General features: G+C 39.5%; 50 protein-coding genes and 1 other annotated feature (1 of these 51 running past the window's edge). Of the genes, 5 read left to right on the forward strand and 45 right to left on the reverse strand.

The window, feature by feature from the left end:
- Together MOZ64_RS00865 and MOZ64_RS00870 are read left to right on the forward strand one after the other, a co-directional pair.
- Positions 1 to 169, forward strand: partial view of a glycosyltransferase family 2 protein gene (locus tag MOZ64_RS00865; RefSeq protein WP_320324734.1) — the 3' portion only. Its footprint begins 716 nt before the window's first position; 169 of the gene's 885 nt are visible here — the last part of the coding sequence; the start codon falls outside the window, past its left edge; it ends in the stop codon at positions 167 to 169.
- Positions 166 to 579, forward strand: a complete 414-nt coding sequence (locus MOZ64_RS00870; RefSeq protein ID WP_320324735.1) for a GtrA family protein — start codon at positions 166 to 168, stop codon at positions 577 to 579. Before MOZ64_RS00865 ends, MOZ64_RS00870 begins: the two co-directional genes overlap by 4 nt.
- A gap of 15 nt (positions 580 to 594) precedes the next feature.
- On the opposite strand, the gene MOZ64_RS00875 is transcribed toward MOZ64_RS00870, so the two are convergent.
- Complete coding sequence (locus tag MOZ64_RS00875) at positions 595 to 1,824, reverse strand: glutamate-5-semialdehyde dehydrogenase (protein ID WP_320324736.1); 1,230 nt, start codon at positions 1,822 to 1,824, stop codon at positions 595 to 597.
- Positions 1,817 to 2,953 (reverse strand): glutamate 5-kinase, encoded by a 1,137-nt coding sequence (proB, locus tag MOZ64_RS00880; RefSeq protein ID WP_320324737.1) that lies wholly within the window; start codon positions 2,951 to 2,953, stop codon positions 1,817 to 1,819. Before proB ends, MOZ64_RS00875 begins: the two co-directional genes overlap by 8 nt.
- A gap of 74 nt (positions 2,954 to 3,027) precedes the next feature.
- Here proB and MOZ64_RS00885 point away from each other — a divergent pair, with 74 nt between their 5' ends.
- Positions 3,028 to 3,492 (forward strand): RidA family protein, encoded by a 465-nt coding sequence (locus MOZ64_RS00885; RefSeq protein WP_320324738.1) that lies wholly within the window; start codon positions 3,028 to 3,030, stop codon positions 3,490 to 3,492.
- A 22-nt stretch (positions 3,493 to 3,514) separates the two neighbouring features.
- On the opposite strand, the gene MOZ64_RS00890 is transcribed toward MOZ64_RS00885, so the two are convergent.
- From MOZ64_RS00890 to MOZ64_RS00995, 22 genes are all read right to left on the reverse strand, one after another.
- The gene (locus tag MOZ64_RS00890) at positions 3,515 to 3,994 is read right to left on the reverse strand and encodes a zinc-ribbon domain-containing protein (protein ID WP_320324739.1); all 480 of its coding nucleotides are present in this window, start codon (positions 3,992 to 3,994) and stop codon (positions 3,515 to 3,517) included.
- On the reverse strand, positions 3,984 to 4,982 hold the full coding sequence (locus tag MOZ64_RS00895) for a patatin-like phospholipase family protein (protein WP_320324740.1): 999 nt from the start codon (positions 4,980 to 4,982) through the stop codon (positions 3,984 to 3,986). The genes MOZ64_RS00890 and MOZ64_RS00895 overlap by 11 nt, the downstream gene beginning before the upstream one ends.
- A gap of 34 nt (positions 4,983 to 5,016) precedes the next feature.
- Positions 5,017 to 5,646 carry an MBL fold metallo-hydrolase gene (locus MOZ64_RS00900; RefSeq protein WP_320324741.1) on the reverse strand — a complete coding sequence of 210 codons (630 nt, stop codon included), beginning with the start codon at positions 5,644 to 5,646 and terminating at the stop codon, positions 5,017 to 5,019.
- On the reverse strand, positions 5,621 to 6,301 hold the full coding sequence (locus MOZ64_RS00905; RefSeq protein WP_320324742.1) for a triose-phosphate isomerase: 681 nt from the start codon (positions 6,299 to 6,301) through the stop codon (positions 5,621 to 5,623). Before MOZ64_RS00905 ends, MOZ64_RS00900 begins: the two co-directional genes overlap by 26 nt.
- Positions 6,302 to 6,304: 3 nt before the next feature.
- On the reverse strand, positions 6,305 to 6,823 hold the full coding sequence (locus MOZ64_RS00910) for a YjbQ family protein (RefSeq protein ID WP_320324743.1): 519 nt from the start codon (positions 6,821 to 6,823) through the stop codon (positions 6,305 to 6,307).
- 10 nt (positions 6,824 to 6,833) lie between these two features.
- Positions 6,834 to 7,679, reverse strand: a complete 846-nt coding sequence (locus MOZ64_RS00915) for a class II fructose-bisphosphate aldolase (RefSeq protein ID WP_320324744.1) — start codon at positions 7,677 to 7,679, stop codon at positions 6,834 to 6,836.
- 111 nt (positions 7,680 to 7,790) lie between these two features.
- Positions 7,791 to 8,330 carry a hypothetical protein gene (locus MOZ64_RS00920; RefSeq protein WP_320324745.1) on the reverse strand — a complete coding sequence of 180 codons (540 nt, stop codon included), beginning with the start codon at positions 8,328 to 8,330 and terminating at the stop codon, positions 7,791 to 7,793.
- Positions 8,327 to 9,232 carry a patatin-like phospholipase family protein gene (locus MOZ64_RS00925; RefSeq protein WP_320324746.1) on the reverse strand — a complete coding sequence of 302 codons (906 nt, stop codon included), beginning with the start codon at positions 9,230 to 9,232 and terminating at the stop codon, positions 8,327 to 8,329. Before MOZ64_RS00925 ends, MOZ64_RS00920 begins: the two co-directional genes overlap by 4 nt.
- 26 nt (positions 9,233 to 9,258) lie before the next feature.
- The gene (locus MOZ64_RS00930; RefSeq protein WP_320324747.1) at positions 9,259 to 9,555 is read right to left on the reverse strand and encodes a winged helix-turn-helix transcriptional regulator; all 297 of its coding nucleotides are present in this window, start codon (positions 9,553 to 9,555) and stop codon (positions 9,259 to 9,261) included.
- A gap of 2 nt (positions 9,556 to 9,557) precedes the next feature.
- Positions 9,558 to 9,986: a GNAT family N-acetyltransferase gene (locus tag MOZ64_RS00935; RefSeq protein ID WP_320324748.1), complete on the reverse strand. Its 429-nt coding sequence runs from the start codon at positions 9,984 to 9,986 to the stop codon at positions 9,558 to 9,560.
- 34 nt (positions 9,987 to 10,020) lie between these two features.
- On the reverse strand, positions 10,021 to 10,929 hold the full coding sequence (locus MOZ64_RS00940) for a nucleotidyltransferase family protein (protein WP_320324749.1): 909 nt from the start codon (positions 10,927 to 10,929) through the stop codon (positions 10,021 to 10,023).
- Positions 10,930 to 10,941: 12 nt separating this feature from the next.
- Entirely contained in the window at positions 10,942 to 11,592 is a 651-nt protein-coding gene (locus MOZ64_RS00945) for an acyltransferase (RefSeq protein WP_320324750.1), read from the reverse strand.
- Between the two features lie 14 nt (positions 11,593 to 11,606).
- On the reverse strand, positions 11,607 to 12,815 hold the full coding sequence (locus tag MOZ64_RS00950; protein WP_320324751.1) for an iron-containing alcohol dehydrogenase: 1,209 nt from the start codon (positions 12,813 to 12,815) through the stop codon (positions 11,607 to 11,609).
- On the reverse strand, positions 12,802 to 13,254 hold the full coding sequence (locus tag MOZ64_RS00955) for a MarR family winged helix-turn-helix transcriptional regulator (protein ID WP_320324752.1): 453 nt from the start codon (positions 13,252 to 13,254) through the stop codon (positions 12,802 to 12,804). Before MOZ64_RS00955 ends, MOZ64_RS00950 begins: the two co-directional genes overlap by 14 nt.
- A gap of 189 nt (positions 13,255 to 13,443) precedes the next feature.
- A complete protein-coding gene (gene argF / locus MOZ64_RS00960; RefSeq protein ID WP_320324753.1) occupies positions 13,444 to 14,355 on the reverse strand; it encodes an ornithine carbamoyltransferase in 912 nt (303 codons plus the stop codon).
- A complete protein-coding gene (locus MOZ64_RS00965; RefSeq protein WP_320324754.1) occupies positions 14,356 to 15,525 on the reverse strand; it encodes an aspartate aminotransferase family protein in 1,170 nt (389 codons plus the stop codon). It lies immediately after the preceding gene.
- Positions 15,515 to 16,381, reverse strand: a complete 867-nt coding sequence (argB, locus tag MOZ64_RS00970; RefSeq protein WP_320324755.1) for an acetylglutamate kinase — start codon at positions 16,379 to 16,381, stop codon at positions 15,515 to 15,517. Before argB ends, MOZ64_RS00965 begins: the two co-directional genes overlap by 11 nt.
- Entirely contained in the window at positions 16,378 to 17,586 is a 1,209-nt protein-coding gene (gene argJ, locus MOZ64_RS00975; protein ID WP_320324756.1) for a bifunctional glutamate N-acetyltransferase/amino-acid acetyltransferase ArgJ, read from the reverse strand. Before argJ ends, argB begins: the two co-directional genes overlap by 4 nt.
- Positions 17,587 to 17,598: 12 nt before the next feature.
- Positions 17,599 to 18,639, reverse strand: coding sequence for an N-acetyl-gamma-glutamyl-phosphate reductase (gene argC / locus MOZ64_RS00980; RefSeq protein WP_320324757.1), 1,041 nt, complete (start codon positions 18,637 to 18,639; stop codon positions 17,599 to 17,601).
- Complete coding sequence (gene argH / locus MOZ64_RS00985) at positions 18,632 to 20,008, reverse strand: argininosuccinate lyase (protein ID WP_320324758.1); 1,377 nt, start codon at positions 20,006 to 20,008, stop codon at positions 18,632 to 18,634. Before argH ends, argC begins: the two co-directional genes overlap by 8 nt.
- A 19-nt stretch (positions 20,009 to 20,027) precedes the next feature.
- Positions 20,028 to 21,245 (reverse strand): argininosuccinate synthase, encoded by a 1,218-nt coding sequence (locus MOZ64_RS00990; RefSeq protein ID WP_320324759.1) that lies wholly within the window; start codon positions 21,243 to 21,245, stop codon positions 20,028 to 20,030.
- Between the two features lie 61 nt (positions 21,246 to 21,306).
- Positions 21,307 to 21,510 (reverse strand) — a binding site (T-box leader).
- A gap of 76 nt (positions 21,511 to 21,586) precedes the next feature.
- A complete protein-coding gene (locus MOZ64_RS00995; RefSeq protein ID WP_320324760.1) occupies positions 21,587 to 23,020 on the reverse strand; it encodes a hypothetical protein in 1,434 nt (477 codons plus the stop codon).
- A 115-nt stretch (positions 23,021 to 23,135) separates the two neighbouring features.
- Here MOZ64_RS00995 and MOZ64_RS01000 point away from each other — a divergent pair, with 115 nt between their 5' ends.
- Positions 23,136 to 23,711 (forward strand): hypothetical protein, encoded by a 576-nt coding sequence (locus tag MOZ64_RS01000; protein WP_320324761.1) that lies wholly within the window; start codon positions 23,136 to 23,138, stop codon positions 23,709 to 23,711.
- Positions 23,712 to 24,229: 518 nt separating this feature from the next.
- Here MOZ64_RS01000 and MOZ64_RS01005 read toward each other — a convergent pair.
- The 20 genes from MOZ64_RS01005 to MOZ64_RS01100 form a co-directional block, all read right to left on the reverse strand.
- A complete protein-coding gene (locus tag MOZ64_RS01005; protein WP_320324762.1) occupies positions 24,230 to 25,105 on the reverse strand; it encodes a 3-hydroxyacyl-CoA dehydrogenase family protein in 876 nt (291 codons plus the stop codon).
- On the reverse strand, positions 25,105 to 26,133 hold the full coding sequence (locus MOZ64_RS01010; RefSeq protein WP_320324763.1) for a 3-deoxy-7-phosphoheptulonate synthase: 1,029 nt from the start codon (positions 26,131 to 26,133) through the stop codon (positions 25,105 to 25,107). The genes MOZ64_RS01005 and MOZ64_RS01010 overlap by 1 nt, the downstream gene beginning before the upstream one ends.
- 299 nt (positions 26,134 to 26,432) lie before the next feature.
- The gene (locus MOZ64_RS01015) at positions 26,433 to 27,077 is read right to left on the reverse strand and encodes an RloB family protein (protein ID WP_320324764.1); all 645 of its coding nucleotides are present in this window, start codon (positions 27,075 to 27,077) and stop codon (positions 26,433 to 26,435) included.
- Positions 27,061 to 28,335, reverse strand: a complete 1,275-nt coding sequence (locus MOZ64_RS01020) for an AAA family ATPase (protein ID WP_320324765.1) — start codon at positions 28,333 to 28,335, stop codon at positions 27,061 to 27,063. The genes MOZ64_RS01015 and MOZ64_RS01020 overlap by 17 nt, the downstream gene beginning before the upstream one ends.
- Positions 28,336 to 28,496: 161 nt before the next feature.
- The gene (locus tag MOZ64_RS01025) at positions 28,497 to 30,032 is read right to left on the reverse strand and encodes an LCP family glycopolymer transferase (RefSeq protein WP_320324766.1); all 1,536 of its coding nucleotides are present in this window, start codon (positions 30,030 to 30,032) and stop codon (positions 28,497 to 28,499) included.
- Positions 30,001 to 30,525, reverse strand: a complete 525-nt coding sequence (locus tag MOZ64_RS01030) for a hypothetical protein (RefSeq protein WP_320324767.1) — start codon at positions 30,523 to 30,525, stop codon at positions 30,001 to 30,003. Before MOZ64_RS01030 ends, MOZ64_RS01025 begins: the two co-directional genes overlap by 32 nt.
- A gap of 7 nt (positions 30,526 to 30,532) precedes the next feature.
- Positions 30,533 to 31,237 (reverse strand): CpsD/CapB family tyrosine-protein kinase, encoded by a 705-nt coding sequence (locus MOZ64_RS01035; protein ID WP_320324768.1) that lies wholly within the window; start codon positions 31,235 to 31,237, stop codon positions 30,533 to 30,535.
- 2 nt (positions 31,238 to 31,239) lie between these two features.
- A complete protein-coding gene (locus MOZ64_RS01040) occupies positions 31,240 to 32,001 on the reverse strand; it encodes a tyrosine-protein phosphatase (RefSeq protein ID WP_320324769.1) in 762 nt (253 codons plus the stop codon).
- A 1-nt stretch (position 32,002) separates the two neighbouring features.
- Complete coding sequence (locus tag MOZ64_RS01045) at positions 32,003 to 32,722, reverse strand: YveK family protein (RefSeq protein ID WP_320324770.1); 720 nt, start codon at positions 32,720 to 32,722, stop codon at positions 32,003 to 32,005.
- Between the two features lie 731 nt (positions 32,723 to 33,453).
- A complete protein-coding gene (locus MOZ64_RS01050; RefSeq protein ID WP_320324771.1) occupies positions 33,454 to 33,756 on the reverse strand; it encodes an ATP-binding protein in 303 nt (100 codons plus the stop codon).
- Positions 33,757 to 33,792: 36 nt separating this feature from the next.
- Complete coding sequence (locus MOZ64_RS01055) at positions 33,793 to 35,352, reverse strand: hypothetical protein (RefSeq protein WP_320324772.1); 1,560 nt, start codon at positions 35,350 to 35,352, stop codon at positions 33,793 to 33,795.
- A gap of 389 nt (positions 35,353 to 35,741) precedes the next feature.
- Complete coding sequence (locus MOZ64_RS01060) at positions 35,742 to 37,184, reverse strand: IS3 family transposase (protein WP_441293708.1); 1,443 nt, start codon at positions 37,182 to 37,184, stop codon at positions 35,742 to 35,744.
- Positions 37,185 to 37,207: 23 nt separating this feature from the next.
- On the reverse strand, positions 37,208 to 37,429 hold the full coding sequence (locus tag MOZ64_RS01065) for a hypothetical protein (RefSeq protein ID WP_320324774.1): 222 nt from the start codon (positions 37,427 to 37,429) through the stop codon (positions 37,208 to 37,210).
- A gap of 422 nt (positions 37,430 to 37,851) precedes the next feature.
- A complete protein-coding gene (locus tag MOZ64_RS01070) occupies positions 37,852 to 38,358 on the reverse strand; it encodes a HEPN domain-containing protein (protein ID WP_320324783.1) in 507 nt (168 codons plus the stop codon).
- A gap of 3 nt (positions 38,359 to 38,361) precedes the next feature.
- Positions 38,362 to 38,550, reverse strand: a complete 189-nt coding sequence (locus MOZ64_RS01075; RefSeq protein WP_320324775.1) for a hypothetical protein — start codon at positions 38,548 to 38,550, stop codon at positions 38,362 to 38,364.
- A 10-nt stretch (positions 38,551 to 38,560) separates the two neighbouring features.
- Positions 38,561 to 39,808 carry an AAA family ATPase gene (locus tag MOZ64_RS01080; RefSeq protein WP_320324776.1) on the reverse strand — a complete coding sequence of 416 codons (1,248 nt, stop codon included), beginning with the start codon at positions 39,806 to 39,808 and terminating at the stop codon, positions 38,561 to 38,563.
- Positions 39,809 to 40,003: 195 nt separating this feature from the next.
- The gene (locus MOZ64_RS01085) at positions 40,004 to 40,357 is read right to left on the reverse strand and encodes a Fic family protein (RefSeq protein WP_320324777.1); all 354 of its coding nucleotides are present in this window, start codon (positions 40,355 to 40,357) and stop codon (positions 40,004 to 40,006) included.
- 431 nt (positions 40,358 to 40,788) lie between these two features.
- A complete protein-coding gene (locus MOZ64_RS01090; RefSeq protein ID WP_320324778.1) occupies positions 40,789 to 41,211 on the reverse strand; it encodes a hypothetical protein in 423 nt (140 codons plus the stop codon).
- Between the two features lie 19 nt (positions 41,212 to 41,230).
- A complete protein-coding gene (locus MOZ64_RS01095; RefSeq protein ID WP_320324779.1) occupies positions 41,231 to 41,656 on the reverse strand; it encodes a helix-turn-helix domain-containing protein in 426 nt (141 codons plus the stop codon).
- A complete protein-coding gene (locus MOZ64_RS01100; protein ID WP_317313431.1) occupies positions 41,656 to 42,090 on the reverse strand; it encodes a hypothetical protein in 435 nt (144 codons plus the stop codon). Before MOZ64_RS01100 ends, MOZ64_RS01095 begins: the two co-directional genes overlap by 1 nt.
- Positions 42,091 to 42,492: 402 nt before the next feature.
- Here MOZ64_RS01100 and MOZ64_RS01105 point away from each other — a divergent pair, with 402 nt between their 5' ends.
- Positions 42,493 to 43,953: a nucleotide sugar dehydrogenase gene (locus tag MOZ64_RS01105; RefSeq protein ID WP_320324780.1), complete on the forward strand. Its 1,461-nt coding sequence runs from the start codon at positions 42,493 to 42,495 to the stop codon at positions 43,951 to 43,953.
- 87 nt (positions 43,954 to 44,040) lie between these two features.
- Here the strand turns inward: MOZ64_RS01105 and tnpC are convergent.
- Positions 44,041 to 45,503 (reverse strand): IS66 family transposase (tnpC, locus tag MOZ64_RS01110; protein WP_320324781.1); only part of this gene is annotated, 1,463 nt, incomplete at its 5' end.

Raw genomic sequence — 45,503 nt, forward strand, 5'->3', positions numbered from 1 at the left:
CTTTTTACCCATACGACCCATCGTCTTCTTTTTGATGTTCTTTGGCGGTCTACAGATCCTTTGCCTTTCGGCGATAGGTGAATATGCATCCAAATGTTACTTGGAAAGTAAAAATCGACCAATTTATATCATCAAAAAACAAAGTCAAGCAAGGGAAATCCAAAAATGACAAAATGGATCGATAAAACCACTGGCCGATTTATCTTGGTGGGTTGCATCAATACCATATTTGGCACTTCCATCATGTTTATTGCCTATAATCGAATGGGCTTATCCTATTGGCTTTCCAGTGCCTCCAACTACTTTTTTGGCAGCATCCTCAGTTACCTCTTAAACAAATATTTTACCTTTGAAAAAAAGGACAAAGACATCCACGATGTGATTCCCTTTGCCCTGAATATTACGATCTGTTATCTATTGGCCTATGGCCTGGCCAAACCCTTGGTTGTCTATCTGTTAAAAGGCATGTCACGAACCATTTGTGAAAATGGCGCCATGCTTGTTGGCATGTGCCTCTTTGTGGGCCTGAACTATTTTGGCCAACGCTATCTCGTGTTCAAAAAAAGGGAACGAACCTAATCGTTCCCTTTGCCCCTATTCTCGAATCTGACCATTTCCATAAATCTCATACTTGGTCGAACACATTTCCGAAAGACCAATGGGTCCTCGTGCATGCAACTTTTGGGTACTAATACCGACTTCTGCACCAAACCCAAATTGACCGCCATCCGTAAACCGCGTCGATGCATTTTGATAGACACAAGCCGAATCCAAGGCATCCATAAAATATTGGGCCCGCTTGTCATCTTTGGTCACGATACATTCCGAATGCTTCGTAGAATACGTATAAATATGTTCAATGGCCTCATTCATCGAATCCACGACTTTGATATTGATCTTATAGTCATCGTATTCCGTCGCATAGTTTTCTTTTGTGGCCATTTCACCCGGGATATATTGTAGACTTCTCGCATCACCAAAGACTTGAACTTTCGCAAACATAGGTGCAAGTCGAGTTAAAAATTCTTTGGCAACATCAGTATGCACCAAGATGGTTTCGATCGCATTGCACACACTTGGTCTTTGTAGCTTGGCATTTTGCGCAATTTGAAGCGCCATATCAATATCCGCCTCTTTATCCACATACAAATGACACAATCCAGCCCCGGTTTCGATCACTGGAACTTTCGCATTTTGGACAACATGCTGGATCAATCCCTTACCACCACGAGGAATGATGACATCGACATGTTCACGATCGGTGATCAATTCTGTGACCACTTCATGATCGATCGCATCGATCATGTAGATCGGTGATACCGGCAAGATATCAGCAATCGCTTCTTGCATGACTTGGGCCAAAGCCATATTGGAATAATATGCTTCTTTACCACCCTTTAAGATACAAACATTGTTGGTCTTGATACAAATAGCAGCAATATCGACCGTCACATTGGGACGGGCTTCATATACAACTCCCACCGTACCAATCGGGATCCGAATTTGTTTGATACGTAAACCATTGGGACGATCCATTTCCCGAATCACCTGACCAATCGGATCAGACAGATGAGCAACCATCCGAACGCCCTCACTCATTTCTTGGATCCGCTGTGGACTCAATAATAAACGATCCATCATCGCTGCAGAAATACCATTTTCCTTCGCTTGGGCGATATCTTTTTGATTGGCTTGTAAGATTCGATCTTGTTGATCGATCAGTTTTTGAGCAATGGCATGCAACGCCTGGATCTTCGTATCGGTATCAACCATTTGAAAAGTACGACAAGCATTTTTAGCTTCTGTTAGTAATTGTTCAATCATGTTTTTCACTCCGTTTCACTAATACCATATTGTTGGCATGAACCACTTCATCATAATCATGCTCCCCTAAAATGGATTCGATCTCATTGGTTTTCTTCCCTTTGATTCGATCAATTTCTTCCTTGGAGTAATTCGAAATTCCCTTCGCTAACTTGGTTCCCTTTTCATCGATGATATCGACAATATTGGACATAGAAAAATCACCCGATACCGCAAGGATGCCCGATGGCAACAAGCTTTTATGATGACGTAAGGCTCGCGCACAACCAGCATCCACGATGATACATCCCTTAGACCACGTTTGGTACATGATCCAAAGTTGTCGTGCATTTAAATTTCGGCCTATATCTCCATGAAATACAGTACCAACCGGTTTGCCATCCAATAAATCCAATAACACATGGGGGGTCTGGCCATTGACGATGGCCATATCACATCCATATTCCGTACAAATCTTGGCAGCTCTTAATTTGGTGATCATGCCGCCTGTACCCATTTGCGTATCAGTATCACTGGCCATCCCTTCAATTTCGTGATTGACCTCATCCACTTCCTCGATCAATTGGGCATCGGGATAGACATGGGGATTTTTATCGTATAAACCATCAATATCACTAATCAAAACAACCAGATCAGCATTGACGATGGGAACCACCAAAGCCGCCATCGTATCGTTATCCCCTACCTTGATCTCATCGACCGCTAAAGTATCGTTTTCATTGATGATCGGAACAACCTTATATTTAATTAAGCTTTGCATCGCATGATAGAAATTCAATAATCGTTTTCGATCATCAAAATCATCATGATTCATCAAGATCTGCGCACTCTTGAGATGAAAGAGTTGAAACAAATCTTCATAGATCTTCATCAACGAAGCTTGCCCAATGGCCGCCAACGCTTGTTTTTCCGGAATGGTCTCAGGCTTTTTGTGCAACTGCATGGCTTTCATGCCCGCTGAAATGGCCCCACTTGAAACCAAAGTCACTTGAATGCCTCGTTGACGAATATGCGCAATTTGTTGGACCAAGCCAAGAATGCGTTGGGAATCAATGTTCCCTTTTTCATCGCACAAGGAAGAAGATCCCACTTTAACGATCAGATGTTTGATATGAGAAAAATCTCGCATGCTAACTCCTTTTTCTTGCATTGACAAACCCAAAATCTCTATCCTATGATTACATAAGAAAGAAGGTAACTTGTATGTTAATTGAAAAACGTTTGGAAGAATTAGGCATCGAATTGCCAGAAAGCAGCGAACCCAAAGCCATGTATATTCCATGTAAACAAGCCGGTAACTTGTTGTTTGTATCCGGTCAACTGCCTTGTAAATTGGATGGCAGTCTAGCCTATACCGGTAAGTTGGGTGATCCACTCACATTGGAACAAGGCCAAGAATGTGCCCGTTTGTGCATCATCAATATGTTGTCTGCCGTCAAATACCAAGTAGGTGATCTCGATCTTGTTAAGTCGGTCGTCAAGCTACAAGCTTTTGTCGCCAGCAAGACTGGTTTTGATCAACAACATCTTGTAACCAATGGTGCTAGTGAATTGTTGTTTGATATATTTGGTCAAAATGGCACCCATGCACGTACGGCTGTTGGCATCAATCAATTGCCAATGGACGCTCCCATTGAAATTGAAGCCATCTTTGAACTACAAGATTAGATGCATCCAAGATGCATCTTTTTTAATCCGAAGACGAACTTTTCTTTGTGGAAGAAGAGGAAGAACTCGTATCCTGACCAAGCTTTGCCAACTGATCTTGCAGCTCCACGATCTTTTGGGCCTGCTCTTTATTTTCTTTATTCAATTTCGCGATTTCCTTATCATACGACGTATCCGATTTGGATTGCTCCTGCTTTAACTTTTTGACTTGTTTGGTCAATTTTTGATTCTTTTTTTCTAAAGCCGTAATCTCCGCATTTTTGGATACCCGCAATTGATTCATAAAATAAATACTGGAACCACCCACGACCAATAATGTCACGATCATACCAATCATCACATAATGAAACACCTTTTTCTTATCGGTCTTGACCACGGTCTCGACTTTTTTATGCACCTTGGTTGTTTCCGTAACAGCTTCTTCCGGATATAAATATTCACCACATTTTTCACAATATCGGCGACGATCATCATTTTCATGACCGCAATTCTTACAAATCATTTCGATTCCCCCTATGTAAGTACGCTTGTAAAGCTGGGATACATCGTTTCCCATCGGCATAGCCTAAATAATAGATTTCAGCCAATCGTGTCGTATCTTTTTCCAATCGACCAATATCGATTGGCTGCGATGGACTGATCATGAAGATACGCCCATCATTGCGTAATTGTTCCAATTCATTACACTGACTATTATACCGCATATCCCCTTCTTCTAACACCTTAACTAAGTTCGGATAGTTTAAATACCGTGCCCGGATCATCGCATTGTGATTGGGCTCTTGCGGATAACGAAATTCAATATCCCGCGTCCGGACAACGACAATATTTTGAAACGCATGATCCAAAGCCCATTGATACGGAATGGCACAAGCACATCCACCATCTAGATAGGGTTGTCCTTCGATTTCGACCATTTGCGAGACATACGGCATCGAAGCCGAAGCTGCGACTGCCCCAATGATATCCTTACAAACCCCTTTTTTCATATATTCAGCTTTTCCCGTTTTACAATTGGTCACCACCGCAATGAAATCGCGATTGGGCGCATTAAAACGCGCCATATCGACTGGCCATTCATTATTGAGTTCCAACATCGCAAAATCAAAACCAATGATGCCATGATTGGTTCGCATCGCTTGCAGGCCCACATATCGATCATCATTTCGATACTTCAAATTGATATACGCACTCCGACCAATTTGGCCACAAACATATCCGACCCCATTCATTGCACCGGCCGAAACCCCAATGGTCGTACGCAAATTGATATCGGCTTCCATCAAAGCATCCAAAACGCCCGATGTATAACACCCACGAAAGGCCCCGCCCTCTAAGACCATACAACCTTCCGTAATCTGATTCGAAGCCATTCCACGAGGCAGATCATTCAAATTGGCATAGGTCCGAACTTGACGGTCGTATTGCACTTTTTTAACAACTTGTTTTGTTTTGTCTCTTAAATCATCAATGGCAGTAAATTTATTCATGTTCCTATAGTACCATAAAAAAAGTGCCTAAACATTAGACACTCTTTTCAAAAAGAATAATTTCCGAAGGGGAATCTTTCGTGTAAGTATATACAGAATCAACCACATGGACGTTTGCACATAAAGAGACAAAATCATCGATCGAAGCTATTTCCGGATAGCCTTTCTTACCAAAGCGTGCATGCATCGGCAAGATGACACGAGGTTGGTACACATCGATCAGGGTCTTAGCTTCCAAAGCGGAGATCGTATAATAGCCACCCACTGGAATCATCCAGACATCGCAATCTTGCAGTGGGTCCATTTGACAAATACAGCCAAGATCACCCAAATGCGCGATTCGATAGCCATCGGCCTCTAAGATCGTCACCTGATTTTTTCCCCGATGTTTGCCTTGATGATGGTCATGAAAACTATCCACAAAATGAAGGGTCCATGGATTGGATCCTGGTTGGATCGTGACTTGAGAAAGCCCATGATGATCGGCATGATCATGCGAACAATGTACGTCATTGGCCAAAAGATGTAAAGGAGGATAGCCCGGTACACTCCCTGTCACATAGGGATCCAACACCATGGTATAGTCTTTATACGTCACTTGAAAACAACTATGACCCCACCAACGGAAAGAAACACCTTTATCTTTCATTCCAAGCTTTGACAATGGCTTCCGCCATTTCACGAACACGTACTTTTGGATCTGGCGCTTTCAAGATACCCGAAGTAGCCCCTGTACCATCGGCCCCTAATTTGACCACATTGTAACAATCATCGGCCGTGGATACACCCGAAGCAATCATGACTAGGACATCTGGATCAATTTCTGCAATGGCCTTGCACGTATCGGTCGTATACGAATCATCAGCTACTTGTCCGGTACCAATCAAATCGGTTGGTTCGGCTAAAACGATATCGGGTTTCATACACGAAACGGCTTTGGCTTCGGTTACCGAATCGGCACAAACGATGGAAATCAAGCCGAGTTCTTTGGCCCGATTGATGGTCTTATATAAATCACTCAAAGTTTTGGGATTTTCTGCATGGTTCAAGAATAAGGCACCAGCTCCTGCTTCTTTTAACGACTCACCTAAGACATGTCCCATGCCACGTCCCGGGGTCAATGGATCCATCGATTGGGCGGTCACGATCACATGTTGGGTATGTTCTTTGATCATGCGAATATCCGCATAAGGGCACGTAAAGAAAATCGTTAGCCCCGTATCGGCTGCCACTTTATCGGAAGCAATGGCTAGATCCAAACTTTCTTTTCCATATAAATAGGATTTGGGATTGACGACTAAAAAAGGTTTTCTTTCCATATCTTATTCTCCTAACACCGTAATGACACAACGACGTTGACGACCGCGTGTACGATCAAAATCCGCAAAATAGATATAACCCGTGGAGCCCACACCCAATTTTCCTTCGGTCACATCAAACACTTCACTCGAACCAATCAAGGTAGAACGCAAATGGGCATCCCCATTCCATAGATCTTGACGACCATTGGGTAGATACTCTTTCGCATTGGGCCAAGCCTCTACGGCTTTATAATGTTCTTCACCCGGATAGGTATAGGTATTGGCATCTACATGATCCGGGAAGATCTTAGCCAAACCGACATTCAAATCATGCTGCAACGATTCATCCCCATTTTCATCCCGATCATGGGCATATTCTTCAAAGAATACCGAACAGGTGGTATGTGGGGAGATGACCGCACAAATACCGGTTTGTACTCCACTTTCCTCAATAGCTTGACGAACTTCGTCCGTAATATTGATATACGATGTTGTTTTTCCATGGGATTGTACATGGATCACTTTACGATAAACTGTCATATTCCCTCCTCTATTTTTCTACAGGTTGTGTCGCAAACAATTGATAGACATGACGCAACATATCTTGCATGCCCTTTTTGGCAGCCGCTTTCATGGTATAGTAATCTTCAACTTCTGGTTCTTTTGGTTCTAAGGCAAAGACTGGTTTTGCTGCACTGACCATGAAATCCGAATACACATTGATTTTGGCAATGCCTTCGGTAGCACAACGATGTAAATTGTCATCACCACTATTCGATCCACCATGTAAAACCAGTGGACAAGAAACAGCCGCTGCCAATTCATGCAAACGATCAAAATTCAATTTTGGTGTACCTTTATACAAACCATGCGCAGTACCGATAGAAACGGCCAAAGAATCCACTTGACTTTCTTGGGCAAACGTCGTTGCTTCTTCGACGGTCGTATAAATATCGTTATCATCGGCATTTTCATTGGATCCCACATGACCGATTTCCCCTTCAACGACTACCCCATGGGCATGGGCATAATCGACAACTTTTTTCGTTAAGGCAATGTTTTCAGCCATTGGCAATTTGGATCCATCGATCATGACCGAAGTAAAGCCCAAATCAATGGCTTTCTTACAAGTTTCAAAACTTTCTCCATGATCCAAATGAAGAACCACCGGAACACTGGCTTTTTCAGCACGATATCGTGCTAGATAGGCCGCTGTCTCTAAATCGATCAACCGATTTAAATGACTTTCCGCTAACGAAATAATAATGGGTAAGTTTTCTTGTTCAGCAACTTCTAGATGCCATTTTAATGAATCCTCATCGACAAAGTTGGCCGATGGAATCGCAAAATGTCCCGCTTGGGCAGCTTGGAACATCGCTTTTGATGTAACTAACATGTATATACTCTCCTTAAAAATATCTCTGGCCCCATTATACGATGAGTTTGTACTAAATACAATATAACTTTTGACTTTTTGACATAATTTTGTTAGGACATTTAAAAAGCGCTACTTCTTCAGTAGCGCGATAATGGCATCTATCGTTTTTAAGTTGGTTGAAATATCCTGTTTCACTTCGATCCGATGACCACCCGGAAAACCATGGTATTCGATCGCATGCGCTTGGCAATACGCTCGCAAGATGGCTGGATCCAAGACTTTATCTTCGTTTCCAGCAATGACCATACACCCACGATCCAAGTAAGGCAAGGTTTGGTGGATCGGTGTCAAATAAATTTGTTGGCATGCAATGTGTAGGGCTTGTTGCGCCCAACCTGCGACAACGGTTCCTAAACTTTTCGAAACAAAGATCACGGTCTCATAGCTTGCATAATCAACGGATTGCAGCTGCGGGAAACAATATTGTTTGGCCGCTTCAATTTCGGCAGTGATATCTTGATTGTGAAATTCAACTTGATCAAATTGTGAGCCATACGAAACGGGTACGACTTCATAGCCTTGTTGGCGATAATACCAACCGGGATAATACAACAAGGGCATATCCACTGTATAGCGAATGCCCGGAAACAATAAGACTAAACCTTTCATTTTGTCGCCTCCAAATAGGTTTTTAACTGGGCCAATTGCCCCTTGGCATCTTCATAGCCCAAATAATACAATTGGCCTAATTTATCCATATTGGATTCCAAGCGCGAAATTGTGATGGGCTCACTCGGATAGAAAGTAAAGATGCGATGGGTATCGGTCAATTGATCGATGCGATCACATTCTTCATTATACCGCCGATTGCTTGTATCCAGCTGTTGTTGAAAAGCTGGATAGTCTTTATAAAAAAGCCGATGGATTCTATGCATGGTATGTTCCTTTTTACGATAGGAACGCGGACGCGTGCGTACCACGACGATTTTTTCATACCCCTGATCAATGGCCCATTGCACCGGGATCTTCACGCTACATCCACCATCCAGATACAAACCACCCTGCATCTTGATGGGTTTGGATACATAGGGCATCGAAGCCGACGCTTCGACCGCCTTGAAGATATCATCACAACGACTCTTTTCAAAATAGGTAGCTTTTCCGGTTTCCAGATCGGTACAAACTGCTACAAATCGTCGTTCTTTTTGATAGAACGTATCCAGATCCCAGGGATGTTCTTGGGCAAATCGACCCTTGAACACAAAATCAAAACCAATGATACCGGTATTTTGGGTATGCAGACCAACATATTCGGGATCATGGCGATATTTCAAATTTAATAAAGCACTCCGACCAATTTGGCCCATCGTATAGCTAAGACCATTCATGGCTCCACCGCTAACCCCAATGGTACAATCCAAATTGATATCGGCCTGCATCAAAGCATCCAAGACACCTTCTGAATAAAGGGCACGAAAGGCCCCACCTTCTAAGACCATACAGCCATGGATCAAGCGGTTGGATGCATGGCCAGATGGTAGATCATCGATCCCAAAAAATGTTTTCATCATTTCCTCCATTGAAAAAGAAATCCTCTTCAGGATTTCTCTGTCGTTGTTTCGGCCCATTGGAAGATCTCATCCAAGACCGGCACCAAGGCTTGGCCGTCTTTGGTGAAAGTATACCCACCTTGTTCGCATTGTAAGACATGGTATGTCATCAATTCCGATAGGGCTTGTTTTAGATCCGTATTGGTCACATAAATGATGTAGCCACGAATTTGTTCATACGTTGCGTTTTCATGATGAGAAATATACCATAAAATGGGAATGGCTAAGTGATTTCCCAGTGCATGACGAATATAATTCATGATTGATCTTTCGCTTTGTGACATTGTTACTCCTCAATCTGATATTCATACCAATTGCCCAAATGGGGCTGAAAGCCAAAATTCACAAACATATTGGCCGTTTGAATATTTCCTTCCGGAATAAAGAGATGCACTTTCGTAACTTGATTGACGCGCATCTTCTCAAGAGCATCTTGTACCATGATATTCAACATGCCCTTGCCAAAATAAGCCGGATGGATGGCGATATGGGTGATCCAAGCTTCTCTTTCTTTTTCATCAAGGATCAATGCCCCCACCAGGGTATCGTATTGAAAACACAAAAATACTTTTTCATTCTGAATGGCTTCTTGTAACAGATCCTCATTGACTTCCATCAGGGCATGTTCTTTATCCGTATGTTTCATACAATATTGATAAAAATAACGAACCCGTGGAAATTCGCCCACATTGGCTTTACGAATATCTAATGACATGATTCCTTGCTCCGTAACAATACTATACCACAAATTAGAGATCAGAATATAGGTTTTCTGGATAGACACCCTGCTTGATCAACGCCCGAAAACTCTTTTCCACCACCGGTTTATCTTCTTGATACGTTACACCAAACCAAGTATCGGGTGTCTCCAATACTTTGACTTTTATGCGGTTTTCCTTTAAAAGATCCCCAATCCAGATGGGTAATAAATATTCCCCCGTTTCATGATTCTTAGGATCGGATAAAAACGTTTTGAACCCTTCTTCTAACAGGGGAAGGAAGGCTTGGGTAAAGCCCCACATATTCATGGACACATGCGAATGGACATCAATCGTCTGTCCATGGCTTTGCGCCCCCTCTGGGGTTTTTTCAATGTCATGCGTTTCTACGATCGACGTCAAGAAATCATTCTTTGTCTGACATAGGCCCCGTGTGACCGTACCATTTTCACTCAAGGTATTCTTTAAAATGAAACCAGCCATACAATAGGTGTTTGGATCGGTATTGGTTTGAAGAAAATCATAGATCATCGAAAAAGCATGTTTGCCATAATAATCATCGGCATTGATGACACAGAAAGGTCCATCGATATAGGCTTTTGCGGCCAATACGGCTTGCCCGGTTCCCCATGGTTTGGTCCGTGTGGATGGACAAGTAAAGCCAGCGGGCAAATCTTCCAAAGCCTGGAAACAGTAATGGATCGCAATCTCTTTGTCTTTGACTACCTCTTCAATGCGGTTACCAATCCGTTCTTTGAAATCTTCTTCAATGTCTTTGCGAATGATAAAGATCAATTGATCAAATCCAGCTTGGATGGCATCATGAATGGAATAATCCATGATGATCTCATCGTGCAAACCAACGGGTTCCAATTGTTTGATGCCCGTGCCAAATCGACTGCCCAAGCCAGCCGCCATAATGACTAATGATGTATGCATATAAACCTCTTTCTATCGCTTCGCAACCACGATGCCACCGGTCTTGACAATACTATGTGACGGAATCACACCGCGTACACAAGATACGGGATAAATATTCGAATAGGGACCAATAACCGTTCCCGGATTTAACACACTGTTACAACCTACTTCCACATGGTCACCCAACATGGCTCCAAATTTCTTCAATCCAGTTTCGATGTCTTCTAATCCATGCACAACGACCAAGGTCTTATCACTTTTGACATTGGACGTGATCGAGCCAGCTCCCATATGCGAATAATAACCTAAAATACTATCGCCCACATAGTTATAATGTGGCGTCTGTACATGATCAAACAAGATCACATTTTTTAATTCCACGCTGTTACCAACTACACAATCGGCCCCAACCAAAGCACTGGAACGAATAAAGGCACAATGACGAACTTCGGTACGAGGACCAATGATGCAAGGGGCACCCAAGTAAGCCGTTGGTGCCACGATGGCACTTTCATGCACCCAAACATGTTCACAAACTTCATGATAGTCGCTCGAAAGAGTGGGTCCCAATTCTAAGATAAAATCCTTGATTCCTTTCAAGGCTTGCCAAGGATAGGTAAATTGAGATAAATACTCTTTCGCTAGCGTATGATCTAAATCATACATATCTTTCATTTCCATACAAAACTCACTTTCTATTCTTCCTTAATAGTATCTAAATTTCTTTTTTTGTCCATAGCCTGCTCATAAATCTGCTCTAACTCGTTCTGGTCCCATAAGACCGGAACGGGATATAAAGGATTGGCTTCTTGATCGGCATACCGAGCCATCTGAGGGATATCCTGCTTTTGAATTTGGGGAATGGTCAAAGGAATATCCATGGCTTGATCCAATTGCCGGATGGATTCGATCATTTTCTGGGCCGCCTTTTCATCGGGCATCGACGCATCGGCTAAACCAATTTCCGTTGCGATATCATGCAGTTTTTTATCGATCGTGTGCCCATAGGCTTGTAAAACGATGGGCAACAAGGTCGCATTGGTTTGGCCATGGGGCAAATTATATTGTCCACCCAAAGAATGCGCAATCGCATGCACATAACCGACATACGACTTGGAAAAAGCATCGCCCGCTAAATACGATGCTTGTAACATATTCTTACGGGCTCTTCGGTTGGTTCCATCTCGATACGCGACCAAAATATTTTCATAGATCAAGCGAATGGCTGTCAATGCTTCTTGACGAGTCTGTTTCGTCATCGATCGACCCATATAGGCTTCCATGGCATGGGTCAAAGCATCCATTCCCGTCGATGCCGTTAAATGCGGTGGCAAAGAAAGGGTTAATACCGGATCCAAGATAGCCACATCGGGAATCAAGACAAAATCATTGATCGCATATTTATGATGTGTCTGACTATCGGTCACGACAGCGGCAAGCGTCGTTTCACTGCCCGTTCCAGCAGTGGTCGGGATCAAGATCAACAAAGGGGTTTTCTTGCGCACTTTTAAGACCCCGGCCATTTGCGCAATGGTTTTTTGTGGTCGGGCAATTTGCGCAGCCACAGCTTTGGCACAATCCAAGGAAGAACCTCCACCAAAGCCAATGATATGATCACAGTGTTCCTGTTGATACATCTGATAGGCCTGGCCAATCTGATCGGTTGTGGGATTGGCTTTGACCCCATCAAAGATCGATACGCTTTCATATTGTTGGATGAGTTCTTGCATGCCTTCACTTTGAACCGTATGCGATCCAGTCACGATCAATGGATGATTTTTTTTGACCTGATGGATGTCCTGGATATGATGTAAGATTTGAGGATTGCGATACGGCAAAAGAGGCAAAAGAAGCCGCATGCTCTTTTGGAACATACGGCACCACAATCGTCTAGGCCATCTCATTCTTTGTTTCTCCCACAAATGTAGCTAGATGATCATACATACTTTTCAGATAAGCATTGAATGCGTCTAGATTTTCCATGTCTTCTCCTGCTAGATCCATTGCCGATTGAATTTTTGTGCAGAATTGTTCGGCAACAAGCATACCATCATCAGTTAAATTATATTTGAGACGATATACTTTTTGATCACTCTGTTCACGAGTAATCATACCTTTATTCATCAATTCTTTCAATCCTCGCGATACGGCGGCTTTATCGACATGACATAAATTGGTTAATTCTTTGGATGTTAAGCCTTCCGGTTGATGATAGTACAACGCAAACAAAAAAATCGCATCTGACCCATGCAGACCATACTTTTTCATTTCATCATTCTTTATTTTTTGAATCAAGAAATGAATTCGGCTGATCATGTCCGCGAATGATTCAAATCCCTCCATACAACTGCTCCCTCTTATGTTTACCATTATACCAATTTTAACCTATCACGCAAAGTTAACTTAACTATTTATTAAATTAAATAAATAATTGATAAATATCGATAAATTTCGTAAAAGATCTCGGGATATATTTTCATTCTTTTATGTATTTAAAAGAGAATAAAAAAAACTAGAAGTTATTTCCAACTTCTAGTCCTGCATCAATCGAACCATGACGGCTTTTTGTGCATGCAGACGATTTTCCGCCTCATCAAAGATCTCATTGGCATGGGCTTCAAATACCGCTTCGGTAATTTCTTCCCCACGATGGGCTGGCAAACAATGCAACACCATACAATCGTCTTTCGCTTGGGCCATCAATTGTGCATTGACCTGATACACGCCTTCAAAGACAGCTCTTCTTTGAGCGGCCTGGCCTTCTTCACCCATGGAAGCCCAAACATCGGTCAAGATGACATCCGCGTCCTTGGCTGCTTCCATTGGATCTTGCGTCAATTCAAATTTATCACCATAGTCTTTCGCAAAGGCCAAACATTTTTCATCGGGTAAATAGCCTTCCGGACAAGCACACGCAAAGGACATGCCCGTCTTTAAGGCACCCACCATCAAGGAATTACACATATTGTTGCCATCGCCAATAAAGGTCATCTTCAATCCTTCGAGTTTTCCTTTGTATTCACGAATGGTTTGTAGATCGGCCAACACTTGACATGGATGGGCAAAATCCGTCAAGCCATTGATGATGGGAATATCGCCATATTCGGCTAAGGCTTCAACTTCCGCTTGTTCATACGTACGGATCATGATGCCATCCAAATACCGCGATAAGACACGGGCGGTATCTTGAATGGGTTCGCCCCGACCAATCTGCATGGTCGATGCATCCAAGAATAAGGGATAGGCACCCAGTTGTACGGCTCCGACTTCAAAGGAGACCCGCGTCCGTGTAGAATTCTTTTCAAAGATCAAACCAATGGTCTTATTTTTCAAATAGGGTTTATAAATGCCTTGTTTCACTTCGGCTTTCACAATATCGGCCAAATTCAAGATATCCTGAATATCTTGTTCCGATGTTTCCAATAAAGATAGTAAATGTTTCATCTACATGTCCTCCAAAATCTTTTCTAATAAATCCATCGCGATATCAATTTCACTTCTTGAAATCGTTAAAGGTGGCAATAAACGAATCTTATTTTTGGCCGTTAAAAACAAGACGCCTTCTTCTCTGGCTTTGGTCACCACATCCTGTACTTGGATGCCATCGGCCAATTCCACCCCAACCATCAAGCCAAGGCCGGTTACGGATTTCACTTTGTCCATGGCTTCCAAACGTGCTTTCAAATGTTTTCCTTTGCATTTGACATTTTGTAGGAAAGTTGGTGTGATTGTATCTAAGACGACATTGGCTGCCGCACTCGCTAAAGGATTGCCCGCAAACGTGGATCCATGCTCGCCATAATGCAAGGTATCTTCCACTTTATCTCCTAATAAGACACCACCCATTGGAATGCCACCGGCAATGCCTTTGGCAAAAGAAACAATATCCGGATGAATGCCAAATTGTTCATACGCAAAGAAGGTACCGGTACGACCGATGCCGGTTTGTACTTCATCAATGATCAACAAGATATCTTTTTCATCACAAACTTTTTGTACTTCGGCAACAAAAGCTGGATCCAAATCATTGACACCGCCTTCGCCTTGGACCATTTCCATCATGATGGCTGCCGTACGATCATTCACTTTTTTATGTAAAGAATCGATGGAATTGGCTACGATATAATCAAATCCCAAAGGGAAGGGATCAAAATGTTGATGGAATACATCTTGTCCAGTCGCCATCAAGGTTTCCATCGTTCGACCATGGAACGAATTGACCAAGGTCAAGATGGTATCTCGATCGCCATGATAGTGATCATTCGCATATTTATGGGCTACTTTGATGGCCCCTTCATTGGCTTCGGCGCCTGAATTTTGGAAGAACACCTTTTTCATATGGGTGCGCTTCACCAATTTGGGGGCCAGTTCCAATAAGGGTTCATTATAAAACAAATTGGAAATATGGATCAGTTTTTCTGCTTGTTTCTCAATGGCATGGATCAATGGTTCATAGCCATATCCCAACGAGTTGACGCCGATTCCGGCTGTCAGATCCAAATACGCTTTTCCCGTATCATCAAAAACATAACTGCCTTTTCCCGATGTGATCAACAAGGGGAATCTTTTATATGTATGGGCTACATATGTATCATCAATTTCTTTATAGTTCATAACCTTCACCTACTATCATAGTACCAATTCCTTCATCACTGAGCATTTCGATCAAACAAGCATGGGGGACACGACCATCAATGATCACGGTCTTTTTGACCCCTTGTCGCACACAGTCGGCACAACAATTGACTTTGGGAATCATACCGCCAGAAATAATTCCGGCTTCTTCTAACGCGTCGATTTCTTGTACTGGAATTTTACGAATCAAGGAATGCGGATCGTTTTGATCTTTCAAGACACCCGGTACATTGGAAACAAAGATCATATTTTCAGCCCCCAATGCACCGGCAATGGCACTGGCTGCCATGTCGGCATTCACATTATAGACATTGCCATGTGCATCACAACCAACCGATGCGATCACTGGAATATAGCCATCATCGATCAATTTAAAGATCAATTCCGGATCGATCTCATCAATCTGGCCGACACATCCCAATGCAGGATCTTTTTGACTGGCTTTGATGATATGACCATCCATACCCGTGATGCCCACCGCTTTGGCATGTAACATCGAGATCATGTTGACTAAATTTTTATTGGTCTTGCCCGCTAGGACCATTTGGACAACATTCATGGTTTCAGGATCGGTCACGCGTAAGCCATTCACAAAATGCGATTCGATATGCATTTGTTTCAGGGTGGCATTGATATCGGGTCCCCCACCATGAACTAAGACCAATTTGACGCCGACTTGGGTCAGCAAGACCACATCTTGCATGACATTTTGTTTCAATTGTTCATTTTCCATCGCATTGCCGCCATATTTGATGACCACGATCTTGTGATCGTATTTTTGAATATACGGCAAAGCTTGGGATAGAATGGTTGCTTTTTCAATGGCACTGCTCATGATCGATATTCTCCATTGATCTTCACATATTCATAGGTCATATCACAACCCCAAGCTGTGGCAGCGTAGGAACCATCGTGTAGATTGACCAAAATATCAATTTCATCTTCTTTTAAGATTTGCAGGGCTTTGTCTTCATCAAAGGCAATGCCATGGCCATCGACACATACTTTGATGGAACCGGCTTTGGATGCCAGATCCACTTCGACTTTATGAATGTCATAGTTGGCATCGGCATAGCCAATGGCACATAAGATCCTTCCCCAATTGGCATCGTTGCCAAACATGGCACATTTTAATAAAGTGGATTCGACGATGGATTTTGCCACCACTTTGGCATCTGTTTTCGTTTGAGCATGGCTGACTTTGGCACTTAAAAGTTTCGATGCCCCTTCTCCATCTTTCGCTAACATCTTGGAAAGATGTTCACAAACCGTATAGAGCGCGGCTTTAAATATTTCATAGTTCTTATCTTTTTGCGTAATTTCAGGATTGTTGGCCAAACCATTACACAAGATCACAAAGGTATCATTGGTCGATGTATCCCCATCAATACTGATCATATTGTAGGTATCATCGGCCACTTCTTTTAGTGCGGCTTGCAGACAATCCGCAGAAATCGCCACATCACTGGTCACAAAGCTGAGCATCGTCGCCATATTTGGCGCAATCATGCCCGATCCTTTGGCCATTCCACCCAGGGTACAGGTGATGCCATCGATTTCAAAGGTGGTGGCATATTCCTTGGTGATGGTATCGGTTGTCAAGATGGCTTTGGCGGCTTCTTGTTCTTTTTCATCACTCAGATTGGAACATAAGGTCGGCATCGCTTCTAAGATAAGATCCAAAGGCATGGGTTGACCAATGACGCCTGTGGAAGCAATAAGGATATCCGCTGGTTGCAGTCCTAATTCTTTGGCTGCTGCCGCTGACATTTTTTCCGCTACTTCGATGCCATCGGCATTGCATGTATTGGCATTGCCGCTATTGACCAAGATGGCTTGGGCTTGGCCATCGGCAATGTGTTCTTTGGTTACATAAATGGGTGCGCCTTTGACGGCATTTGTGGTATAGATGGCTGCAGCATGAGCCGGTACTTTCGAATAAACGATGGCTAGATCGTTTTTGGTTTGATTGGGACGAATCCCGCAATGTAAGCCATTGGCCACAAATCCTTGGGCAGCACATACGCCTTGTTTCTTCATTTCCATCCCTCCCTAAAATGAAGGAGCTATGGTTGTTAAACCATGCATTCGCTCAAAATCGTACATGATATTCATATTCTGAATAGCTTGACCGGCGGCGCCTTTGATCATGTTGTCAATGCAAGAGACAACGATCAAGGTGTGGGTATGGCTATCCATATGCAAGGAAATATCACAATAATTCGAATAGGTCACAAACTTTAAGTCGGCGACTTTGCTTAGATCCAAAACGCGTACGAATGGATCGTTCTGATAGGCTTCTTGGTACGTTTGATGGATCGTTTCCAGATCGACATCGGTTTTCAGTGGCAAATAGATCGTCGAAACGATGCCACGATTGATGGGCAGTAAATGCGGTACAAAGGTGACTTTGACCGGTTTTTTGGCCATTTCAGAAAGCATCATTTCAATTTCTGGAGTATGACGATGACAACCGACTTTATAGGGCGCAAACGCTTCGTTGGTTCGTGGAAAATGGGTATTTTCCGTTAATTTCTTGCCCGCGCCTGTTGTTCCGGATTTGGAATCCAAAATGATATGATCGGTATCGACCCAGCCAGCAACAATGGCTGGATAACACCCCAATTCGATTGATGTTGGATAACAGCCCGGATTGCCAATGATCTTGGCTTCTTTGATTTGATCATGATGTAGCTCACTTTGTCCATATACGCTTAGGGCATGGAGTTGTGGATCGCCAAACGGCTTGCCGTACCATTTTTCATATTCGGTACTGGAAGCCAATCGGAAATCGGCACCAAGATCAATGATCTTCTTGCCTTGTTCGATACAAGCTTTGGCAATGGGTTCGCTCAAGCCGGATGGTAAGGCCACAAAGATCAAGTCACTTTTTTCAATCACTTGTTCTTGTTCGATAAAGACCAGATCGGTACAGTTTTGAAAACCTGGATATAAGGCACTGATGGGTTGTCCCGTATATTGATGGGAACTAATGGCGCAAACTTCGACATCGGGATGGTTCAACAATAAACGAACCAGTTCGGCACCACCATATCCACTGGCACCAATAATACCGACTTGTAACTTATTCATAGGCTTTCAACTCCTTTTCTACGATAGAAATATGTTTCTCTACCATGTCTGGACTCGGGCCACCAATCCCATTTCGATTTTTGACACAGGTCTTTAAAGATACGGCTTCATAGACGTCTTCTTCAAATAATGGTGAGATCTGATGGTACTCGTCCATCGATAATGATTCTAGATCTTGATTGGTCGAAATACAATACTTGACAAGTTGACCGATGCAGCCATAAGCATCACGGAAGGCCATGCCTTTTTTGGTCAGGTAATCGGCACAATCGGTGGCATTGATAAATCCTTTTTGGGCCGCTTCTTTCATTTTTTGAGGATGTACGCTCCACGTATCGACCATTGGGATCATGGTCACCAAACAATCTTCCACCGTTTGGGCGGCATCCATAAAGGCTTCCTTATCTTCTTGTAAGTCTTTATTGTAGGCCAAGGGCAAGTTTTTCATCATGGCCAATAAGGTATTTAGATCGCCGTAGACCCGTCCGGTCTTGCCGCGTACCAATTCAGCAACGTCGGGATTTTTCTTTTGGGGCATGATCGAAGAGCCGGTCGCAAAGGCATCGGACAATTCGATGAATTGGAATTCCCAACTGCACCAAAGGATGATTTCTTCACAGAAACGAGAAAGATGCATCATGATCAGGGCAAAGGCATGGGTCATCTCAATCGCAAAATCACGGTCGCTGACACTGTCGATACTATTTAGGGTCGGGCTGCTAAAGCCTAACAATGCAGCCGTTTCATAGCGATCGATGGGATAGGTCGTGGTGGCCAAAGCTCCAGCTCCCAATGGACAGGTATTGGCTCTTTTCATGGCATCGTCCAAACGGGAAAGGTCGCGTTTGAACATTTCCACATAGGCCATCAAATGATGGGCGAAGGTGATGGGTTGTGCCCTTTGCAGGTGGGTATACCCAGGCATGATCGTATGGGTATGGGCTTTGGCTTGGTGCAATAGCGTCTGGATCATGGCGACAAGATCTTGTTGGATCGTCGCGCATGTATCCAAACTATATAGCTTAAAATCGGTGGCCACTTGATCATTTCGACTACGGGCGGTATGCACTTTTTTTCCAGCTGGTGTTCGCTTGGTCAATTCGGCTTCGATAAACATGTGAATATCTTCGGCATCGGGATCAATGGGTAAAGAACCATTGGCAATTTCCGTTTGAATTTGTTTTAAATTGGAAACGATGGCTTCTTGATCCTGTTTGTCGATGATGCCTTGATCGGCCAACATTGTCACATGGGCAATGGATCCTCGAATGTCTTGATTGACCATTTTTTGATCGATTTTGATCGATGCATTAAATGCTTGTAGCCGTTTGTCGGCTTGTTCTGAAAAACGTGCGCCCCATAGTGCCATAAATGATCCTCCCTATCTATTATTTATTCCATTTCTTTTCTTGTTGCGCTTTGACTTTGATTGGTAAGCCAAATAAATTGATGAATCCTTTGGAGTCGGATTGATCGTAGCTGTCATCTTCACCAAAACTTGCGATTTGTTCCGAATACAGACTGGTTGGTGAAGTCATGCCGGCTGGAATGATGTTGCCTTTATACAATTTCAATTTCACATCGCCATTAACATGTTCATTGGCTTTATCGACAAAGGCGTCCAACGCTTCTTTTAATGGTGTGAACCATTGGCCATTGTAAACCAATTCCCCATATTTCACGGCAACATGTTGCATGAAGTGTTGGGTTTCTTTATCCATCGTAATGGTTTCCAATAAGGCATGGGCTTTATACAGGATGGTTCCGCCTGGGGTTTCATAAACACCACGACTTTTCATACCAACCAACCGGTTTTCGACCATGTCGATGATACCAATGCCGTTGGCTCCGCCCAATTGATTCAGTTTCAACAACAATTGTTGGGCGCTCATGGATTCTCCATTCAATTGAGTGGGAATGCCTTTTTCAAAATGCAAGGTGATATAAGTCGGTTGATCGGGTGCTTTTTCTGGGGTCACACCCAATTCCAAGATTTTATCGTATTGGGGTTCATTGGCTGGATCTTCCAGATCTAAACCTTCGTGACTTAAATGCCAAATGTTTTTATCTTTGGAGTAGTTGGTTTCTCTGTTGATCTTTAGCGGAATGTGATGACTTTCAGCATAGTCGATTTCTTCCTCTCTGGATTTTAATTCCCATTCTCTCCATGGAGCAATGATCGGCATATCCGGAGCAAAGGCTTTGATGCCTAATTCAAAACGTACTTGGTCATTACCTTTTCCAGTACAGCCATGACAAATGGCGTCGGCTCCTTCTTTATGGGCAATGTCAACCAAGCCTTTGGCAATCAATGGCCGTGCCATGGCCGTTCCTAATAGGTAGACGCCTTCATATACGGCATCGGCTTTTAAGCAAGGATAGATATAATCTTCCACAAAGGCATCTTTTAGATCTAAGGCATAGAATTTCGAAGCACCTGTAGCAAGGGCTTTTTCTTCCAAACCGTCTAATTCGTCTTTTTGTCCGACATCTCCCGATACCGCGATGATTTCAGGATCATCGTAATTTTCTTTCAACCATTGAATCATGATGGATGTATCCAATCCGCCCGAATACGCTAATACGATCTTGTTAAATTTTTTCATGTTTTTGTCCTCTTTCTTTCTACGCTTACGCTAAGAAAAAAAGCGTCTTCGAATCCAAAGATCCAAAGACGCTATCAACGCGGTACCACTTTAGTTGCCTCCAACAAGGCCTCTTCTCCGTAACGTGGGTGAAACGTTCCAAGCTACTATTTTCACTTGGACTCTCATAGGTGCGTTTGGGCTTGCTTTCATTTAATGGCCTTCCACTCTGTGCCATCTCGCTAGAAAATCCTGTCAAGCTTACTCTCCTAGTCAGCGATTTGTTTTTATGGTCATAGAATAATCCTAATTTTCATTTCTGTCAACATTTTTTCAATTATTTTTTCATTATTGAAAAGTTTTCACGATTTATGATTTTTATAATACGCTTCAAAGCTCGTGGTATCAATGGCGCTGGTAATCGCATTGTTTACCGACGATGTGGTTACGGTCGTAGAATATGTGCCTGTGACTGTGATCATTTTTGAACTATCCCCTTGCACAACGGTTTTATCATTGGCGACGATCGATACGGTCTTCCCCTTACTATCGATGATCTTTGCCCCTTTGGCCACCGATAAATTATTGACCGTTGTATCATCCGTAACGATCCATTTGGACGTTTTATCGATGGATACACTGACCGGATTGCCTGTCATGGTACCCGCATAGCTGGAATTCTTTAATAAATAGAAATGCAAGTTGCTGATATCATCCACTGAAATATTGCCTTTGAGCGTTTGTTTTTTGGCGGTCAAGGTTACATTTCCCCCGTTGGAACCGGATTGTCCCCAGTTATTCGAATCATTGCCCGCAACAGTCAACAGATTGGCTTTGGAAGTATCAAAATCCAGCTTGGTGTTCTTTAAATAAATGTTGGTCGTTGTGTTGGTGACATAAAACATGGCACCGGACTGGATATTGGATGTCAAGGTCGAATCCTTGACTTGGAAATGAGCCGTTTGCGCACTGGATGTGTCGGCATCACCGGATGTGGATTGGTAAAGGATGATACCATTGGCCATCGGATCACTGGCGGTCTTGGTGGTCATGGTCGAGTTCAATTCCGAATCTTGGATCAAGATCGTATTGTAGCCTTCCAAACCGGCAATCTGCGAGTTGGTGGTGGTGCCACTCACTTCATCCACGACAATATATCCGGTGGAATAAATCAAAGGACTGCCGGAACCACTCGTAGATAGGGTGCTGTTGGAAACGGAGACGTTGCCACCGCCGCGATCGGTTGCAAGGGCGGCACTATGATTGCCTTGCGTGCTCACTTTCAACTTACGAGCAATGATGGTACCCTCATACGTGGCATCTAGGCCACGGGCATTGTCAGCGGTTGTCTGGATCGTATCGTTATAAGCAAAGATCGTTCCGGAATCGGTGGCAAATAAGGCATTGGATCCCTTACTGGTACTGGATAGTAAACTATTCCATACGTTGGCTTGGGAATTGGATCCAACGCTTAAGACCATGGCATTGGTCCCATAAAAATTGCTCGTATCGTCATTGGTACTATCGCCGGATTTTTTTAGGGTGGCTTTTTGGATGGTCGATGTTTTTCCATTGTTTGCTAAAACGACATTTTCATCGGCAGTTTCGCTGGAAACGGTTTGATTCTTGGTATTTTTATTGGTCACTTGGGCACTTTGTGTACCAGAATAATCATAATTTTGGGTATCCGCTGTTTGTGATTCGGTTTCTTGAGCTTGTATGGGCATAGAGGCGGCACTCAAGGTCAAGCTAAGAGCAATAGCTAACATGGCACGACTGGCTGAATTGTGTGTCACAGGATAAACCTCCTTCATGTTGGTTTCATCATAGTGGGGTTACTTTAATTCAAACTAAACTATTGACAAAAAAAATAATTCGCCTATTATCCCATTCTATAGGGGGTCTATTTTTATGGAAACAACAAAACTTGTTTGTCGCCGTCTTTCTCAATTTATTGCGATTGGTATGTTGGTTGCTGCCATTGTGTTATTGGCAACCAATCCAACCATTTATGTTACCCAAACTTGGACCTTGGTGCATTGGTTTGGGCTTGCTTTATTGGCGATGATCTTATGTATGAAGGTGGCAGATTATTGTGCCGTTTTTCAACAACCACATAAAGCATTGGTTTGGATGATCGTGCAATTGATTGCCTTACCATTTTTGATTCAGATATTGATGAGCTATTTCCATTTGCCATTTATGGTGGCCAGTGCCGTGGGGGTATCGGCATTGAGTCCTGGAAATATTGCGGGCAATATCGTACGAAACTTATTGATGTCGGCCTGTATCTTATTGATCAGCTGGTATGTCATTCCCTCAAGCAATCAGGCAGTATCCACAGCATTTGAAATGTCCACCAGTACGGTTACGAAAGTCATCGTGATCATTGCGGGCATTGCCGTCTTATTGATAGCGCAATTCAAACAGCAAAAAGAAGAGGAACCGGATGTCTATGAAATTCGTGAGGTTCCAAAACAAAAATGAGGAAGTTACAAATGTGAAGAATGTCATGTATTTAAGCATATTGATTCATCAAATAGCAAGTAGATGGCAAATAACGAATGCCCATACGAATGGATCCTTTCCATTTGCATGGGCGTTTTCATACGAATCCATGTGTTTAAGATATGACAAAAACCCTCCTGTCATTCAAAGATTATGGATTTATCCGTCAAGTGGTTTTACATGTCTTGCAAATGTTCTTCCTGGTTGTGGGTACATTGGCCCATGCCTCGAAACAAAACGAGGTCCTTACGTATGGTTTGGATTTATTGGCCATGGATAGAAGGCTTTGTTTGAAGAATTGTCGTATAAATCGGAGTAGAGAGATGGACCAATGGGTCTGTCTCTTTTTTAAATCCACAAAATCGTTCATTTTATTTTGGCTATTTTCCGCAAAATCGTTCATTTTTTCTGTAAGTTGGCAAAAGACCATCAATTTACGTATATTTCGAAAGATAATGAAAAACTCCTTTCCATCTTGGAAAGGAGCCATATACGATTTATTTCTTATATAAGGCATTGTATAATGCGGCTAATTTTTGGTCTCGTTCTTGTGTCTTCTTTTGATCCAAATCATCGGGATAATCATAGAAACCCGCTTTGGTCTTGATACCATAGCGACCTTTTTCATAATTTTCCGCTAAGATCTTTGGTACATCATGCGAATCACAAAGATCCGGGATCAAGTATTCACTGATGTGATAAAAGGTGTCTAGCCCACCAAAATCCAAGGTTTCCAAAGGGCCTAGACAAGCCCAGCGAAAGCCCAGTCCGTATTTCATCAAATCATCGGCGCCTTCTTTTGAAACGATACCGCGATCAACAAGATCTAAAACTTCGCGGACCACGGCCAATTGTACCCGATTGGCAGCAAAGCCTAAGACATCCTTATTGACCATGACTGGCTTTTTATCCAGGGATAATGCCACATCATAGATGGTTTGCGCAATCGTATCCGTTGTCTGATCACCTTTGATGATCTCAATCAAAGGAATGATGGTTGGTGGATTGAACCAATGAAAGCCAATAAAACGTTCCGGATGGCTGATACCTTTACTTAAAGCATTGATGGATAGACCCGATGTATTGGTGGCTACAATGGTCGTATCCTGGATATGTTTGGATAGTTCTTGATAGAAGGCCAATTTGACATCCATGTCTTCTTTGACATTTTCAACGATCAGATCCATGGCATAGAGATCATCCCATGAAGTTGTATACACGATGGCATCGCGTACCGAGGGATCGATTTGTGTCTTCGCTTTTTCTAAAGTTGGCAGACGATGATTGTATAAAGTAACGGTATAGCCACTTTTCGCAAAAATCTCGGCCATGGAATGACCCATGGTGCCAGCACCACAAATGCCCACTTGCATTATAAGGCCTCCGCAATTTCGTAGATCAATTGTTCACTTTCATCCCAGCCAAGGCAAGCATCTGTGATGGATTTTCCATAGATGCCATCGCCAATATGTTGATTGCCTGGTACTAAATACGATTCGATCATCAAGCCTTTGACCATTTTATGAATGTCGGTGGAATATTTACGACTATTCAACACTTCGCGGGCAATGCGGATTTGTTGACGATATTGTTTGCCAGAATTGGAATGGTTGCAGTCCACGATGCAGGCTGGATTTTCCAAATCCCGTTTGGCATACATATCGCATAAACGCATCAAATCTTCATAGTGATAGTTTGGAATGTTGTTGCCATGTTTATTATTGCCTCCACGCAAGATCGCATGCGTCAAAGGATTGCCTTTGGTCTTGACTTCCCAGCCACGATAAATAAATTCTTGTTCCGCTTGTGCGGCTTCAATGGAATTCAACATGACATTAAAATCGCCGCTGGTTGGATTTTTCATACCACAAGGGCCATCCACGCCCGAAGCTACCAAGCGGTGTTCCTGATTTTCCACACTACGGGCTCCCACGGCATTATACGATACGATATCACTCATATACCAATGATTGGATGGATACAACATTTCATCGGCAGTAATGAATCCCGTTTGTTCAATGACGTGCATATGCATCTTACGAATGGCAATCAAACCAGCCATCAAATCCGGTCCCTTTTCGGGATCTGGTTGATGCAACATGCCCTTATATCCTTTTCCGGTCGTACGTGGTTTATTGGTATAAACACGAGGGACGATAAAGATCTTATCTTTGACTTTATCTTGCACATCTTTCAATCGCGATACATAATCCAACAAAGCGGCTTCGTTGTCCGCCGAACAAGGCCCAATGATCAATACAAAACGATCATCTTTGCCACGAAAGATATTCGCTAATTCTTTATCTTTTTCTTCTTTGATAGCCCTCGCCTTTTCGGATAAAGGATAGGCCTCTTTTACTTCTTTTGGGATTGGTAAATGCTTAACAAATGTGAAACTCATATAGATTCCTCTTTCTATGTTTCGATTATAGACCAGTTTCGCAAGCTTTGCCAATAATTCCATGGTGTAAGCGTGCACAATATAAAGGAGATATGGGCTCCTTGTTTTTTCAACAAGAGATCATTTTGTAGTAAGAATATACATTTCAATAAAAAGCAAACGTATGTTTTTCGTTTGCGTATGGCACGATAATGTAAAAAAAGATTGGAAGATGAACGGGGTCCAAAAATGAGGAACCAAAGAAAAAGCGCAGATTTCTCTGCATAAAAAATGTCTAACTTTTGGGGAGCACCTCATTCCTATATTCTCTTTTTATCTCTTTTTTCGACGATTTCATATACCAATTCATTGACGGTTGTACACGGCCACATTTCCGATGGAACTTTTTCCCCACTTTTATCACATTGATGATATTTTATTTTTGCCTGTTCTAATGCCAGTTCTTCATCTCCAAATTGGATGAGTTTATGATAAATTGTTTCATCCGATTTTTTATATTCCTGACCAGTCTTCTTTTTATATAACTCACTAAATTTTGTACAACATCCTTTTGAACGCATAATATTTGGTATGTTTCCAAAATACCCAAACATCCAAATCTCAAAGCAAGGATTTGACCATCCCACATGAATTCCCATCCGTTGCGCTTTATAAATAATTTGATCAAAATTAGGGACTAGGTCTCTATCAAAAATGATCCAAGGATTACAATATTGTGGAGTCAGCTGCCACTGTTCTAAACATTTGTCTAATAAGCTTTTTGTTTCCGTTTTAACAACTTTGATGACTAATTGATCTTTCAAATCATTGGGTAAACTATTACGCAATCCTCTAAAATAATTTTCTTCCGTAGCTTTGGTGTCTGTTACGACAAGATAATATCCCATTTCTGGACTACGATGTGAACGCCTCTTTCTTTTTCCCGTTCTATCCTTTTTTGCCATTTTTATCTCCTATCAACGAATCAATAGCCGATAACGATGGAATCGCTCCATATTTCCCTAAAAGATAATTTTTTTCATAGTTTTCATCTTTTCGTATATGCGATCCATCTGCATCTAAAAAATCTGCCAATGAATACAAGGAAGACAATCCATTACTATCCTTATTGGTAAACCAAACTTCATCCCTACGCAATAATTGATTTGATAATTGCCATGTATCGTGTGTGGTAAAAATCAGTTGTGCATGATTCACATTGATTTTTGGATTTGCAAAGGTCAAAATGAAATTTCGAACAAGAAGCGGATGTAATCGTGCATTTAATTCATCGACAAAAAGTACGCTTCCCTTCTCTAATACGGCGTGAAGTTTGGGATATAACGCAAACATTTTCAATGTTCCATCGGATTCATCCGATAAAGGAATCATGACAGAATCATCGGAATGGATTCTTTTATGCTTTGCTTCAATGATAAATTGTTCATCCTGTTCATCTTCTTCATTTGGAACTCTTGTTGCCTGAAAGCCTTTGATTTGATTATCAAAAGAAGAAAAGTATTTCAGAACATCCTTTTGGACCGATGGATCTTCTGTAAAACCTTTTGGTAATGTTCTAGACATAAAAAAATTTCTTGCGGGATCGCAAAAATCAGCAAGTTCATTCGATAAAAACCAATCACGTACGAGCTTGCATTTTTCTACTTTTAGCTTTGCACCCAACGAAACAACAAGCACTTGCTTTTCTAATGCCAATTCAATATTTTCTCTACTCTTCTTAGGAATACCCGAAAAATCATTTTCTTCTTCTCCCCGATAAAAAACTAATCTATATTCCTTTGAAGTTTTCGCTTTCGTATTTAGCCACTCTTCGACTACCCCGTTACTATCTAAAGAAAATCCATAATTATACGTTCGTCCGGACATATCATTTGGAAGAGTGAAAAAGACTTCAAAACTTGATTCGCTTTGTTCCGACTCTTCGTCAAATAAAAACGGTTTGGGTCGAACTTCTTCATAATTCACTTCATCATCACCATATTGAAAGGAGTATTTTACATAATTGGACATAAAAGCAAATGATTTATACACATTGGATTTACCACTCGCATTCGCTCCATAAATAGCAGCTACAGGAAGTATCTTTTCTTTGCCAATCGATACAACACTGCTACTAAACTCTGTGATCTTCTCCGCAGACAACGATAAGCTTGCCTCATCTCTAAAGGATCGATAGTTTTTAAAATTGAATTCAATTAGCATAGTATTTCTCCCTTTCCGTAGTTTGATGTCAATCACATTATATTCTTAATAAAGAATTATTTTCAATATTTAAATGTGAACTTTTCTCATTTAAGTATATATTTTATACAATAATCATTTGTATTAAAAAACGCTCTATGGCATTGCCACAGAGCGTTTTATTAGGATTGACTGGCATATGGAGGGTCTTCTCCATGCTCAACCGCTTGAATATTTGTTTTGGCTTCCGAAATACTATTGTCATCGGGGAAGACAACGGATGCATTATCGCCCAATTCGTAACAATAGGCTGTTCCGGTCGTTCCATCTAGACTGGTCGTATAGATCTTCCATGAAGCTTGAGAAGAAAGTTGTTCTTTGACAAGGGCACTGATATCATCCGTATCCATATTGGTTTGGAAACTATCGGCTAATGTGTTCATGATACCTTGATAGTTCTTTAAAATGGATGGGCTCATAACTTTATTTAAGATGCCGGTCAGTACGCGCATTTGATTGCGACCGCGCTCTTTATCGCCTTCGGTAAAGCTATAGCGTTCCCGTGCAAAGGCCAAGGCTTGTTCACCATTCAATTCAATCGTTCCTTGTTGGAAAGAATAATTGCCGGTCGAAAAACTTTGTGGGTTATTAACGGTAATGCCACCCAATTCATCGACTAAATTACTGAGCGTGGAGAAACCAACTTTGACGTGGTAGTTGATATCCATATCCATGAATTTTTCAATCGTCATTTCGGTGGTGTCAATGCCATGCAAACCGGTATGCGTCAACTTATCTTTTTCACCATTGCCACAACCCATGCTGGCTTCACACGTAGTTTCGACATAATAATCACGAGGAATACTTGTCATCAAGACAACATGTGTTTTCGGATTGACTGTTACCAACATGTCGACATCACTTCGCGATGTTTCATTGATGGAACCACGAGAATCAGATCCACTGATCAATACCGTAAAGGCATCACTGGTCACATCCGCAGTCGATGAGGTATCGGCTTTTTTCACATAGTACGTATATTTATAAATGGATTTGATTTCACTACGAATGTCTTGGCGACCATCCATTTCTTCCATGACCGAAAGATTGGAGGCATCGATCATCATACAATCGATTTTTTGGCCTAAAAAGTCGTTAACCAATTCAACACTGGAATCATAAGTCTTGGTAGTAAATTTGATATCTTTGTCTGCTTTGAGTTGTTTGATGACTTTATTCACATATGTACGTTGGCTGTTTTTTAAGATACCAATGGTTTGTCCATTTAAGTCTTTTTCACTGTTTAGACTCGAATGCTTAACGGCATACAATTGAATGGTATGGCGATCATAGTTGTCATCGGAAGCAATGCGGTCTAGAGCGCCATTGGCATTCATCAAATAATACGATCCAAAACAACTTGTTAGGATGAGGACAATACTTAAAATAATGCCAAAAATACGAAAACCTTTACGACTATGTCCTAGAACCAAGCCAAATAGAATCGTTAACACAATGAAAATCAATAAAACGATACCAATGATTCCGACCAGCGTATTTGGTAATAGGTTTAATTTTACAATTTGAAAAAATAAGAATGCGACCACTACAACCATCAAGATGGAAAGGTAGAACGCAGGATTTTTCCAAATGGGTGTTTTTTTCTTTTTCAATGCATTCATCTCCTTACTGACCGACAATCGTTGATGTGACCGCATTGGTATTCGCATCCACAACGGCTTGGATCGGTGAACCATTATTGGACATGGTCACTGTATATTGACTGCCATCTTCACTCAGCGTACATTGAATATCCGTTACATCGGATTGCGATAGGGCCATATTGCTTAAAACCGCATCAATGGCTGCTTGTTGTTTGTCATCAAAATTTGTATTCGTTGTTTTTTGTTCGGTCGTTTTTGTTTCACTCTTCGAAGTTTTTCCCGAAACACTTTTATTATATGAACGCGATTGAATATGTCCATTGAGACCAATTTTATACGAATAGCTTCCCTTATCGGTCGTGAATTTCACGGTATAATAATCAACGCCTTTTTTTACGGACACATCCGAACATTCTTTACTCTCTACATTGGCATCGTCTTGGGCGACTTCCAAGACATCGTTTTTGGAAACGGTGATGCTTTGATTGCCACAACCTACCAAGAATAAAGCACCCATAAATAAAGGCAACAACACTTTCCCTTTCATGTTCCTTCTATTTCTCCTTATTGTTTTCCCCATAGCCATATCCATAGCCATAGCCATATCGTTTTGAACCAAGATCTTGTACCTTGGTCAAGATGGTTCCAAATACATTTCCACCTACACGTTGGAGATCATGGATGGCTGCTCGTGCTTTTCGTTTATCGGTATCTTTGGAAGAAATCACAAATAAAGTGCCATCCGCCACATTGGAGATAGGAACTGCATCACTGGTTGCCGTCATCGGTGGACAGTCAATGATGATGTAGCCATATTCTTTACGAGCTTGATTTAAGATTTCACCAAATCGACGTGAATCCAAAACTTCACTCGGATTGGGGACGCGATGACCGGTTGTCATGACCGATAGGCGTTCACCTGTTTCAAATTTTACCGCTCGAACCGCATCATACGAACGAATGGGTTTATTTGGTTCAAATTCACTGATGATATTGGATAATCCTTTTGAATTACTGATATGCAGCTGTTTATGAACCGATGGATTTCGTAAATCACAATCCATCAATAAAACATTTTGGTATTTGGCTGCCATGATGCGGGCTAAATTCCGTGCAACCGTTGTTTTTCCTTCATCTGGAAAGGTACTCACAATATTGATGACTTGCATATGCTCATCCAATTGAGCAAATTCAATATTTGCTCGTAAATTCCGGTAGATTTCATCTAAATCAAATTGATTTACTTTTTTTCTTGCCATGCTTATCTCCCAAAGAAGCGAAATCTTCTTTTCTTTATGGTTAAATTGGTTACTGGTTTTCCTTGTAGGATGGCCAAAGGATTTTGTTCAAACAATAAGTCGGCATTTTCTGAACCAATCCATTTGGAAACACGATCAAAGGCATCGCTTAAACATGCAATGCGATGACCTTTGGCTCGATGCGTATCCGTCGCAACGAGATGGCCGACACCTTGTGTCAACAATTCTTTGGCATTCTTTTCCATTTGTTTGCCATGGATCCCCATGATGCTTGTACGATTGATTTGTAACACATAGCCTGCTTCTTGCCAGGTATGAATGATTTCCCAATCCAAGCCATGATGAAAATACCTTTCAATATGGGCAATGATGGGTTTGTATCCTCGTATATCCAGCTCATATAAAGGATCCATAAAATCCGGCTGTCGATGGATGTCTTTGCGCACATCATATTCCACCAACATATAGGATGTATCATTGATGGTGGGATACCATTTCTCATCCAATGCATCAATGAACGCGGAATTCATCATCACTTCAGCGCCAAAATAAATATCGATATCACTGATGGCTCGTAATTCTTCTTGACGAGCTCGTATCGTATGAAGCCATTGTGCATCCAATTGTCCGGGTACAACATGAGGAGTACTACAAATAGCTTCGATGCCATCGGCCTTGGCCATGTGTAAAGCTTCCCGTGCATCGGTTTGATTGGGCATGCCATCATCTATGCCCCATGCCACATGCGAATGTAAATCGATCATATTATTTTTCCAGATCCGGCAGTTCGCAGTACACAGGAATACCCAGATATTTTTCTGCTTCTGCTTTGTTTTTCAATCGTGTATCCATCAACATGCGAATCACCGCATAGGCAACACCCAACAAGAAACCTAATAAAGCACCAACCATGGTATTCTTTTTCACATTCGGACCGCTTGGTTCATACGACAAACGTGCTTTATCGACCACTTCAATGTTTTTGACATTGATCTTATCTTGCATTTCTTCAATGAATACATCGACGGTATCTTCCGCTAATTTTTTGGATAATTTGGGATTGGTCGTGGTTGCTGAGACCGTGATCAATTCGGTATCTTGTTCATTGGTGACCGTCAAATAATTCCGTGCGGCTTGGCCACTTTCCAAACCGGTATCCTTAGCTACTTCCGACATGATGTTGTTTTGGGTCAACAATTCCACAACGTTGGTCACCAATTTTGAATTGGCCATTTGCGAGTTATAGTCGGCACTACCTGTTGTTTGATCGATCATTGGGGTCAAGAAGATCGTCGTTGAACTGGTATATTCCTTAGGAATCAAAAAAGATGTGATGCCAAAGGCTAGGGCGCCACATACGATTGTTAATAAAATGATCAATCGAAGATGTTTGACAATGGCACGTCCTACTTCCAATAAATCAATCGTATCCACATCATCTGAACGATCATTATACTGATTTCGAGTTATTCGCTTTTGTTCCATACATTCTCCCTTTATTATATTTACTTAAATATTAAGACACAGACAATATTAACTTACCACTTTCATCACTACAAGTCCATGAAAACAGTAAATAAGACTGTATTCCACTTGATTTTATCACAAAATCATACAAATACCTTAGAATAGGACTTACCGCTTGTATTCAAGCGCCATCAAAACAAGCACGAACCCACTTCCTTAAACCATTACCTTATATCTTTTCATAAAACAGGTACTCTATTTATACACATAACAATCTACTCCGCTTTATCTAACCATTAACAACTTCTTCTTAAATATCTTATAAGTATTTAAAATCAAGATATCAAATCAATACAATTTAGGTTTTAAAATTAAGGATTGATAATTGACAAATCACAAATCAATGAGTACATGTATTTGTCAACTGAAAACTGACCAATTTCGCAATTGAAAACTGATCAACTACTCTCGGATCAAAGATATTTCTTATCCCGAAACATAATGAAATATCCTCGATTTTTTTCTGAATGTTTTAATGCCTGAATACGTCGGAAAATTTGAGCCTGATCCAACGGAGTAGTTTGTGCCAGAAAAACGGAAATACCTGTACCACTCAAAACGAAAATAATTATAATCATTAGAGGTAATGTTTCTTTTGTATTTTATATTTTGTTGTTTTTTGGTCTACGACTATCACATTGCACATAGCGGAAAAAAGCAGTCAACTGGTTTACTGTTTTCAGATGTTCTCAATGATTCACCATTAAATTATAAACAGTATGCTTTGAACAGTAATCGATCATGTCATGCGTCTGCATAGGTTGATTGCATGAACAGATCATGCCATCCTTTACGGGTATTTGATATACTACTATAGTTGATTTTCTGTTTTCCCAAGCATCCAGAATCTCAAATACAAATCTGCATTTATCAACATCCATTTCCATCAGTTCAAAATCATCAAGGATCAATAAATCTACTTTGGATAGTTTCCCTATCATATCCAAAAATTTTGCTATATCCCCCATAGGATTACATGTATCTAGTTTCAATATCAAACCTGCAACTAATCATGAAAACATGTTACATTAACGAGATCTTAAGGTAATAAGTAATGATGCAAATGCAATTAAAATTGATATAGTTGTCATTATATTGCTTTTTGTAATCTGGTGTTTATCAGATAAATCTTTCATTTCATTTATTCTTTCATTCGTTTCAGAACAAATATTTTTATAAAATTCATCTAATCTTTTTGAAGATTTTGATTTCAAATAAATATAATATTCCACAATATTTTGGGAGCCATTTATCATATCTTGTTTTAAATATTTAATTGTTGATAATGACATATTAAAATTTCCTTCTATTGGGCAACATGCAGTTTGAAAAAAATATATTTTATTAGCAAATTTTTTTCTAATGTTTAAAGCTTTCTTATAATTCTTTCCATTAATCTTTAGAAGATTAATTCTTCGACGATATTCTAAAATAACATTTTTATAATCATCATATAAATAAGACGGATAATCCAACCGAGCAATTTCTTTAAAATATTCAAAGAATTCATAATAAAACTGATATTCAACATCTTGATATTCCTCTTTACACTGAATTCGATTTTCAAAATAAACAACATATCTATTGGATTGATCAAATGAAGGATGCTCATAGATTACTTCTGAATTTTTTTCATTTGAAAAGTATTGTTTAAATGAAAAAAAATTGTCATTACTATATATTGGCATACCCATACTTTCAAAAAAATCCATTGATATTTCTTTATCACTATCTTCTTCACTTTGAACATTACTACCAATATCTAAATTAGTACCATATATGATATATGCCGGCTGAATAATGTCTTGTTGCATAAGCTCTAATTTGAAATACTTGCCAATGATTGAAAATACTTCTTTTTTTATTCTATTAAATTCAGTGTCAAGGTCATCTGTTTTGATGATACTATCTTTAGCATTGACCTTGGCTATATAATTCTGGGCGCCTGGTTTTGCTATTTTTTTATCAACTGATTTTATTGTTTTTTTATCGACATAATACTCCGTATAGAATTGATTGGCCTTTGTATAATCACTTGAAATTAAATTTTGTAACCTGCTTTTCTCTTCTTCAGTTAACTTAATTGTAAGTAATAATAGAAAATAAGAGTCGTTCAAATTTGAAATATTTATGTCTACGTAGTCCACAACACCACGCAAATCTTTATTATTACCGAAATCAATCATGCCAATATGACGATAAAACACTACTCCTGGATCATTAGGCTTTAAATTGTCGATTTGATGTTTGGTTTCCCCTGAAGCAAAAAAATATTTATTTGTTCTTTGTTTCAGCATCAATTTCTTTAAATCTTTTCGGAATGAGATATAATCAGTCGAACGTATAAGGTCAGATGTAAAAATATATTGTGGAGTAAAATAATATTTTGATGGCAAAGATGTTTCTTTTTTTATTTGCGTGCCAACATATCCCTTCAGATATCTCCGTTCATACATATCAACTGCATTTTGTTTTTTATGTTGATCCAATGTAAATCGAGTTAACCAATCTCTAACTCTTTGAGGGATAATTTTAATGGACAACCATTTTTGTTCCATTTTCTCTTTTCTAATATCTGAATATTTCATTTTTATTTCATCTTCCATTATTATTTTCACTAAATTAATTTTGTTGCTAGAATGTTTTGAGCAAAAATTTCATAACAATATTCATAATAAGCATCCTTCGGTAAGATTGGGTCTTCTTCATATACCTGCTCTTATTTTTTATATGCTTTTGTTTGTCGAATATCATCAAATACATATTTGTCAACTTCTTACATGGGTTCGAACTATCAAGGGTGTAATCTCTACATCTTATTGACTTATATTCCTCAGATGTCTGCCCAAATCTGTTGTATATCGTTTACCTCCATAATTTGTTTTGATTGGATCCATTTCTTCATCTAAATCCTTCACAAACTGTATTTGTCGACTGAAAACTGACCAACTGGGGGTGAAGACATTTTTCTGGACTCTCAATTTAATCCTAATTCCTTTCTATACTCCATTGGACTCTTATATCCCAATGATTGTTTTATTCTTTTTGTGTTATACCATTCAATATAATCATTCACTATTTTTATAAACCCATCTATAGTTACATCCTTCCAATCTCGCTTATAAAACATTTCGTTTTTTAAGCGCCCAAAGAAGCCTTCGCAAGCTGAATTATCAGGAGAACAGCCTTTCTTTGACATAGACCGGATCAGATCATTATCATCCATTCTTTGGATCCATCCGGGCCATCTATAATGACATCCTCTGTCAGAATGTATGATTGATCGTTCATCTTCTTTTAAATTAGCTATGACTGTATCCAGCATCGAATTAACCAATTCCGCATTTGGGGAGGTACCTATTGACCACGATGTTACGAATCCATCAAAACAATCGATCATTGGAGATAAATATACTTTGCCGGCTGAAATAGAAAATTCAGTAATATCCGTTAATAGAATTTCATTAGGTTTTTCACTATGAAAATCTCTATTTACAATATTATCAACCTCAGGAGATATCTCTCCTTTATATGATGAGTGTTTCTTTTCTTTTGTTGTGATCACAATAAGTCCTTCTTCTTTCATTAATCGAAGCACTGCCTTTTCAGATACTGATATTCCTTCTTTTTTTAACTGTGCATGGACTCTTCTATAACCATAGCTTTGATAATTTGAGTTGAAGATGTTGGCTATTCTTATGCGCAATTCACTATATTTATCTCCAAGTTTCATTGCGTTTTCTTGATAAAAATAACTGCTTTTACTTATTTTTAATTCAATCAGCAGTTTTTTTAATGGGTATTTTTCCTTAAGGGCATCAATCAAGATAGTTTTTTCTTTATTTGTTAGCTCATTTAGATTGATGCCCTTTTCTTTTTTTATTATTTGGGCTGCTTTCTCTAAAATATCTTTTTCAAGCTGTAAACGATATACTTCTTTTCGCAATCTTTCAACCTCTTGCTTCAATTGGTCCGTTTCTTCACTGGTTGATCTATTCGTAATTGTGTCTTGATCTTGTTTTTTCATAGTACATTCACTTTCACTGCCAAGAAGCTCCTCTTTCCATTTATATAGAGTAACCCTTGTTACTCCATAATCCTCAGCTATATCATTTACCGATTTTTCCCTTATTTCCGTATGAATAACAGCTTCTTTTTTCTCATCTTCAGTATATACTGCTTTTGAAGATTTAGCGATTGGTCTAGTATGATATCCTTCAACATCCTCTTGTAGCCACAATGATAGCGTATATCTATTTGGATATCCAAGCTCTCTAATTACAGCAGCACTGTTATTATTATATTTAATATACAATTCTACGGCTTTTAATCTTTCTTCATATGAGTACATAACATACCTTTTGGATTCTTTGGTCCAGGATTTTGTCCACACCCCCATTGGTAAATTTAATATTGACATTAACACCGACTAAATATTAAGTTTTATTTTTTTGAAATGGCATCTTCTGTTGTTCTTTTTTGCTTTGAATTGGCCCCTCCTTTTTCATTAAAGCTGTCAGTGAGAAATCTAAAATGTGAGCCTTTCGTTCCGTAAGCATTGTCAAATAGAAGTCCTTCTGGAGATTGCTGATAAACGGTGTATGGCCTCTTTGAACTCAGCAGACAGCCATCACGATATTTCCCAGAGGATCGTTTTTGTGACATTGGGTTTTGTCGGTATCTTAAATCTGGTATCTCATACTCTGGATTTGGTCCCGTATGATTCGTTGCTCTTTTGAAATTGGCTTTAATCTCTTTTTCAAACTATGGGCTATTTCTTTAAAACTGAATCCATTTTCTTCTATTTTATGGATCGTGCCGTTGACAATATTATGTCAAATACCTAATATGTCTGCAATCTTACGATTTGAAATTCCTCCTTTCAACTTAAGTTGAGCAATTCTTACAAAATATTGTGGCATATTAAAACCACCTACTTATCGATAGGCGTTTGCACATACCCACACAAACATTTTATCGATAAATCAAGGTGGCATAAATTTCTATTGTTTTTAGGATTCAATGATGTACTACTTTTTTCAGTAATTCATATAAATATAAATAATCGCAATCCCAATATTCCCTGATTATTTATTCATTGCTATTTCTTGAATGGCATATACAATAGCAGCAATCTGTTGTCGATACAATGTAACCAAATCTTTTGAAATTGAAGTTCTATTCGCAGAAGTATGTTCCCTGTCATTTTGATGCACGATTTTGTTTCTTCGATCAAACATTTCTCTTACTATTGTTTTTCCATATTTAAGCGAATCATTAACAGTTGACTTTGGAAATGCCTTGGACATCACATCATTAAAAGGAATCCCAATTAAATTTAACTGATCTTTCATGCTTTCTGCAGAAAGATAAACCTGTTTACTCATCTCCTGATTAAGGAATGAAAAGAACCATTCTTTTGTAGATAAATCTTCATATGCGTTTTCTACTAACTTCATTGGTACCTTTATCCCAAAATATTTTTCACTTTTATTCCATTGCCCGCTAAACATCTGATATAAAGCATACTTACTCATTTCATGAAGATAAAAATCGAGGATGCCTTCTAAAAAAACGATTTGGGATCGCCAAATATCCTAACATTCTTCGTATTTACCCTCTTGTAAAAGAATATTCGCTGTTTCACTTTGATTATCTATATCCTGTAAACTTTCATTGAAATGGTTAAAAATATCTTGTAGCTCAAAATGAACTGGAGGCACTTGTTTTTTTGGTTGTCGTATATTTTCAGCTCTATCTGCAAGATTGAAGTCGATTTTTACCATCTTCTTCACCTCACATATTTGACATTATATTTGCAAAATTTAAATTCAACATTGGAATTGCTCCATACTTCCCATTAATATACCCTTTTCCAATATTTTCATCTTTCCGCACATTTTGAATTTCGGCAAGCGAATATAGATCTGTTGACCGATCCTCTTTTAATTCTGTAAACCATATTTGATCACGACGAAACATATCTAAATTCAACAATCCGGTATCATGTGTAGTAAAAAACAGTTGTGGAAATTTGTCTCCTGAATCTGTTGTCATAAACATTTTTAGAAGCCCATATACCAATGCTTCATGAAGTCCTGATTCTAATTCGTCACAAATTAAAACTTTTCCATTTACAATAATGTCAATCAATGGACATAAAAATGCAAAAAGTTTTTTTACTCCACTAGATTCTTCCCCTATCAGATTTGTATCAAAGTTATCATACACAACTTTAGCATCAATCCTATCCATTGGAGCATTTAATAATTGTTCTTTAAATTCTGGAGCTAAAAAAGGAGGAATATCATTTGGTTCCGGTTTTGATTGATCAATTTTAATAGAAATATCCTTAACTCCCATTCCCAGTTCCCGCATAAAGGTGATTACTGCCTTCTTTAGACCAGCATTTGAATCGATTGCATGAAGAGAATAATTCATCCAATTATCTTGAAGATTGTCTCCATAAATAACAATATCATCTCTAAAAAATTTATATGCTTCTTCCACTTCATGAACATTACTAAAATTTGCTGCACACGAAAGCATCAACCGATTTGGCTTCAATACATCTCTACAAGTATCAAATTTCCCTCTATAACTTCTTCCCGCAATAAAACTGTCTCCGTGTCTTTCAAATACTTTCTTTTGTTTTCCATTAGGAAAGAAATAAAAATACTCATCTTCTACGAGCATCTGTTTTAGACTAAATTGATAAGCATATCTTATATCATCAATTACGAACTGAATCTTATAAACACTAGGTACTTCATACCCTTCCGCCTTAAAAGGAATTTGTCGGATTCCTTGCCCCGGTTGATGATTAATGCTGTTTAATACCAAGTTTTTCACAAAGGATATCGCATCCAAAAAATTACTTTTGCCAGAACCATTAGCACCATAAATAACTGCAGATTTCAGCACTCGGTATTTTCCAAATTCCTTCGTTTCCTCAATCTTGGTTGTATCTGTTCCTGCTAATGCGGAAAAAAGCACATGTTTACGTATTGATTTGTGGTTTGAACAAGAAAACTCCAACAACATATATTCTGCTCCTGCCTCATTCAATACATGATTATATATTTATCTTGCACGTTTATCAATGTATTTTGTGATTTTTTAGCATATTTTATAGTTTAACGTATTATATTTTTCCATCAATCAATCATTTCAAATATTGATCATTCACTTATAAGGCAACATCTTATCTGAATTTTACAATCGCTATTTCCTATCAAATTACTTCTTTCTGTACTTCTGATTAGGGCTATTTAGCTTATCCAGTATCGTCATCTCAATCTTTCCTGCTTCAATCAAAGTATTAAGATATCTCTTTCTGAAACTCTTGCTGTCAGTAAGACCCATATGATCCATCATTTCACGTCTACTTCGTGGTATACTACAAAACTCGATTAACTTTTCCAGTTTTTGCTCCAAATCTTGGACAGCAACTTGAGGGGTAGTTTGGACAGTCGGTCCAACTGTAGCTGTTGCCGCCTCGGAAAGAGGAATCACCGTTGTAAATACATCTGCCTCTGTAAATACAGGTTCCCCACCAGAATACATCTTCGTATATTTATAGCTATTTCGCATGCCGCTACCAAGTTCATCAGCAAGTCCTATCTCCCGAAACACTTTTGCGATTGACGGATTCTTTGCGAACGGTCTAAATGTCTTTAGATGAATATTCAGGCATTTGAGAACCACTTGATTCGCAAGACAGAGCCACTTATTACCAGGATTGGACTTTATAAATGAACCACAGTGATATACAAACAATATGTAAATAAACCCGTTATAATACAAATGACTGTTTGTTCGCAACGGATTTTATTATGACATCATCGACACTGTTTTATCTGACGCTTACATTTAGCGATATAATTTATTTATCCTCTGCCCTACCAATATTTCTATAGATATTTTGGTTGATTTTCACCTTCCACAAAGAAAGATTACGAGGTGAATTTCTAAATCCATCTCTCTTTTTAAGAGAATACACTTTAGTTATTGCTATGTGATTCTTAACTTTCTTTTTCCTTAAAAACAGGTGGCACTATAATAGGATGTATTCCATATGTCCCACTAATATTAGCTATTAATTTTGACATTTCAGCACCGACATGAGCTTGATTGACTAAATACACTTTTCTTTCTTCTACATAATCTTTCATTTCTGATATATCACTGAAATTACCAAATGAATCTTTGGACAAATAATAAATTGATATAGACGAAACATAAATAATTGGAGCGTTCCCTTTATCAGCAGTCACAATATATTCCGATCGAATTCTTATACTTTCTGCCTTGCATTCTAAAACACTAATTTGTTGATTGAATTTGATCAGATTTTCGCCATCAGGAATATTATCATAAGAAAAATCTGCCTTTTCTAAATATACATTCACATTTTCTATAAATAATTTTTTTTCATTGTTTGCCATAGTAAATATCTCTCATTTCCTAAGCTCTTATTTCAAACTCGTTATTATTTCGATATGAATTTGCATTTTTAATAATTTTTTCATCATCATAATCATTAAATTTTTCAAAAGAATTTGAAGTATAAGACTCATAAAATTTATCAGAATAATTTGTCTTTAAATCTGAACTAAAATCACCATGAATTTTATATAAATCATCAATTAAATAACTATGCTTATTAAGTAAAAATAACAATCTACTAGATGCTCCCTTAACAGGATTTGCCCCTTGTTCCCATTTTTCAACAGTCTTCTCACTTATACCAAGTACCCTCGCAAATACTCTTTGTGACATATTTAATTTATTACGAAGATTTTTCACGAAAACATTAGTAGTAATAGATTCTGTATCTATAATCTCTGTTTTAAAACCCTTCAGGCTTTTTAACTTCTTCCATGAAACCATTAAACTTCCTCCCGACTGTTACTAATATCATCAACCAATTCATTTACTTTTTTATACTCACTTGCTGTAAGATCCGTTTTAGGCTTTTTACCAGAACGCTTATGATATAAATGAAATGGAATAGCCTTCTTCTCCGAAACAAGAATAAGACTAATCAATCTATAAGCCCCTGAACTACCCATATTTCGTTTTTGATCTTTATATCTCATTTTATATACAGATATTCCATTTTTAGATGTTATCTTTGCACCATTGATATTATCTGCACTTACATCCAATGACAAATCCTTCAAAATCATTTCAAACTCTTTTCTTTTCATTCCAACATTCTTTAAATCTTTATTAAGATCAAACCCAAAAGATTTAAAATTGCTAATAACCCATTGATTTTCTGGAAGAAAAGGATTTACTACTTCAATCTTAATAAAGATCACCTTCTTTAGTAACTCCCTATTTAATAGGGTATATAAATATTATCAAATTATACTATCTAAATCAATATTTCCGATGCAACATTTTCATTTTTAGATTTACTCAGCATTTATTACATGACTATGGGCCCCTGTGCCAGTCATCGTTTAGAAAGTGAGATCATCCAAAGGATGAACTCGTTCGCTCGATTTCTGAACTGATTCTTGCACACCCATTGTCGAGTAGCTCTTACGATATACGATTTAATGTATAATTCTTGTTTTGTTATTATGTGCAACATTAATGCATATGATTTGTTTCCATTTCTAACAATCATTCATTTAATACTTAAGTAAATTGACATAGTTATAAATTATAGTATGATTATTCCGTAATATTTTTAATATTATTAACAAGGAGTTATCATGAAAAAATTATCTCAAGAATTATTGGCACAAACCATTATTTCATCTCGAAAAAATAAAGATATGACCCAACAACAACTAGCTGATGCTACCGGCATCAATCGAGCTGTTATTAGTCGTATTGAATCCAAAGACTTTGTGCCTTCTATTGTTCAATTAGAGACACTCGGAGAAGTCTTGGACTTTGAACCAACGGATTTATTTGTAGACCAAAAACAAGAACAAAAACAATACAGCATTGCGATTGCTGGTACTGGGTATGTTGGCCTTTCCATCGCAACTTTACTTGCCCAACATAATCATGTTACAGCAGTTGATATCATTCCCGAAAAAGTAGAAATGATCAACAATCGTAAATCACCAATCAAAGATGATTATATTGAAAGATATCTTGCTGAAAAAGATTTAGATCTAACGGCTACATTGGATGGTGAACAAGCGTATAAAGATGCTGATTTTGTTGTGATTGCAGCGCCAACCAACTACGATAGTAAAAAGAACTTCTTTGATTGTTCTGCTGTAGAATCTGTCATTGAATTGGTCTTAAAAGTGAATCCAGAAGCTATGATGGTCATTAAATCCACCATTCCAGTTGGCTATACTAAGTCAATTCGAAAAAAGTACAATACAAAAAATATTATCTTTAGTCCCGAATTTTTAAGAGAATCCAAAGCATTATATGATAATTTATATCCATCTCGCATCATTGTATCTTGTGATGAAGATTCCAAAGAAAAAGCACATATCTTTGCGAAACTTCTACAACAAGGTGCCATCAAAGAAAATATTGATACCTTATTTATGGGATTTACCGAAGCCGAAGCTGTTAAATTATTTGCGAATACCTATTTAGCCCTTCGAGTTTCCTATTTTAATGAATTGGATACCTATGCAGAATCTAAAGGATTAAATGCCAAAGAAATCATTGATGGCGTATGCCTAGATCCTCGTATTGGAAATCACTACAACAATCCTAGTTTTGGTTATGGCGGTTATTGCCTACCCAAAGACACTAAACAACTACTAGCCAACTTCAATGATGTCCCACAAAACATGATTTCTGCCATTGTAGAAAGTAATCGAACCAGAAAAGATTTTATTGCTGACCAAGTATTACATATGGCCGGATACTATGATTATTATTCTCAAGGCGATTATTCACCAAATCAAGAAAAAGAATGCGTCATCGGTGTATACCGATTAACAATGAAATCAAATTCTGACAACTTTCGACAATCTTCAATTCAAGGTGTCATGAAACGAATCAAAGCCAAGGGTGCCAAGGTTATCATTTATGAACCAACTCTAAAAGATGGTGAAACCTTCTTTGGATCCGTTGTAGTAAATGATTTAAAGAAATTCAAAAAGAAAAGCCAGGCTATTATCGCCAATCGATACGATACTTGCCTGGATGATGTAAAAGACAAAGTCTATACACGAGATATCTTTAAAAGAGATTAATGTAAGGTAAGCGTCAGATAAATCAGTGTCTATGATGTTATAAACAAAACCCGTTGTGAACAAACAGTTATTTGTATCATAACGGGTTTATTTACATATTGTCTTTATATCACTGCACCATGGCAGATAATCATCCAGTAATGAAGGATCGGATATAAAGTCTAGTCCAGGTAATGAATTGAATAGAAGATTCAGATATTTATATGGATCCAGTTCATTGGCTTTCGCTGTTTCGACGATACTGTATATCGCTGCACTCGCTTTCGCTCCTTGTGGTCCTCCATTGAACAGCCAGTTTTTTCTGCCGACCGTGAATGGCCGTATAGCTCTTTCAGCTATGCTGTTGGTCATCGGGATATTTCCATCTTCCAGATATTTGATGAGTCCTGCTTTCTGGTTTAGAGCATAATGAAAAGCCTTTCCGCATTTTGATGACGCAAGTACTTTGTCCTTATTTGTTTCTATCCACGCAAAAAATTCTTCGACCATTGGCGCCTGTATCTCTTTCCGTTTCCTTTGTCTGGTCTCTGCATCAAGATCTTCTAATAATGCTTCTTCATGGAAGATCTTCTGCAGTTTCTCGATGGCCTGTTTTGGATAGGTGGCATTCATTGACTTCAGATCCTTTGGCAGGGCATCGGTGAAATATCTTCTCAGATGTGCCCAGCAGTAACAGTGTTCTACTCCGTTGATCTGATCATATCCTGCATACGCATCGGTGATCAATGACCCACTGAATCCTTCCAGGTATTCCTTTGCCTGGATACCTTTCCGGTTCGGCTGATAATCGAACAATCGTATCGGTGTCTTCGAATATTTATGCGTTGTATATACCCACATATATGACTTTGAAGTATTCTTCTTGTCTTTTTCTTTGAGCACCTGGACCGTTGTTTCATCCGCATGGATATACTTCTGATCAATCAATATGGAATGCATCCTGCGAATCAAAGGATATAGCCATTCTCTGGCAGCAATGACCATCCAGCTTGACATGGTGGCACGGCTCAATTCTGCTCCCAGGTGCTTCCATGTCTGCTCCTGCCGGTAAAGTGTCACTGCATTCACATACTTCTGTACCATGATATATGCCACACTGTCTGCGGATGCATAGCTGTGCGGTATCACATTGGCCGGTACTTCTGCTTTAATCATATGGGGCTTGCCATGTTTCCTGCAGTTTCTGCATTCATATGTCGTTCGATATACTTCGACCAGTTCCAGTTTTGGCGGTGTGAACTTCAATTCATTGCGTACGAACTCTTCACCGACACGGACCATCTCAGATCCACATTGTTCACAGTACCGGTCTTCTTTGGGGATATCCAGCAGTCGTTTGATCTTTGGCAGGTTCTTAAATTTTGCACTGATCTCGCCAGGCACTTTTTTATGTTTCTTCTTGCGTTTATAGGTGATATCCACATATCCGGGATTCTCTCCCAGTATCGTTTCGGCCTCATCAAATAAAGAAAGCTGCTCAAAACCAAGTGACCTTGCCGTCTCACTTTTGGTTCCGAACAGTTTTTTTCGGTAATATTCATTGGTTTCCT

This window comes from Absicoccus intestinalis, from assembly GCF_033971885.1.
GTDB lineage: Bacteria > Bacillota_I > Bacilli_A > Erysipelotrichales > Erysipelotrichaceae > Absicoccus > Absicoccus intestinalis.

Coding starts and splice junctions, on each gene's coding strand:
- MOZ64_RS00910 (WP_320324743.1), bottom strand. CDS start 6,823: ATGACAGTTTATCGTAAAGTGATCCATGTACAATCCCATGGAAAAACA.
- proB (WP_320324737.1), bottom strand. CDS start 2,953: ATGCGAGATTTTTCTCATATCAAACATCTGATCGTTAAAGTGGGATCT.
- MOZ64_RS00950 (WP_320324751.1), bottom strand. CDS start 12,815: ATGAGATGGCCTAGACGATTGTGGTGCCGTATGTTCCAAAAGAGCATG.
- MOZ64_RS01035 (WP_320324768.1), bottom strand. CDS start 31,237: ATGGCAAGAAAAAAAGTAAATCAATTTGATTTAGATGAAATCTACCGG.
- MOZ64_RS01085 (WP_320324777.1), bottom strand. CDS start 40,357: ATGCGAAATAGCTATAAATATACGAAGATGTATTCTGGTGGGGAACCT.
- MOZ64_RS01010 (WP_320324763.1), bottom strand. CDS start 26,133: ATGAGTTTCACATTTGTTAAGCATTTACCAATCCCAAAAGAAGTAAAA.
- argF (WP_320324753.1), bottom strand. CDS start 14,355: ATGAAACATTTACTATCTTTATTGGAAACATCGGAACAAGATATTCAG.
- MOZ64_RS00875 (WP_320324736.1), bottom strand. CDS start 1,824: ATGATTGAACAATTACTAACAGAAGCTAAAAATGCTTGTCGTACTTTT.
- argB (WP_320324755.1), bottom strand. CDS start 16,381: ATGAGCAGTGCCATTGAAAAAGCAACCATTCTATCCCAAGCTTTGCCG.
- MOZ64_RS01045 (WP_320324770.1), bottom strand. CDS start 32,722: ATGGAACAAAAGCGAATAACTCGAAATCAGTATAATGATCGTTCAGAT.
- MOZ64_RS01075 (WP_320324775.1), bottom strand. CDS start 38,550: ATGGTAAAAATCGACTTCAATCTTGCAGATAGAGCTGAAAATATACGA.
- MOZ64_RS00935 (WP_320324748.1), bottom strand. CDS start 9,986: ATGTCATTAGATATTCGTAAAGCCAATGTGGGCGAATTTCCACGGGTT.
- MOZ64_RS01060 (WP_441293708.1), bottom strand. CDS start 37,184: ATGTCAATATTAAATTTACCAATGGGGGTGTGGACAAAATCCTGGACC.
- argJ (WP_320324756.1), bottom strand. CDS start 17,586: ATGAAGAAACAAGGCGTATGTGCTGCCCAAGGATTTGTGGCCAATGGC.
- MOZ64_RS00925 (WP_320324746.1), bottom strand. CDS start 9,232: ATGATGAAAACATTTTTTGGGATCGATGATCTACCATCTGGCCATGCA.
- MOZ64_RS00920 (WP_320324745.1), bottom strand. CDS start 8,330: ATGAAAGGTTTAGTCTTATTGTTTCCGGGCATTCGCTATACAGTGGAT.
- MOZ64_RS01040 (WP_320324769.1), bottom strand. CDS start 32,001: ATGATCGATTTACATTCGCATGTGGCATGGGGCATAGATGATGGCATG.
- MOZ64_RS00870 (WP_320324735.1), top strand. CDS start 166: ATGACAAAATGGATCGATAAAACCACTGGCCGATTTATCTTGGTGGGT.
- MOZ64_RS00945 (WP_320324750.1), bottom strand. CDS start 11,592: ATGGAAATGAAAGATATGTATGATTTAGATCATACGCTAGCGAAAGAG.
- MOZ64_RS00990 (WP_320324759.1), bottom strand. CDS start 21,245: ATGAAAAAATTTAACAAGATCGTATTAGCGTATTCGGGCGGATTGGAT.
- MOZ64_RS01015 (WP_320324764.1), bottom strand. CDS start 27,077: ATGGCAAAAAAGGATAGAACGGGAAAAAGAAAGAGGCGTTCACATCGT.
- MOZ64_RS01105 (WP_320324780.1), top strand. CDS start 42,493: ATGAAAAAATTATCTCAAGAATTATTGGCACAAACCATTATTTCATCT.
- MOZ64_RS01080 (WP_320324776.1), bottom strand. CDS start 39,808: ATGTTGTTGGAGTTTTCTTGTTCAAACCACAAATCAATACGTAAACAT.
- MOZ64_RS00955 (WP_320324752.1), bottom strand. CDS start 13,254: ATGGAGGGATTTGAATCATTCGCGGACATGATCAGCCGAATTCATTTC.
- MOZ64_RS01025 (WP_320324766.1), bottom strand. CDS start 30,032: ATGCGGTCACATCAACGATTGTCGGTCAGTAAGGAGATGAATGCATTG.
- MOZ64_RS00895 (WP_320324740.1), bottom strand. CDS start 4,982: ATGAATAAATTTACTGCCATTGATGATTTAAGAGACAAAACAAAACAA.
- MOZ64_RS01000 (WP_320324761.1), top strand. CDS start 23,136: ATGGAAACAACAAAACTTGTTTGTCGCCGTCTTTCTCAATTTATTGCG.
- MOZ64_RS00965 (WP_320324754.1), bottom strand. CDS start 15,525: ATGAACTATAAAGAAATTGATGATACATATGTAGCCCATACATATAAA.
- MOZ64_RS00885 (WP_320324738.1), top strand. CDS start 3,028: ATGTTAATTGAAAAACGTTTGGAAGAATTAGGCATCGAATTGCCAGAA.
- MOZ64_RS00905 (WP_320324742.1), bottom strand. CDS start 6,301: ATGGAAAGAAAACCTTTTTTAGTCGTCAATCCCAAATCCTATTTATAT.
- argC (WP_320324757.1), bottom strand. CDS start 18,639: ATGAATAAGTTACAAGTCGGTATTATTGGTGCCAGTGGATATGGTGGT.
- MOZ64_RS01030 (WP_320324767.1), bottom strand. CDS start 30,525: ATGAAAGGGAAAGTGTTGTTGCCTTTATTTATGGGTGCTTTATTCTTG.
- MOZ64_RS01090 (WP_320324778.1), bottom strand. CDS start 41,211: ATGGCAAACAATGAAAAAAAATTATTTATAGAAAATGTGAATGTATAT.
- MOZ64_RS01055 (WP_320324772.1), bottom strand. CDS start 35,352: ATGAAATATTCAGATATTAGAAAAGAGAAAATGGAACAAAAATGGTTG.
- MOZ64_RS00915 (WP_320324744.1), bottom strand. CDS start 7,679: ATGTTAGTTACATCAAAAGCGATGTTCCAAGCTGCCCAAGCGGGACAT.
- argH (WP_320324758.1), bottom strand. CDS start 20,008: ATGGCACTATGGGGCGCACGTTTTTCAGAACAAGCCGACAAACGGCTA.
- MOZ64_RS01065 (WP_320324774.1), bottom strand. CDS start 37,429: ATGTCACAAAAACGATCCTCTGGGAAATATCGTGATGGCTGTCTGCTG.
- MOZ64_RS00940 (WP_320324749.1), bottom strand. CDS start 10,929: ATGCATACATCATTAGTCATTATGGCGGCTGGCTTGGGCAGTCGATTT.
- MOZ64_RS01020 (WP_320324765.1), bottom strand. CDS start 28,335: ATGCTAATTGAATTCAATTTTAAAAACTATCGATCCTTTAGAGATGAG.
- MOZ64_RS01005 (WP_320324762.1), bottom strand. CDS start 25,105: ATGCAAGTGGGCATTTGTGGTGCTGGCACCATGGGTCATTCCATGGCC.
- MOZ64_RS00890 (WP_320324739.1), bottom strand. CDS start 3,994: ATGATTTGTAAGAATTGCGGTCATGAAAATGATGATCGTCGCCGATAT.
- MOZ64_RS01095 (WP_320324779.1), bottom strand. CDS start 41,656: ATGGTTTCATGGAAGAAGTTAAAAAGCCTGAAGGGTTTTAAAACAGAG.
- MOZ64_RS00930 (WP_320324747.1), bottom strand. CDS start 9,555: ATGTCACAAAGCGAAAGATCAATCATGAATTATATTCGTCATGCACTG.